Source organism: Candidatus Brevundimonas phytovorans, assembly GCA_029203145.1.
Lineage (GTDB): Bacteria > Pseudomonadota > Alphaproteobacteria > Caulobacterales > Caulobacteraceae > Brevundimonas > Brevundimonas phytovorans.
In genome coordinates this window covers 3,168,490-3,220,063 of sequence record CP119309.1, presented here as the reverse complement: position 1 = coordinate 3,220,063, position 51,574 = coordinate 3,168,490, and the positions used below count along the sequence as shown (strand labels likewise).

40 protein-coding genes (1 of these 40 cut by a window edge) are annotated in these 51,574 nt (G+C 68.8%); 31 read left to right on the top strand and 9 right to left on the bottom strand.

The genetic code is table 11. The annotated features are described in order from the left end of the window. Nucleotides 1-565 precede the first annotated feature (565 nt). The 9 genes from P0Y52_15710 (at nt 566) to leuB (ending at nt 10,841) form a co-directional block, all read left to right on the top strand. Nucleotides 566-2,320, top strand: coding sequence for a dihydroxy-acid dehydratase (locus P0Y52_15710; protein ID WEK57960.1), 1,755 nt, complete (start codon nt 566-568; stop codon nt 2,318-2,320). 3 nt (nt 2,321-2,323) lie between these two features. Continuing rightward, nucleotides 2,324-3,337, top strand: coding sequence for a ketol-acid reductoisomerase (gene ilvC, locus P0Y52_15705; GenBank protein WEK57959.1), 1,014 nt, complete (start codon nt 2,324-2,326; stop codon nt 3,335-3,337). Between the two features lie 24 nt (nt 3,338-3,361). Continuing rightward, a complete protein-coding gene (gene ilvG / locus P0Y52_15700; GenBank protein WEK57958.1) occupies nt 3,362-5,074 on the top strand; it encodes an acetolactate synthase 2 catalytic subunit in 1,713 nt (570 codons plus the stop codon). Between the two features lie 2 nt (nt 5,075-5,076). Continuing rightward, nucleotides 5,077-5,331: an ACT domain-containing protein gene (locus P0Y52_15695; protein ID WEK57957.1), complete on the top strand. Its 255-nt coding sequence runs from the start codon at nt 5,077-5,079 to the stop codon at nt 5,329-5,331. Nucleotide 5,332: 1 nt separating this feature from the next. Further along, complete coding sequence (locus P0Y52_15690; protein ID WEK57956.1) at nt 5,333-6,601, top strand: 2-isopropylmalate synthase; 1,269 nt, start codon at nt 5,333-5,335, stop codon at nt 6,599-6,601. Continuing rightward, nucleotides 6,585-7,559: a branched-chain amino acid transaminase gene (locus tag P0Y52_15685; protein WEK57955.1), complete on the top strand. Its 975-nt coding sequence runs from the start codon at nt 6,585-6,587 to the stop codon at nt 7,557-7,559. The genes P0Y52_15690 and P0Y52_15685 overlap by 17 nt, the downstream gene beginning before the upstream one ends. A 147-nt stretch (nt 7,560-7,706) precedes the next feature. Next, nucleotides 7,707-9,158, top strand: coding sequence for a 3-isopropylmalate dehydratase large subunit (gene leuC / locus P0Y52_15680; protein WEK57954.1), 1,452 nt, complete (start codon nt 7,707-7,709; stop codon nt 9,156-9,158). After that, a complete protein-coding gene (leuD, locus tag P0Y52_15675) occupies nt 9,151-9,741 on the top strand; it encodes a 3-isopropylmalate dehydratase small subunit (GenBank protein WEK57953.1) in 591 nt (196 codons plus the stop codon). Before leuC ends, leuD begins: the two co-directional genes overlap by 8 nt. Next, nucleotides 9,741-10,841 carry a 3-isopropylmalate dehydrogenase gene (gene leuB / locus P0Y52_15670; GenBank protein ID WEK57952.1) on the top strand — a complete coding sequence of 367 codons (1,101 nt, stop codon included), beginning with the start codon at nt 9,741-9,743 and terminating at the stop codon, nt 10,839-10,841. The genes leuD and leuB overlap by 1 nt, the downstream gene beginning before the upstream one ends. A gap of 57 nt (nt 10,842-10,898) precedes the next feature. On the opposite strand, the gene P0Y52_15665 is transcribed toward leuB, so the two are convergent. Beyond that, nucleotides 10,899-11,519 carry a TetR/AcrR family transcriptional regulator gene (locus P0Y52_15665; GenBank protein WEK57951.1) on the bottom strand — a complete coding sequence of 207 codons (621 nt, stop codon included), beginning with the start codon at nt 11,517-11,519 and terminating at the stop codon, nt 10,899-10,901. Between the two features lie 149 nt (nt 11,520-11,668). Between P0Y52_15665 and P0Y52_15660 the strand changes: the two genes are divergently transcribed. The 5 genes from P0Y52_15660 to P0Y52_15640 all read left to right on the top strand — a co-directional run bounded on the left by P0Y52_15660 (nt 11,669) and on the right by P0Y52_15640 (nt 20,153). Then, entirely contained in the window at nt 11,669-12,862 is a 1,194-nt protein-coding gene (locus P0Y52_15660; protein ID WEK57950.1) for an efflux RND transporter periplasmic adaptor subunit, read from the top strand. A 5-nt stretch (nt 12,863-12,867) separates the two neighbouring features. Next, the gene (locus P0Y52_15655) at nt 12,868-16,140 is read left to right on the top strand and encodes a multidrug efflux RND transporter permease subunit (protein WEK57949.1); all 3,273 of its coding nucleotides are present in this window, start codon (nt 12,868-12,870) and stop codon (nt 16,138-16,140) included. Further along, nucleotides 16,140-17,573 (top strand): TolC family protein, encoded by a 1,434-nt coding sequence (locus P0Y52_15650; GenBank protein WEK57948.1) that lies wholly within the window; start codon nt 16,140-16,142, stop codon nt 17,571-17,573. The genes P0Y52_15655 and P0Y52_15650 overlap by 1 nt, the downstream gene beginning before the upstream one ends. Before the next feature lie 199 nt (nt 17,574-17,772). Then, nucleotides 17,773-18,882: a glutamate 5-kinase gene (proB, locus tag P0Y52_15645; GenBank protein ID WEK59517.1), complete on the top strand. Its 1,110-nt coding sequence runs from the start codon at nt 17,773-17,775 to the stop codon at nt 18,880-18,882. Beyond that, a complete protein-coding gene (locus P0Y52_15640; GenBank protein WEK57947.1) occupies nt 18,879-20,153 on the top strand; it encodes a glutamate-5-semialdehyde dehydrogenase in 1,275 nt (424 codons plus the stop codon). Before proB ends, P0Y52_15640 begins: the two co-directional genes overlap by 4 nt. Nucleotides 20,154-20,243: 90 nt before the next feature. On the opposite strand, the gene P0Y52_15635 is transcribed toward P0Y52_15640, so the two are convergent. After that, nucleotides 20,244-22,688, bottom strand: coding sequence for a membrane-bound PQQ-dependent dehydrogenase, glucose/quinate/shikimate family (locus P0Y52_15635; protein ID WEK57946.1), 2,445 nt, complete (start codon nt 22,686-22,688; stop codon nt 20,244-20,246). Nucleotides 22,689-22,855: 167 nt separating this feature from the next. Next, complete coding sequence (locus tag P0Y52_15630; GenBank protein ID WEK57945.1) at nt 22,856-25,660, bottom strand: pitrilysin family protein; 2,805 nt, start codon at nt 25,658-25,660, stop codon at nt 22,856-22,858. A 262-nt stretch (nt 25,661-25,922) separates the two neighbouring features. Between P0Y52_15630 and P0Y52_15625 the strand changes: the two genes are divergently transcribed. Genes P0Y52_15625 through ligD form a run of 4 tightly spaced genes read left to right on the top strand, consistent with a single transcriptional unit; the run spans nt 25,923 to nt 35,855 of the window. Further along, nucleotides 25,923-27,356, top strand: coding sequence for an NAD(P)-dependent oxidoreductase (locus tag P0Y52_15625; GenBank protein ID WEK57944.1), 1,434 nt, complete (start codon nt 25,923-25,925; stop codon nt 27,354-27,356). After that, complete coding sequence (gene gltB / locus P0Y52_15620; GenBank protein WEK57943.1) at nt 27,353-31,879, top strand: glutamate synthase large subunit; 4,527 nt, start codon at nt 27,353-27,355, stop codon at nt 31,877-31,879. Before P0Y52_15625 ends, gltB begins: the two co-directional genes overlap by 4 nt. Nucleotides 31,880-31,922: 43 nt before the next feature. After that, nucleotides 31,923-33,251, top strand: a complete 1,329-nt coding sequence (locus P0Y52_15615) for an ammonium transporter (protein WEK57942.1) — start codon at nt 31,923-31,925, stop codon at nt 33,249-33,251. 54 nt (nt 33,252-33,305) lie between these two features. Beyond that, nucleotides 33,306-35,855, top strand: a complete 2,550-nt coding sequence (gene ligD / locus P0Y52_15610; GenBank protein ID WEK57941.1) for a DNA ligase D — start codon at nt 33,306-33,308, stop codon at nt 35,853-35,855. Here ligD and P0Y52_15605 read toward each other — a convergent pair. Continuing rightward, nucleotides 35,852-36,751, bottom strand: coding sequence for a LysR substrate-binding domain-containing protein (locus P0Y52_15605; protein ID WEK57940.1), 900 nt, complete (start codon nt 36,749-36,751; stop codon nt 35,852-35,854). The two genes, ligD and P0Y52_15605, sit on opposite strands and share 4 nt — an antisense overlap. Before the next feature lie 19 nt (nt 36,752-36,770). Between P0Y52_15605 and P0Y52_15600 the strand changes: the two genes are divergently transcribed. The 3 genes from P0Y52_15600 (at nt 36,771) to P0Y52_15590 (ending at nt 38,793) form a co-directional block, all read left to right on the top strand. Further along, the gene (locus P0Y52_15600; GenBank protein WEK57939.1) at nt 36,771-38,036 is read left to right on the top strand and encodes an MFS transporter; all 1,266 of its coding nucleotides are present in this window, start codon (nt 36,771-36,773) and stop codon (nt 38,034-38,036) included. A gap of 89 nt (nt 38,037-38,125) precedes the next feature. Then, a complete protein-coding gene (locus P0Y52_15595; protein WEK57938.1) occupies nt 38,126-38,308 on the top strand; it encodes a DUF3606 domain-containing protein in 183 nt (60 codons plus the stop codon). 23 nt (nt 38,309-38,331) lie between these two features. Further along, nucleotides 38,332-38,793, top strand: a complete 462-nt coding sequence (locus tag P0Y52_15590; protein ID WEK57937.1) for a cysteine hydrolase family protein — start codon at nt 38,332-38,334, stop codon at nt 38,791-38,793. On the opposite strand, the gene P0Y52_15585 is transcribed toward P0Y52_15590, so the two are convergent. Continuing rightward, a complete protein-coding gene (locus P0Y52_15585; GenBank protein WEK57936.1) occupies nt 38,790-39,629 on the bottom strand; it encodes a Ku protein in 840 nt (279 codons plus the stop codon). The genes P0Y52_15590 and P0Y52_15585 overlap by 4 nt on opposite strands. A 99-nt stretch (nt 39,630-39,728) precedes the next feature. On the opposite strand from P0Y52_15585, the gene P0Y52_15580 reads away from it, so the two are divergent. Beyond that, complete coding sequence (locus tag P0Y52_15580; protein ID WEK57935.1) at nt 39,729-40,382, top strand: DUF1345 domain-containing protein; 654 nt, start codon at nt 39,729-39,731, stop codon at nt 40,380-40,382. Here P0Y52_15580 and P0Y52_15575 read toward each other — a convergent pair. Beyond that, on the bottom strand, nt 40,379-40,789 hold the full coding sequence (locus tag P0Y52_15575; GenBank protein WEK57934.1) for a helix-turn-helix domain-containing protein: 411 nt from the start codon (nt 40,787-40,789) through the stop codon (nt 40,379-40,381). The two genes, P0Y52_15580 and P0Y52_15575, sit on opposite strands and share 4 nt — an antisense overlap. 112 nt (nt 40,790-40,901) lie before the next feature. Here P0Y52_15575 and P0Y52_15570 point away from each other — a divergent pair, with 112 nt between their 5' ends. Then, nucleotides 40,902-41,663, top strand: coding sequence for an SDR family NAD(P)-dependent oxidoreductase (locus tag P0Y52_15570; GenBank protein ID WEK57933.1), 762 nt, complete (start codon nt 40,902-40,904; stop codon nt 41,661-41,663). A gap of 350 nt (nt 41,664-42,013) precedes the next feature. Next, a complete protein-coding gene (locus P0Y52_15565) occupies nt 42,014-43,501 on the top strand; it encodes a DEAD/DEAH box helicase (GenBank protein WEK59516.1) in 1,488 nt (495 codons plus the stop codon). A gap of 562 nt (nt 43,502-44,063) precedes the next feature. On the opposite strand, the gene P0Y52_15560 is transcribed toward P0Y52_15565, so the two are convergent. Then, on the bottom strand, nt 44,064-45,344 hold the full coding sequence (locus tag P0Y52_15560) for a porin (GenBank protein ID WEK57932.1): 1,281 nt from the start codon (nt 45,342-45,344) through the stop codon (nt 44,064-44,066). A gap of 197 nt (nt 45,345-45,541) precedes the next feature. Next, nucleotides 45,542-46,300, bottom strand: a complete 759-nt coding sequence (locus P0Y52_15555; GenBank protein ID WEK57931.1) for a molybdopterin-binding protein — start codon at nt 46,298-46,300, stop codon at nt 45,542-45,544. A 138-nt stretch (nt 46,301-46,438) separates the two neighbouring features. Here P0Y52_15555 and map point away from each other — a divergent pair, with 138 nt between their 5' ends. From map to P0Y52_15530, 5 genes are all read left to right on the top strand, one after another. Beyond that, nucleotides 46,439-47,260 carry a type I methionyl aminopeptidase gene (gene map, locus P0Y52_15550; GenBank protein ID WEK57930.1) on the top strand — a complete coding sequence of 274 codons (822 nt, stop codon included), beginning with the start codon at nt 46,439-46,441 and terminating at the stop codon, nt 47,258-47,260. A gap of 26 nt (nt 47,261-47,286) precedes the next feature. Further along, nucleotides 47,287-48,018 (top strand): DNA repair protein RadC, encoded by a 732-nt coding sequence (gene radC, locus P0Y52_15545; GenBank protein ID WEK57929.1) that lies wholly within the window; start codon nt 47,287-47,289, stop codon nt 48,016-48,018. Next, a complete protein-coding gene (locus tag P0Y52_15540) occupies nt 48,015-48,539 on the top strand; it encodes a GNAT family N-acetyltransferase (protein ID WEK57928.1) in 525 nt (174 codons plus the stop codon). The genes radC and P0Y52_15540 overlap by 4 nt, the downstream gene beginning before the upstream one ends. 66 nt (nt 48,540-48,605) lie before the next feature. Continuing rightward, nucleotides 48,606-48,848, top strand: a complete 243-nt coding sequence (locus tag P0Y52_15535; protein ID WEK57927.1) for a BolA family transcriptional regulator — start codon at nt 48,606-48,608, stop codon at nt 48,846-48,848. Between the two features lie 2 nt (nt 48,849-48,850). Beyond that, nucleotides 48,851-49,780 (top strand): aldo/keto reductase, encoded by a 930-nt coding sequence (locus P0Y52_15530; GenBank protein ID WEK57926.1) that lies wholly within the window; start codon nt 48,851-48,853, stop codon nt 49,778-49,780. Here P0Y52_15530 and cysQ read toward each other — a convergent pair. Then, entirely contained in the window at nt 49,777-50,562 is a 786-nt protein-coding gene (cysQ, locus tag P0Y52_15525; protein ID WEK57925.1) for a 3'(2'),5'-bisphosphate nucleotidase CysQ, read from the bottom strand. The two genes, P0Y52_15530 and cysQ, sit on opposite strands and share 4 nt — an antisense overlap. An 89-nt stretch (nt 50,563-50,651) precedes the next feature. Between cysQ and P0Y52_15520 the strand changes: the two genes are divergently transcribed. Both P0Y52_15520 and P0Y52_15515 read left to right on the top strand, forming a co-directional pair. After that, nucleotides 50,652-51,338 carry a histidine phosphotransferase family protein gene (locus tag P0Y52_15520; GenBank protein ID WEK57924.1) on the top strand — a complete coding sequence of 229 codons (687 nt, stop codon included), beginning with the start codon at nt 50,652-50,654 and terminating at the stop codon, nt 51,336-51,338. A gap of 84 nt (nt 51,339-51,422) precedes the next feature. Further along, a protein-coding gene (locus P0Y52_15515; GenBank protein WEK57923.1) for a response regulator crosses the window boundary here: on the top strand, nt 51,423-51,574 show its start. 232 nt of this gene lie beyond the right edge of the window; the window shows 152 of its 384 coding nt (coding positions 1-152); it begins with the start codon at nt 51,423-51,425; its stop codon lies off the right edge, out of view.

The window sequence follows — 51,574 nt, the reverse complement described above, 5'->3', positions numbered from 1 at the left end:
TACAAACTATCTCGCCAAACAGGAGTCACACAGCCCTCTGCACGCCCCTTTTGCACCCCCCGCATATATAGAGTGGCGATCAGGCCCGCCGACAGCCGGTCGGCCGCAATCCCGCTTGAACGACCCAAAACAGGCCTGCAGCGCGGCAGCGCGCCCGAACCGGTGAAAACTTGCGCCAAAAAGCCCATAGCCCGCAACAGGCGCGCCCAGATCAGACCAAACCACGCCGGTAAGCACTTTTATTCCACAAACGAGCCCGTCCGGGTTGCGTTGCAGCATGGAGAACGGCATAAGGGCGCCCTGTTGAAAGGTTTTCCCTCTTGCCCCACCGCGCCGCCATTGCAGCGATCCTGAGCCCCGCGACAGCGGCGGACGGTCGGCGCGTGCTGGCCCAGGGCCTGCTCCTTCTTAGCGTATTCCTTATTCCGCTCAGTCGAGCGGTGTGGATGCCTGCGACCTGACCTGAACCCCAGACAGATCGTCCGCTTCACCCCGCTCCCTCCCGGCAGCGGGGTTTTTCATGTGCCCGCGGCAGACCCAATAGGTAGAACCTTCCAAAAATCCGATGACGAACTCGCAAGACAGCAAAAAACTACCCAATGAGCGCAGTTCGGCCGTGACGCGCGGTCCGAACCGCGCCGCCGCGCGCTCCTATCTGCGGGCCGCAGGGATGCAGGACGCCGACTTCGACAAGCCGATGATCGCCATCGTCAACACCTGGTCGACGGTCACGCCGTGCAACATGCACCTGGACCGTCTGGCCAAGGACGTGCGCGCCGGCATCATCGCGGCGGGCGGCTATCCCATCGACTTCAACACCATCGTCGTCACCGACGGGATCTCGATGGGCACGGCGGGCATGAAGGCCTCGCTGATCAGCCGTGAGGTCGTCGCCGACTCCATCGAGCTGGCGGTCGAGGGCCACCAGCTGGACGGCGTCGTCTGCATCGTCGGCTGCGACAAGACCATCCCGGCGGCGGCCATGGCCCTGGCCCGGATGGATATCCCCGGCCTGGTCTATTACGGCGGCACCATCATGCCCGGCCTGATCGGAACCAAGGAGGTCTCGGTCCAGGAAGTGTTCGAGGCCATCGGCGCGCACGGCGCCGGTGCGCTGGACGACGCCGGGCTGAAGGCGGTCGAAAGCGCCGTCTGCCCCGGCGCCGGCGCCTGCGGCGGTCAGTTCACGGCCAACACCATGGCCATGGCCCTGTCGATGATGGGCATCAGCCCCATGGGCGCCAACGACGTCCCCGCCGTCCATCCGGGCAAGGGCGCGGAAGGCGAGCGCTGTGGTCGCCTGATCGTCGAGCGGGTCTTCGCTGGCGACACCGCCCGCAAATACATCACCAAGGCCAGCCTGAAGAACGCCGCCATCGCCGTCTCGGCCTCGGGCGGCTCGACCAACGCCGTCATGCACCTGACCGCCATCGCCGCCGAGGCCGGCGTCGACTTCGGCATCGAGGACTGCCACCAGGCCTGCGTCGAGGCCCCGGTCATCTGCGACCTGAAGCCGGGCGGCCGCTTCCTGGCCTCGCACCTGTTCTCGGCGGGCGGCACGCGTCTGGTCGCCCAGCGTCTGGCCGAGGCCGGCAAGATCACCAACATCCCCACCGTCAGCGGCCGCAGCCTGTTCACCGAGGCGGGCGACGCCGAGGAAACGCCGGGCCAGCAGGTCGTCACCAGCATGGACGCCCCCGTCATGGCGCGCGGCTCCTACGCCGTCATCTATGGCGACGTCGCCCCTGAAGGCGCGGTCATCAAGCTGACCGGCCACAAGGTCGACCGCTTCGAAGGCCCCGCCGCCGTCTTCGACTGCGAGGAAGACGCCTTCCACGCCGTTCAGGACGGATCGGTCGGCGAAGGCGACGTCATCATCATCCGCTACGAAGGGCCCAAGGGCGGTCCCGGCATGCGCGAGATGCTGCAGGTCACCGCCGCCCTGAAGGGCCGCAAGATCGAGAACGTCGCCCTGCTGACCGACGGTCGCTTCTCGGGCGCCTCCTACGGCTTCGTGGCCGGCCACGTCTCGCCCGAAGCGGCGGCGGGCGGCCCGATCGCCCTCATTCGCGATGGCGATCCGATCGTCATCGACGTCACCAACCGAAGGATCGACGTGCTCGTCGATCTGGAGGCGCGCCGGGCGGACTTCGCCCCCAACCGGGTCCGTCCGGCGCAAGGCGTTTTCGCGAAATACCGCGCCGCCGTCGCCTCCGCCTCGCAAGGGGCCGTGACCATCCCCAATCCGCCGCCGGCCCAGATTCCCGCAGATCTGGCGCCCGCCACCTATTCCAACGCCCCCGTTTCTGAGGACGCCTGAACCATGGCCATCACCATCTACACCAACGACGACATCAAGCCGGGCGCCATCGCCGGCCAGCGCATCGCCGTCATCGGCTATGGCTCGCAAGGTCGCGCCCACGCCCAGAACCTGAAGGACTCGGGCCATGACGTCGTCGTCGGCGTTCGTCAGGGCGGCACGGGCTGGAAACACGCCACCGCCGACGGCGTCCCCACCGCCGAGCCGGCAGAGGCCGTTCGCGGCGCGGACATCATCGCCATCCTGACCCCGGACATGATCCAGAACGAGGTCTATCGCGACATCATCGAGCCCAACGCCAAGCCGGGCGCCGCCCTGCTGTTCGCCCACGGCTTCTCGATCATCTACGACCGCATCACCCCGCGCGACGACATGGACGTCATCCTGGTCGCGCCCAAGGGTCCGGGCGATCTGGTCCGTCGCGAGTTCGCCCGCGGCCGCGGCGTCCCCTCGCTCTTCGCCATCGAGAAGGACGCGACCGGCAAGGCGCGCGACCGCGCCATGGGCTACGCCAAGGGCATCGGCGGCGCGACCGGCGGCCTGCTGGAGACCTCCTTCCGCGAAGAAACCGAAACCGACCTGTTCGGCGAGCAGGCCGTCCTGTGCGGCGGCGCCAAGGAACTGGTCATGTCGGGCTTCAACACCTTGGTCGAGGCCGGCTACCAGCCCGAGATCGCCTACTTCGAATGCCTGCATGAGCTGAAGCTGATCGTGGACCTGTTCTACGAGGGGGGCATCTCCAAGATGCACCACTTCATCTCGGAAACGGCCAAGTGGGGCGCCGTCGCCTCGGGCCCGCGCGTCATCAACGACGAGACCCGCGCCCGTATGAAGACGGTCCTGACCGAGATCCAGGACGGGACCTTCGCCCGCAACTGGATCGCCGAGAACGAGGCCGGCAAGCCCCAGTACGCCGCCTGGCTGAAGGCCGACAGCGAATCCCAGATCGAACAGACCGGCGCGCGCCTGCGCGAGCGCATGGCCTGGCTGCAGACCGCCAAGTCCGAAGCCGCCTGATCCGAAAACCATAGAGTGAGTATGATGAGCGTCGTCGCCCCGAAACCCGCCCCCGCCCCGGCGCCCGTGAACGACACGGCCACCGGCGCGCGCCTGCTCGTCTCCAGCCTGGAGCGGATGGGCGTGGAGGTGGTCTTCGGCTATCCCGGCGGCGCCATCATGCCCATCTATGACGCCCTGACCGGCACGGGCCTGAAGCATATCCTGGTCCGTCACGAACAGGGAGCGGCCTTCGCCGCCGACGCCTATGCCCGCGCCTCGGGCAAGGTCGGAGTCTGCATGGCCACCTCCGGCCCCGGCGCCACCAATCTGATCACCGGCATCGCCAACGCCATGATGGATTCGGTGCCTATGGTCTGCATCACCGGCAACGTCCCCCAGGGCGTCATGGGCACCGACGCCTTCCAGGAGATCGACATCCTGGGCGTCACCCTGCCGATCGTGAAACACTCCATCCTGGTCCGCGACGCCTCGGAGATCCCGGCTGCCGTCGAACAGGCCTTCCACATCGCCGCCTCGGGCCGCCCCGGTCCGGTCCTGGTCGACCTGCCCAAGGACGTCCAGTTCGCCACGGCCGCCGCCCCCTTCGGCTTCAACATCCCCAATGAGACCGCCGAGGTCGATCACGACGCCGTCGCCGAGGCCGAACGCTTCATCCGCGCCGCCGAGCGCCCGCTGATCTACATCGGCGGCGGGGTGAAGATCGGCCGCGCGACCGAAGCCGTCCGCGCCTTCGCCGAGGCCACTGGCATCCCCACCGTCTCGACCCTGAACGCCCTGGGCACCGTCGCCACCGACGCCCCCGGCTACCTGGGCATGCTGGGCATGCACGGCACGCGCGCCGCCAATGAGGCCGTCCAGGCGTCGGACCTGCTGATCGTCCTGGGCGCTCGCTTCGACGACCGCGCCACGGGCAAGCTGGCCGAGTTCGCGCCCCACGCCCGCGTCGTCCATTTCGACATCGACGCCTCCGAGATCGGCAAGCTGCGCGAGACCCATGTCGCGGTCGCCGGCGAACTGAAGCCCGGCGTCGAGGTCCTGACCGCGCGCTTGGCGGCCACGCCTCTGGCCATCGATCCCTGGGTCATCCGCTGCGCCTCCGCCGCCGTGCATCACGCCGCCCGCTATGACGCGCCGGGCGAAGGCGTCTATGCGCCCGCCCTGCTGAAGCAGTTGTCCGAAGCCGCCGGCGACCGCTTCGTCGCCGCCTGCGACGTCGGCCAGCATCAGATGTGGGCGGCTCAACATTGTCGCTTCTCCAAGCCGGAAGCCCACATCACCTCGGGCGGCCTGGGCGCCATGGGCTTCGGCCTGCCCGCCGGTCTGGGCGCCAAGCTGGCCGACCCCTCGGCCACGGTCGTCACCATCGCCGGCGACGGCGGCTTCATGATGAACATCCAGGAGCTGGCGACGCTGAAACGCTACGGCGTCGCCCTGAAGATCGTCCTGCTGGACAACTCGTCGCTGGGCCTGGTGCGCCAGTGGCAGGAGCTGTTCTTCGAGGAGAACTATTCCGAGGTCGACCTGTCCGACAACCCGGACTTCGTGAAGGTGGCCGAGGCCTTCGGCATCGAGGCCTTCCGCATCGACCGCCGCGATCAGGTCCAGGACGGCATCGCCCGCCTGCTGGCCGCCGACGGCCCCTGCCTGGCCCACGTCGTCATCAACCCCAAAGAGAACGTCTGGCCTCTGGTTCCGCCGGGCAAGAGCAACGCTGAAATGATGGAAGGCGCATGAGCATGAGCGACACCATTCACATCCAGATCGACCGGGCCGACGGCTCGCTTCAGCGTCTCATCGGCCTGGTGGAACGCCGCGGCTTCCACATCGACGGCATGAGCATGGCCGACATCGACGGCGCCTCGCGCCGTATCGCCCTGACCGTGCGCGGCCGCGACGCCGCGCGCTCCATCGACAACCTGGGTTGCCAGATCGACCGCCTGTTCGGCGTGTCCCGCATCGGCGCCCAGTCCTTCCAGTCCGAGGCCGCCTAAAATGTCCCGAGTAGAACGAGTATCCAGAACCGCAGAGATTGCGGCGTCGGATCCCAACCGCGTCATCATCTTCGACACCACCCTGCGCGACGGCGAACAGGCCCCCGGCTTCTCCATGTCGGCCGACGCCAAGCTGAAGATGGCCCATGTCCTGCGCGACCTGGGCGTGGACGTGATCGAGGCCGGCTTCGCGGCCGCCTCGCCGGGCGACGAGGAATGCATCCGGCGCGTCTGCGGCGAGATCGAGGGCCCGGTCTTCGCCTCGCTGTCGCGCGCCAACGAGAAGGACATCGACGCCTCGTTCCGGGCCCTGTCGCCCGCGCCCAAATCGCATCGCCGCTGCCACGTCTTCCTGGCCACCAGCCCGATCCACCGCTCGGCCAAGCTGCGGATGAGCACCAACGAGGTGCTGGCGACGGCGTCGCGCATGGTGGAATACGCCCGCTCGATGTTCGACGATGTCGAGTTCTCGGCCGAGGACGCCTTCCGCACCGAGCCGGAGTTCCTGGCCGAGGTGCTGATGGCCGCCGCCGACGCCGGCGCCCAGACGCTGAACGTGCCCGACACCGTCGGCTACGCCACGCCGGAAGAAGTGCGTCAGCGCTTCGCCTATGTGGACGGGATCATCCGCCCGCGTCATTCGGACGTGATCTTCTCCAGCCACTGCCACAACGACCTGGGTCTGGCCGTGGCCAATTCTCTGGCCGCCGTCGAGGGCGGAGCGCGTCAGGTCGAGGGCGCGATCAACGGCATCGGCGAACGGGCCGGCAACGCCTCGATCGAAGAAATCATCATGGCCATCCGCACCCGCGCGGACCGCTATGGCGTGACCGTGGCCGCCGAGAGCCGCCACCTGGTGCGCGCCTCCGAGACCCTGCGCGACGTGACCGAGACGGTCATCGCCCGCAACAAGGCCGTCGTCGGCCTGAACGCCTTCGCCCACGAGGCCGGGATCCACCAGCACGGCATGATGGCCGACGCCCGCACCTACGAGATCATGCGTCCCGAGGACGTCGGTTTCGAGGGCAGCTACTTCGTGCTGGGCAAGCATTCCGGCCGCCACGCGGTCGGCAAGCGGGCCGAGGCCCTGGGCCATGTGCTGGAAGGCCAGCGCCTGGCCGACGTCTTCGCCGGCTTCAAACAACGCGCCGACCAGATCGGCGAAATCAATGACGCGGAGCTGACCGCCATCATCACGGCTGTGACAGCCCAGACGATGACGGGGGGCGCCTCCGCACAAATGGACAAGACCTATGCAACCGCTGGCTAAGAATATCTGGATCAACGGCGACCTGACGCCCTGGGCCGACGCCAAGATCCACGTCATGAGCCACGCCCTGCACTACGGCACCTCGGTGTTCGAAGGCATCCGCGTCTATGACACCCCGAACGGCCCCTGCGGCTTCCGCCTGACCGACCACATCCGCCGCCTGTTCGACAGCGCGCGCATCTATCACTTCCCCCTGCCCTTCACCGAGGACGAGCTGGTTCAGGCCTGCAAGGACGTGGTCAAGTCAGAGGGCCTGCGTTCGGCCTACCTGCGCCCGCTGGCCTTCCTGGGCGAGTGCGGCATGGGCGTGACCCCGTCGCCGGACAACATCCGCACCGACGTCATGATCTCGGCCTTCCCCTGGGGCGCATACCTGGGCGAGGAAGCTCTGGAGAAGGGCGTCGACGCCTGCGTCTCCAGCTGGAACCGCGTCGCCCCCAACACCATCCCGGCGGGCGCCAAGGCCGGCGGCAACTATCTGTCCGGCTATCTGATCGGCCGTGAAGCCCGCGTCGGCGGCTATGGCGAGGGCATCGCCCTGGGCGTCGACGGCCGCCTGTCGGAAGGCGCCGGCGAGAACCTGTTCGTGGTCAAGGACGGCGTGCTGATGACCCCGCCCGCCGCCGCCTCCATCCTGCAAGGCATCACCCGCGACAGCGTCATGAAGCTGGCGCGCGGCCTGGGCTATGAGGCGCGCGAGCAGATCCTGCCGCGCGAAGCCCTCTATGTCGCCGACGAGGTCTTCATGACCGGCACCGCCGCCGAGATCACCCCCGTCCGCTCCATCGACGGCATCCCCACCCGCGCCAACGGTCCCGGCCCGATCACCAAGGCGGTCAACAAAGCCTTCCGCGGCCTGTTCGACGGCACGACGCCCGACCGCTTCGGCTGGCTGGAACCCATCCACGAAAGCGCAACCGCCGCCCCGGCCAAGGAGCGCGTGCATGAGCCGGCATAATCAATCCTCCCCTGTCGCATCGCGACGGGGGAGGGGGACCGCCGCAGGCGGTGGAGGGGGCGAACCCCATCCGTCGCGCTCGGCCTTCGCCCCCTCCACCATGCTGCGCATGGTCCCCCTCCCCCGCTGCGCAGGGGAGGATCGCCGATGAGCGCCCGCACCCTTTATGAGAAGGTCTGGGACCGGCACGTCGTCGTGCCGGAAACGGCCGAGACGCCGGGCGTCATGTATGTGGACCTGCATCTGGTCCACGAGGTCACGACGCCTCAGGCCTTCACAGAAATCGAGGCGCGCGGGCTGAAGGTGCGTCGTCCCGACCGCACCTTCGCCACCCTGGACCACTCGACCCCCACCCTGCCGGCCGGGCAGGACGGCCAGCGCCCCTATGTCACCGATCAGGCGCGCAAGCAGGTCGAGACCCTGGAGGCCAACTGCGCCCGTCACGGCATTGAGCTGGCGGGTTGGGGCTCCGACCAGCGCGGCGTCGTCCACGTCATGGGGCCTGAGTTGGGCCTGACCCAACCGGGCATGACCGTGGTCTGCGGCGACAGCCATACCGCCACCCATGGGGCCTTCGGCGCCCTGGCCTTCGGCATCGGCACGTCGGAGGTCGGGCACGTCCTGGCCACCCAGTGCCTGTTGCAGCGCCGCGCCAGATCCATGCGCGTGACCGTTGACGGGCGCCTGCGTCCCGGCGTCTCCGGCAAGGACGTGGCCCTGGCCGTCATCGCCGCCATCGGCTTTGGCGGCGGCACCGGCTACGTCATCGAATATGCCGGCGAGGCCGTGCGGTCGCTGGACATGGAAGGGCGCATGACCCTGTGCAACATGTCCATCGAGGCGGGTGCGCGCGCCGGCATGATCGCCCCCGACCGCGTCACCATCGACTGGCTGCGCGGGCGTCGCCATGTCCCCGCCGACTATGAGGTCGCCGCCGCCGACTGGCTGACCCTGGCCTCGGACCTCGGCGCGACCTTCGACAAGGAGGTCGTGCTGGACGGCGCCGCCATCCGCCCCATGGCCACCTGGGGCACCACCCCCGACGCGGGCGCTCCCGTCGGCGCCCCCGTGCCGCAACCGCGCTCGGATTCGGACCGCAAGGCCATCGCCTACATGGGCTTCACGGCGGGCGAGGCCACGACCGGCCACAAGGTCGACGTGGTCTTCATCGGCAGTTGCACCAACGGCCGCCTGCCGGACCTGCGCGCCGCCGCCGACGTCCTGCGCGGCCGCAAGGTCCAGCCCGGCGTGCGGATGCTGGTCGTCCCCGGCTCCGAGGCCGTGCGCCGCGACGCCGAGGCCGAGGGTCTGGACAAGGTCTTCATCGCCGCCGGCGCCGAATGGCGCATCCCCGGCTGCTCCATGTGCATCGCCATGAACGGCGACGTGGTCGGCGAGGGCCAATTGGCGGTCTCGACCTCCAACCGCAATTTCGAAGGCCGTCAGGGCAAGGGCGCCCGCACCATCCTGGCCAGCCCCGCCACCGCCGCCGCCAGCGCCGTGGCCGGCGTCCTGACCGATCCGCGCGTCTTCTTGGAGGCCCCTCTCATGCCGCCGAGCGCCGCGCGCGAGGCGGTAGGGGAGAAACACCATGTCTGAACCGTTCAAAGTCCTGACATCGAAAACCCTGACGCTGAGCCAGGCCAATATCGACACGGACCAGATCATCCCGGCCCGCTTCCTGACCACCACCACGCGCGAAGGTCTGGGCGCCCACGCCTTCCACGACTGGCGCTACGAAGCCGACGGATCGCCCAAGCCCGAGGCGGTGCTGAACCGCATTGACCCGACCGAGCAGCGCATCCTGCTGGCCGGCCCCAACTTCGCCTGCGGCTCGTCGCGCGAGCACGCGCCCTGGGCCCTGCTGGACTATGGCTTCCGGGCGGTGATCTCGACCGAGATCGCCGACATCTTCACCTCCAACGCCCTGAAGAACGGCCTGCTGCCCATCGTCGTCGATCAGGCGACCTGGGATGACCTGGCCGCCCACCCGGAACAGGCCGTCACCATCGATCTGGAAGCCGGCGAAATCCGTCGCGGCAACGTCGCCCCCGTCCCCTTCAAGGTCGAGGCCTTCGCCCGCCAGTGCCTGCTCGACGGCGTCGACACCCTCGGCTGGCTGCTGTCCCGGCTGCCCTACATCCAGACCTACGAACGCTTCCGTGAACCGGAGACCATCTGATGCCCCACACCCGCACCTTCAACATCGTGGTCCTGCCCGGCGACGGCGTCGGCCCTGAAGTCGCCCTGGCGGCCGAGCGCGTCCTGACCTGCATCGGCGACATCTACGGCCACCGCTTCGAGTTCAACCAGCACCTGATCGGCGGCGCCGCCATCGACGCGACCGGCGAGTCCCTGCCCGCTGAAACGGCCGCCGCCTGTCTGGCCGCCGACGCCGTCCTGCTGGGCGCGGTCGGCGGTCCCAAGTGGGACGGCGCGCCGGTTCGCCCCGAACAGGGTCTGCTGGCCATCCGCAAGGCCATGGGCCTGTACGCCAACCTGCGTCCCTTGCAGGTCTCGCCGGTCCTGGCCCACCTGTCGCCGCTGAAGAAGGAGATCGTCGAGGGCGTCGACCTGATCGTCTTCCGCGAACTGACCAGCGGCGTCTATTTCGGCGAAAAGACCCGCACCGAAACCAGCGCCTCGGACCTATGCGTCTATACGGTCGAAGAGATCGAGCGCGTCGCCCGCGCCGCCTTCCAGGCCGCCGGCCAGCGTCGCGGCAAGGTCACTTCGGTCGACAAGGCCAATGTCATGGAGACCAGCCGCCTGTGGCGCGAGGTCGTGACCCGCATCCACGCCGAGGAATATCCGCAGATCACCCTGGAGCACGCCCTGGTCGACTCCATGGCCATGCACCTGATCAGGAAGCCGCGCGAATACGACGTCATCCTGACCGAGAACATGTTCGGCGACATCCTGTCGGACGAAATCTCGGTGCTGGGCGGCTCCATCGGCCTGCTGCCCTCGGCCTCCCTGGGCGCCGACGGTCCCGGCCTGTTCGAGCCGATCCACGGCTCGGCGCCGGACATCGCAGGGCAAGATCTGGCCAACCCGGTCGGCATGGTCCTGTCGGCGGCCATGATGCTGCGCCACAGCTTCGAGCTGGAAGACGAGGCGGATTCGATCGAAGCCGCCGTCGCCGCCGTTCTGGCGTCCGGCGCCGTCACCGCTGATCTGGGCGGCGCCCTGGGCACGGTCGAGGCCACCCGCGCCATCGTCGACGCCATTCGCGCCATCCACTGGGCCGCCGCCCGCCATGTGCCGATGCACTGGGCCTGACCCAGGCCCTGCGCAGCATAAAGAAAGGGCGGGCCTCGCGGTCCGCCCTTTTGGCGTTCAGTTGTCGATCAGGCCCTGAAGGGCCACGGCCATCCGTCGCGCCATCTCGCCCTTCTGCGTCTCATCCAACGAGGAATAGCCGTCCGACAGCTCGCGGCCGATCGCCATGCCCATAATCAGGCCCGCCGCCAGACGCGCCCGCACCGGGGCGTCGGGGCCGCCGATCCAGGCCGCCAAAGGATCGAAGAAGCGCGTGTTGGAGGTCCGCTGCATGACGTCCATCGCCTTGGCCGACCCGACCGAGCGCAGCAGGATCAGCAGGCCGCGGATCTTGGCGCCGGCTCCTTCGTTCTGGCCATCGTCCTGACAGGGCATGACCTCGCCAAAGATGATCTCGTGCGCCAGCCGCTCGCCGAAGTCCTCGCGCGCGCCGTCCATCAGGTCGCGGCCGTTCTTGCAACTGTCCAGCACGGCGACGAAGAGGTCTTCCTTGGAGCCGAAGTAGCGGCTGATCAGGGCCGCATCCACGCCGACGTCGCGCGCCACGTCGCGCATGCCGACATCGTCGTAGCTGTCGGCGCAAAAGCGTTCGCGCGCCGCCTCCAGGATGGCCTGGCGGGTGGCGTTGGCGTTACGCGGTCGAGGGGCGTCGCACAGGACCAATTGGTCGTACTCCAATAAACCTTATGTCCTTTATGGCTTTGTCATCAGGCGTTGACAAGCGCTACTGCGGTCATCATTAAGTCACCGAACGTTGACTGGCGCTTCCTCCCCCGACGAGCGCCCGTCTGTTATGTTGAAATCCCCTCTCTCAGGAGAATGCGCCGATGCGCACGGTTAAGATCGCGGTTGCGTCCGTCATGATGTCAGCCGCCCTCTATGGCTGTTCCAAGGGAGGCGAGGCGCCCGCGCCTCAGGCGCCCCCCGTCACGGTCGCCACGCCTCTGGTGCGCCAGGTCGTGGATTGGGACGAAGTCACGGGCCGCTTTGAAGCCACCCGTTCGGTTGACGTGCGCGCGCGCGTCGGCGGCTATATCCAGGCGGTCCACTTCAAGGACGGCGACTTCGTTCGCCAGGGCCAGCTGCTGTTCACGCTGGACGCCCGCCCGGCCCAGGCCGCGCTCGCCTCGGCCCAGGCCCAGCTGGCCCAGGCCCAGGCCCAGCTGACGCTGGCCCGCACCGAGTTCGCCCGCGCCGAAGGCCTGCTGGCCTCGCAGGCCGTGTCGCAAGCCGAGGTCGACGCCAAGCGCGGCGCCGTGGCCCAGGCCCAGGCCGCCGTCTCCGCCGCCAACGCCGCCATCCGCGCCCGCCAGCTGGACGTCGAGTTCACCCGTGTCGTCGCCCCCATCGCGGGCCGCGTCTCCGACCGCCGCGTCGATCCGGGCAACCTGATCGGCGGCGGCTCCTCGGCCGGCGACATCCTGACCACCATCGTCTCGTCCTCGCCGATCTACTTCGTCTTCGACGGCTCCGAAGCCCTGGCGCTGAAGTATCAGCGCGACGCCCGCACGGGCGGCGCCGCCCCGATCCGCATTCGCCTGCAGGATGAGACCGCCTACGACCGCGTCGGCACGCTGGACTTCACCGACAACGCCATCGACAGCGCCTCGGGCACCATCCGCCTGCGCGCCGTGGTCCAGAACGGCGACGGCTTCCTCAAGCCCGGCATGTTCGGCCAGGCGCAACTGGCCGGCGGCGGCGCCTATCAGGCCCTGCTGGTGCCGGACTCGGCCATCGCCACCGACGCCGCGCGCCGCGTCGTCATCGTCGTCAACGCCGATGGCACCACGACCCCGCACGCCGTGCAGACCGGGCCCCTGGTCGACGGCCTGCGCGTCATCCGCTCGGGCCTGAAGCCGACTGACCGCGTCGTCATCGCCGGCGGCCAGCGCATCCAGATGCCGGGCATGAAGGTCTCGCCGAAGACGGGGACCATCGCGCCGGTCGCCGCCAAGCCGGGCGACGCCCCTGTCACCCAGGCGGCGCCGGCCTCCAGCGCCTCCTTCGCCAACGCGGGCTAAGATAGATGAATATCTCCCGCTTCTTCATCGACCGCCCCATCTTCGCGGGCGTGATCTCGGTGTTCATCACCCTGATCGGCATCTTCGCCTATCCGATGCTGCCCCTGTCGCAGTATCCGGAGATCGCGCCGCCGACGATCACCATCAACGCGGCCTATCCGGGCGCCTCGGCCGAGACCCTGGCCGAGACCGTGGCGGCCCCCATCGAGCAGGAAGTCAACGGCGTCGAGAAGATGCTGTACCTGACCTCCTCGTCCACCTCGGACGGGGCGGTGTCGATCACCGTCACCTTCCAGCCCGGCACGGACCTGGATTCCGCGCAGGTGCTGGTCCAGAACCGCGTCGCCCTGGCCGAGCCCAAGCTGCCCGAGCAGGTTCGTCAGATCGGCGTGACGGTCAACAAGGCCGAAAGCGGCTTCCTGATGATCGTCGGCCTGACCTCGCCCGACGGCAGCCTGGATAACGACTATGTCGGCAACTACGCCAACTCGACGCTGCGGGACCGCCTGCTGCGCATCGACGGCGTGGGCCAGGTTCAGATCTTCGGCGGCGGCAACTATTCGATGCGCATCTGGATCGACCCGGCCAAGGCGGCCGAGCGCGGTCTGACCGGCTCGGACATCGTCGGCGCCCTGCGCGCCCAGAACGTCCAGGCCGCCGCCGGCGCCATCGGCCAGCCGCCCTTCGCCACCAACGCCGCGGCCTTCCAGCTGCCGGTTCAGGTGCAGGGCCGTCTGTCCGACCCCGATCAGTTCGCCGACGTGGTCATCAAGACCGACGCCCAAGGCCGCGTGACCCGCGTCCGCGACGTCGCTCGCGTCGAACTGGGCGCCCAGGATTACGGCATCCGCGGCTTCTTCGACGGCCAGCGCGGCGTCGGCATCGCCGTCGTCCAGCAACCGGGCGCCAACGCCCTGGCCACCGCCAACCGCGTCCTGGCCGAGGTCGAGGCCGTCAAGGCCGAGCTGCCCGCCGGCATGGCCGCCTCCATCCCCTACAACCCGACGGAATTCGTCGCCGCCTCGGTCACGGCGGTTCAGCACACCGTGTTTGAAGCCGTCGTCCTGGTGGCCATCGTCGTCCTGATCTTCCTGCAGACCTGGCGCGCGGCGATCATCCCGATCATCGCCATCCCGGTCGCCCTGGTCGCCACCTTCGCGGTGCAGCTGGCCCTGGGCTATTCGATCAACTCCCTGTCGCTGTTCGCCCTGGTTCTGGCCGTCGGCATCGTCGTCGACGACGCCATCATCGTGGTCGAGAACGTCGAGCGATATCTGAGACAGGGCCTGACGCCCAAGGAGGCCGCCTATCGTTCGATGCAGGAGGTTTCCGGCGCCCTGATCGCCATCGGCCTGGTGCTGACGGCGGTGTTCGTGCCGACCGCCTTCGTCCCCGGCATCCCCGGCATCTTCTATCGTCAGTTCGCCGTGACCATCGCCTCGGCGACCCTGGTCTCGCTGATCGTCTCCCTGACCCTGTCGCCGGCCCTGGCCGCCCTGCTGCTCAAGCCGCACCAGGATCACCATGAGCGCAAGCCGGGCCTGTGGGGCACGATCCTCCACTACCTCGGCTGGGCCGGCGCCCGGTTCAACCAGGGCTTCGACTGGCTGTCGGACAAGTATGGTCGCCTGACCGCGCGTCTGGTGCGTTCGCTGATGGTCGTCATGATCGTCTATGTCGGCCTTCTGGCCCTGACCGGATGGCGTCTGGTGGACACCCCCTCGGGCTTCATCCCGGAACAGGATCAGGGCTTCCTGATCGGCGTGGTGCAACTGCCCGCCGGCGCCTCGCTGGACCGCACCCAGGCCGTGATGGAACGCGCCAACGCCATCATCCAGAAGACCGAAGGCGTGGACGGCACCGTGGCCTTTGCCGGCCTCGACGGCTCGAGCTTCTCGTTCGGGTCGAACGCCGCCACCATCTTCGTGCGCCTCGACGCCTTCGAGAACCGCACCAAGGAACAGGCCGCGACGGCTCTGGCCGGCGCCATCACCGGCGCCACCGCCGGCATCCAGGACGCCAACATCTTCGTCATCGCCCCCCCGGCCGTTCAGGGCCTGGGCAATGGCAACGGCTTCAAGATGATGATCCAGGACCGTTCCGGCGCGGGCTACCGCGCCCTGGAAGGCGCCACCTTCGCCATGATGGGCGGCGCGGCCCAGATGCCGAACGAAGTGCAGCAGGTCTTCTCGACCTACAACACCGGCTCGCCCCGCATCGCCGCCGACGTCGACCGCAACAAGGCCCTGATGATGGGCGTCCAGCCCTCGGCCGTGTTCGACACCCTCGGCGTCTATCTCGGCTCGTCCTACATCAACGACTTCAACCTGCTGGGCCGCACCTTCCGCGTCACCGCCCAGGCTGAACCCTCGTCGCGGGACGATATCGCCGACATCGCCAACCTGAAGACCCGCTCGGCCACCGGCGCCATGGTGCCGATCGGCGCCGTCGCCAACCTGCGCGAGGACTCCGGTCCGGCCCGCGTCGTCCGCTTCAACCTGTTCCCGGCTTCCGAGCTTCAGGGTCAGGCCGCGCCGGGCGTCTCGTCCGGTCAGGCCATCGAGACGATGGAGAAGCTGGCGGCTCAGGCCCTGCCCCAGGGCTTCAGCTACGAATGGACCGAACTGGCCCTGCAGGAGAAGCAGGCCTCGGGCGGCGCCTCCCTGATCTTCGTCATGGCCGTGGTCTTCGTCTTCCTGGTGCTGGCGGCTCAGTATGAGGCCTTCACCCTGCCGCTCGCGGTGGTGCTGATCGTCCCCATGTGTCTGCTGGCGGCCATGATCGGGGTCAACATCCGCGGTCTGGACAACAACATCCTGGTCCAGATCGGCCTGGTCGTCCTGATCGCGCTTGCGGCCAAGAACGCCATCCTGATCGTCGAGTTCGCCAAGCAGGCGGAAGAGGAAGAGGGCATGGATCGCTTCGAGGCGGCCATCTACGCCGCCAAGGTGCGCCTGCGCCCGATCCTGATGACCTCCTTCGCCTTCATCTTCGGCGTCATGCCGCTGATGCTGGCGACCGGCCCCGGCGCCGAAATGCGCCAGTCGCTGGGCACGGCGGTCTTCTCCGGCATGTTGGGCGTGACCTTCTTCGGCCTGATCTTCACCCCGGTCTTCTACGTCATGATGCGCTGGCTCGCGGGCAAGCTGCCCAACGCGCCCGAGAAGCCGCGCGACCTGCCGACCACCTACGGCGCGCCGCCTCATGATCCGTATGACCCCACCGACCCCGCGCCGACGGCCCCGACGACGGCCAGCCCGCGCCTGGGAGACGCCTGATGAACCGTAAAGCCCTTTCCCTCCTGACCGCCTCCAGCGCCGCGCTTCTGCTCGCCGCCTGCGCGGTCGGGCCCAAGGCGCCGGACCCCACGGTCCCGGTGCAGGGCCAAGGCGCCTTCATCGGCGCGCAATCCGCCTCGGTTTCGACCGAGGCGGCCCGCGCCGACTGGTGGCGGCTCTATAACGACGCCACGCTGGACGGTCTGATCCAGCAGGCGCTGACCGAGAACAACGAGCTGGAGGCGGCCGCAGCCAACCTGCGCGCCGTTCGCGCCTCGCTGTCCGAAGCGCGCGCCGGTCGTCTCCCCTCGACCAACGCCAACGCCGCCTTCAACCGCAGCCAGGCGTCGGCCGCCACGCTCCAGCCGGGAACTCCGCGTCCCGAAATCGACACCTACAGCGTCGGTCTGGACGTCGCCTACGAGGTCGACCTGTTCGGCCGCGTCGAGTCGACCGTCCGCGCCGCCCGCGCCGACGCCGACGCCGCCGCCGAGGCGCTGGAAGTGGTGCGGATCACCGTCGCCGCCGAAACCGCCCGTGCCTATGCCGACACCTGCTCGGCCAACGCCCAGATCGCGGTGGCCGAACGCACCATCGACCTGCAGTCCAAGACCGTCGACCTGACCCAGCGCCTGCTGGACGGCGGTTCGGGCAATGGTCTGGACGTGGCCCGTGCTCGCGCGGCCCTGGAACAGACCCGCGCCAGCCTGCCGCCGCTGCGGGCCCAGCGCGACGGCGCCCTCTATCGCCTCGCCACCCTGACCGGGCGCACCCCGGCCGAGGCCAGCGAGGCGGCGCGCGGTTGCCAGTCGCCGCCGCAGCTGTCTCAGCCGATCCCGGTCGGCGACGGCGCGGCCCTGCTGGCCCGTCGTCCCGACGTGCGTCAGGCCGAGGCTCGTCTGGCCGCCGCCGCCGCCCGCGTGAACGTGGCCACCGCCAGCCTCTATCCGAGCATCAGCCTGGGGGGCTCGCTGGGCTCGACCGCGCTGGACTCCTCGGGTCTGGGCGACGACGCCAACTTCCGCTTCAGCGTCGGTCCGCTGATCAGCTGGAACTTCCCCAACATCGCCGTGGCCCGCGCCCGTATCAAGCAGGCCGGCGCCCTGACCGACGCGGCCCTGGCGACCTTCGACCAGACCGTGCTGACCGCGCTTCAGGAAACCGAGACGGCGCTCAGCGCCTACGCCAACGAACTGGACCGCCGCACGGCCCTGCGCACCGCGCGGGATCAGGCGGCGACCGCAGCCCGCCTGTCGCGTCTGCGTTTCGACGCCGGCGCCGACAGCTTCCTGACGGTGCTGGATTCGGAGCGGACCCTGGCCGGCGCCGACGCCGCCCTCGCCGCTTCGGAAGCCCAGGTCACGACCTACCAGATCGCCCTGTTCAAGGCCCTGGCCGGCGGCTGGGATCAGGCCCCCGACCCCGAAGCCTGATCCTCGGATCATCGCTAAAAACGGAGACGCCCGGCAGGTTCGACCCCGCCGGGCGTTTTCTTTTGGGCATCGCCGCACGATTTTGACGCGCGAAGGCGTGACCCCGGCCCGATTGATGCTCTAGGGAGATGGCGTGACCCTTCCCGCCGCGCCCTCCCCCGCCGCTCAGACTGCCGCCGAGGCCTCGCCAGCGACGGCGCTGGCCCATGCCCGCCGCGTGGTGGTCAAGATCGGCTCCTCCCTGCTGGTGGACGCCGCGACCCGCGCCGTGGCCCGCAACTGGCTGGCCTCCCTCGCCCAGGACATCGCCGACCTGCGCGCGCAAGGCCGCGAGGTCATCGTCGTCTCCTCCGGCGCCGTGGCCCTGGGACGCGGACGGCTGAAGACCTCGCCGGGCCGGTTGCAGGACAAGCAGGCCGCCGCCGCCGTCGGCCAGACCCTGCTGATGCACGCCTGGGAAGAGGCCCTGGCCCCGCACGGCCTGATCACCGCCCAGATCCTGCTGACCCGCGACGACACCGAACGCCGCCGTCGCTGGCTCAACGCCCGCGCCACGGTCGAGGCCCTGCTGGCCCACGGCGTCGTCCCTGTGGTCAACGAGAACGACACCGTCGCCACCGAGGAAATCCGCTACGGCGACAATGACCGCCTGGCCGCTCGAGCGGCCCAGCTGGCGCGCAGCGACCTGCTGATCCTCCTGTCCGACGTCGACGGCCTCTACACCGCCGACCCGCGCCGCGATCCCGAAGCGCGCCACCTGCCGCTGGTCGAGAGCCTCGGCCCCGACATTCTCGGCATGGCCAGCGGGCCCAACATGGAGGCCGGGGTGGGCGCCGGCGGCATGGCCACCAAGCTGGCCGCGGCCCAGATCGCCCGCTCCGCCGGCTGCGCCACCGTCATCGCCTCGGGCCTGACCTTGCACCCGCTCAAGGCCGTGGCTGAAGGCGCCCGCGCCACCCTGATCACCGCCCCGGCCACGCCGCTGGCCGCCTGGAAACAGTGGATCGCCGGCAGCATGGCGCCCGGCGGCTCGCTGACCCTGGACGAGGGCGCCGTGCGCGCGCTGAAATCTGGCAAGAGCCTGCTGCCCTCGGGCGTCGTCACGGTCAGCGGCGAGTTTGAAAAAGGCGACAGCCTGCGTCTGCTCGACCCGTCCGGCGCCGTCGTCGGCGTCGGTCTCGCCGCCTATCCCGCCGACGAGATCGCCCTGATCCGCGGCCGCCATTCCGATGAGATCGAAAGCCTGATCGGCTATCGCGGCCCCTCGGTCGTGATCCACCGCGACGACCTGGTGCTGGAGACCCGATGACCGACGTGATCATCCCTGTTCTTGGCCTGATGCTCGACATGGGCCGCCGCGCCCGCGCCGCCGCCGCGCTCCTTCGCGCCACCACGCCGGACGCCCGCACCGAGGCCCTGATCCGCCTGGCCGAGGGCCTGCGCGCCGCCGAGACCAAGATCCTGTCGGCCAACGCCCGCGACATCGACAACGCCCGCGCCTCAGGCCTGTCCGAGGCCCTGATCGACCGCCTGGCCCTGACGCCCGCCCGCGTCGAGGGCATGGCCACAGCCGTCGAGACCATCGCCGCCCAGCCCGATCCGGTCGGCGCCGAGATGGCCCGCTGGACCCCCGCCAATGGTCTGGACATCGCCCGCGTCCGCACCCCGCTCGGCGTGCTGGGCGTCATCTACGAAAGCCGCCCCAACGTCACCGCCGACGCCGCCGCCCTGTGCATCCGCTCGGGCAACGCCGCCATCCTGCGCTGCGGTTCGGACTGTCTGGAATCCTCGCGCGCCATCGCCGCCGTGGTCGCCCGCGCCGTGGTCGAGGCCGGCCTGCCCGCCGACGCCGTCCAGTTGGTCCCCGTGCCTGATCGCGAGGCCGTCGGCGCCATCCTGTCGGGCCTCGACGGGGCCATCGACCTGATCATCCCGCGCGGCGGCAAGAGCCTGGTCGCCCGCGTTCAGGCCGAAGCCAAGGCCCCGGTGCTGGGCCACCTCGAAGGTCTCTGCCACACCTATCTCGACGCCGCCGCCGACCTCGACGTCGCCCGCCGCGTCGCCGTCAACGCCAAGATGCGCCGCGTCTCCGTCTGCGGCGCCACCGAGACGTTGCTGGTGGATCGCGCCGCCGCTGAACGCCTGCTGCCCGCCGTCGCCGCCGACCTGATCGCCGCCGGCTGCGAACTGCGCGGCGATGATGCTACCCGCGCCCTGGTTCCCGAAGCCGCCGAAGCGGTCGAGGCCGACTGGACCACCGAATACCTGGCCCCCGTCCTGTCGGTGCGGGTCGTGGACGGCGTGGACGGCGCCGTCGACCACATCCGCCGCTATGGCTCGGGCCACACAGAGGCCATCATCACCACCGACGCCGAGGCCGCCGAGCGCTTCGCCAACGGCGTCGACAGCGCCATCGTCCTGATCAACGCCTCGACCCAGTTCGCCGACGGCGGCGAGTTCGGCTTCGGCGGCGAAATCGGCATCTCGACCTCGAAGCTGCACGCGCGGGGCCCCGTCGGCGCCGAGCAACTGACCACCTACAAGTACGTGGTGCGCGGCCAGGGCCAGACCCGGCCCTGAAACAGAAAAGGCCGGAGCCAAAGCCCCGACCTCTCCAGTTTTCTAACGGGCCTCAAGTAGCCCGAAGGGCGATAGGCCCAGAAAAGAAGCCTACGACCTGCCTTCCGGCAGGGCGTAAGCCATCACGTAATCCCCTTCCGGCGTCTCCATGAAGTGATGCCCCCCAGCCATGATGACCAGATACTGGCGGCCGTTCTGCTCATAGATCATCGGGTTGGCCTGACCGCCCGCCGGCAGGACGTCGGACCAGACGGTCTTGCCCGTCTCGATGTCGATGGCGCGGATCAGGTCGTCGGTCGCGGCGGCGATGAAGATCAGCCCGCCCGCCGTCACCGCCGAGCCGCCATTGTTCGGCGTGCCGATCTCGACCGGCAGCATGGAGGGGATGCCGAACGGGCCATTCTTCCTCGCCGTGCCGAAGGGACGATCCCACAGGGTGCGGCCGGTCTTCAGGTCGATGGTGCGGATGCCGCCATAGGGGGGCTGTTTGCAAAGCAGGCCCGTAAACTTGACCCGCCAGCCGGCATTGACGTCGATGGCGTAGGGCACGCCGATCTGCGGATCGCCCGCGCCCTCGGCCTTGGACTTCGACAGGTTGCCGCCGCGATTGGCCGCCTCCTTCTCGCGCTCGATGTAGCGGGGGTCGTCGCGCGGGAACCAGCCCAGACGGTCCGCCTCGGCGCGGGGCACCAGACGGTTGTGGTTGGGCATGTCGTTGTAGTTGGCCACGATCACGCCGCGCGCCGGATCGACCGCCACCCCGCCCCAGTCCGAGCCGCCGTTATAGCCCGGATACTGGATATAATGACGGTCCGCCGTCGGCGGGGTGAAATAGCCCTCGTAACTAGCCTGACGGAACTGGATACGACAGACCATCTGATCGATCGGCGACATCCCCCACATGTCGCGCTCGGTCAGGTCCGGCTTCCTCAGCGTATGGAACAGGGAGAAGGGCTGGGTCGGGCTGCGTTGGGCGGGCTCCACTCCGCCCTGCGGCACGCGCCGCTCCTCGACCTTGTGCAGCGGCTGGCCGGTGCGACGGTCCAGGATGTAGAGGTCGCCCTGCTTGGACGGCAGCACAACGGCCGGGACCGGGCCCGCCGCCGTCGGCATGTCCACCAGAGTCGCCTGCGAGCCCAAGTCATAGTCCCAGACGTCCTTCCTCACCGTCTGGAAATGCCAGCGCGGCTTGCCGGTCGTCACGTCCAGCGCCACCAGCGAGGTCGAGTACTCGTTCTCGGCCGGGCGACGCAGACCGGAATAATAGTCCGCCGCCGAATTGCCCATGGGCAGGAAGACCAGGCCCAGGGCCTCGTCCGCCGTCGCCGTGGTCCACATGTTCGGCGTGCCGGGCGTATAGGTCTGGCCCGCCGGCGGCAGGGTGGTGATGTCCGGCCGCATCATGTCCCATGCGAAGCGCAGCTGGCCCGTCACAGCGTCAAAGCCCTGGATGACGCCCGACGCGTTCCAGCGCTTCTGCCCGTCCAGAACCTGATGCCCGGTGACGATCACGCCGCGCACGATGACCGGCGCCGAGGTGATGGAGACCATGCCCGGATAGGGATCGCCCATGCCCGTCTTGATGCTGACCGCGCCCTGGATTCCGAACCCGGCGCAGGGCGCCCCCGTGCGGGCGTCCACCGCCACCAGTCGCCCGTCAAGGGTGCCCTCGATGATCCGCGTGGCGCAGGGTTGGGCCGCATCGACGTTCGGCTGGGCGAACCAGGTCACGCCCCGGCAGGCGGCGGTATAGGGAATCTGGTCGTCGGCGACCTTGGGGTCATAGGTCCATTTCTGCTTGCCTGTGGCGGCGTCCAGCGCGAACAGCCGATTGCGGCCCGTGCACAGATAAAGCGTGTCGCCGATTTTCAGCGGCGTCGTCTCGGCGCCCCAGCGCTCACCCGGCAGGTCGCCGGTGCGGAAGGTCCAGGCCCGTTTCAGCCCCTTCACATTGGCCTTGTTGATCTGGCTCAGCGGCGAATAGCGCTGGGCGCTGTCGGCCCCGCCATAGGCCGGCCAGTCGGCGCCCGTCTTGATCAGGGCCGGATCGCCGATGCCGCCCTGGCCCATGGCCGGGACCGGGCTCTCCACCCGCGCCTTGTTGGCCTGGGCCACCACGACGCCGGAGATCAACCCCAGCACGACGATCAGACCGAAACCGCCGAACGCCAGCCGGCCGCCCCCGCCCTCCCGTTTCAAGACGGGGAAGGACAGGACCACAAGGATCAACAGCACCAGCGGCGCGATCACGCGCGGCACCAGGGCCCAGCCGTTCAGCCCGACCTCCCACAGCGCCCAGACCACCGTGCCGATGAAGATGAGGATGTAGAGCCAGGCGCCCGTCGCCCTCAGCAGGGCCAGCAGTCCCCCCGACAGGATCATCAAGAGGCCGACGATCAGATAATAGGGCGAGCCGCCCAGCATGATCAGTTGCGCCCCGCCTATGGTCAGCGTCAGGCCGATCAGGGCGATGACGACCCCCAGCAGGCGCACCAGGACGCTTCCGAATCCGCGCCCGCGTTCAATCGAGGACATATCGCACGACTCCTGGGATTTCAGCTTGGGGGTTCAGCCTGGGGGTTCAGCTTGGCCTTGCCTCAACCCGCCGAAAGCCGGGCCGTTCCCAAAAGCGGCGAAATAGAGGCCAAAGAAAAAGGGCGACGCCGCAGCGCCGCCCTTTCCTGTCGTGCCGAACCGGTCCGTCAGTTGACGGGTCGGCCCTCCGTATCGACCACCTGCACCTCGCCCAGGTTCAGGGCGCGGATCTTGGGCTCGATGGCGGCGCGGTCGCCGACCACGACCCAGGTCGTCGGCCCGTCGCCGACGATGGCGCGCGCCGCGACCGAGGCCCGTTGCGGATCGGTCGCGTTCACCGAGGCGGCGTAGCCGTCATAGTAGTTTTCCGGCACGCCATAGACGACCATGCTGGTCAGGTCGCCCGCCACGGCGGCGTTGGTTTCCCAGTTGCCGGCCATCCCCAGGACCAGGTTCGAGCGCACGGCGGCGATCTCCGCCTCGGTCAGGGGTCGCGACCCGACCACGTCGGTCAGCTCCTTGCGGATCTCGACCAGGCTCTCGGCGGTCTTGTCCGACTGGACGCCCGTCGAGACCAGGAACATCCGCTCGCCGCGCGTGGTGCGCAGACCCGAGCCCGCGCCATAGGACCAGTGCTTGTCCTCGCGCAGGTTCATGTTGATGCGGCTGGTGAAGGCGCCGCCCAGGGCGGTGTTGGCCACGTCGATGGCCCCTTCGCTTGCGGCGTCGAAGGCCGGGGCCAGACGACCGGCGGTGATCGACGACTGCGGACCGGCGCGATCCACGATCAGAACGCGCGGCGCGCCTTGCGACGGCAGGGCCGGCGCGGCCGGCTTGACCGGCAGCGGGGTCGAGGGCGCCTTCCAGGTGCGGAAGGCCTTCTCCAGCGCCGGGGCCAGCGCGGCCTGGGTCGTGTCGCCGACCACCACCAGGGTGGCGTTGTCGGGGCGGAACCAGGCGGCGTGATAGGCCTCGGCGTCGGCGGGCGTCAGACCCTGAACGCTGGCCTCGCTGCCCGAGGTCGGGCGGCCATAGGGGTTTTCAGGCCCGAAGACATTGGCCGCCAGCACCCGGCTGGCGATGGCGCCGGGGTTGCGGTTCGACTGCTGGATGGCCGACACCTGCTGGGCCTGGGCCCGCTGGAAGTCCTCGGCCCGGAAGGCCGGGTTCTGGATGATGTCGGCATAGAGGGCCAGCGACGGCTCCAGCCGCGAGGCGATCGCGTTCAGCGAGACATTGGTGTAGTCGACCGCCGATCCGGCGCCGATCGAGGCGCCCAGCAGCTGGATCTGGTCGCTGATCTGCAGGGCGTTCAGACGGTCCGTGCCGTTGGTCATGACGGCGGGCGCCAGCTGGGCCACGCCGTTCTTGCCGGCCGGGTCTGCCGCCGAACCGGCCTCGACGATCAGGTTCATGCTGACGGTCGGCACGCCGGTGCGCGGCGCCAGCACCACCTTCAGCCCGTTCGACAGGGTGAAGCGCTCGAAGCTGGGGAAGTCGGCCTGGGGCGCGGCCCCGGCCTCCGGCATCCTGGAGCGGTCGGCCCCGGTCGCCGCCGTGGTGAAGTCCGGGAAGGGCAGAACCTCCAGGGCATAGCTGCCGTCGCTCAGCCATTCGCGGCCTGCGGCCGTCAGATTGGCCGAGGTGGCGCCCAGCAGACGGTCGTAGCTGACCTTCCAGGCGCCGGGATCGCCGAGGAAGACCTGGCTCTCGGCCAGACGGTCGGACTTGCCGCCGAAGCCGCCGATCCGTTCCAGACCGCGCACCAGGGAGGCGCCGGTGACGGTGCGGGCGCGTTCCAGCTCTTCGGCGCTCGGGCCTTCGCGCAGCAGGCGGGCCATTTCCTCATCGACCACCCGCTCGATGGCGGCCAGGTCCTGACCCGGCTTGGCCGTCACCATGACCAGGAACTGGCTGCCGATCTCGCTTTCCGAAGTGCCGGCGAAGACGCTGGTCGCCACCTGATCGTCGAAGACCAGACGCTTGTGCAGACGCGAGGTGCGGCCCGACGACAGCACCTGTCCAAGCAGACCCAGATAGTCGGTCGCGGCCTCGCCGGTCGGCGGCACGTTCCACACCTTGTAAAGACGCGGCTGGCCGACGCGGTCGAACATGACCTCGCGCTGGGCGCCCTGCATCTTGGCGATCATGCGCTGGGGCTGGGTCACAGGCGGACCCGAGGGGATGTCGCCGAAATAGCGCTCGACCTTGGCGCGGGCCTCGTCAGGCGTGATGTCGCCGGCCAGGACGATCACCGCGTTGGCGGCGCCGTAGTAGTCGCGGAACCAGCCCTTCACGTCGTCCAGGCTGGCGGCGTCCAGATCGGCCATCGAGCCGATGACGGTGTGGCCATAGGGGTGATCGGCCGGATAGGTGGCCTCGGTGATCGCGTCCCAGACACGGCCATAGGGCTGGTTCTCGCCCTGGCGCTTCTCGTTCTGGACGACGCCGCGCTGCTCATCCAGGCGCGCCTGGTCGATGGCCCCCAGCAGGTGGCCCATGCGGTCGCTTTCCAGCCACAGCACGCTGTCCAGCGCCGAGGTCGGCACGTTCTGGAAATAGTTGGTGCGGTCGGTGTTGGTGGTGCCGTTCTGGTCGGTGGCGCCCAGCAGCTCGGTGGCCTTGAAGAAGTCGGTGTTGAAGTTTTCCGACCCGTTGAACATCAGGTGCTCGAACAGATGGGCGAAGCCCGAGCGTCCGGTCGGCTCGTTCTTGGACCCCACGTGATACCAGATGTTGACCGCCACGATCGGCGCCTTGTGATCCTCATGGACGATCAGGGTCAGGCCGTTGGGCAGCACCATCTTGGTGAAGGCAATGTCCACGTCCGGCAGGGCCGGAAGCGCGGCGGCGGCGGCCCGGTTCTGAGCGGCGGGCGCGGCGGCGGGCGCCGGGGCGGCGTGAGCGGCGGCGGCCAGAAGGCTGACAGCGGCCCCGCCCAGTAGGGCCAGGCGGCGAGCGGAAATGGTCATGGATTCCCCCAATGCGATATCGCGATGGCGCGACCGTAACGGCGCTACGTCGCCAGAAACCAACCTTTCCGAAATTTAATCCGCCCCGAGGCCGCCCGCGCGCCCGAGACAGCGGAATTTCATGCTGCGGCGCACACCAATAAACGGTCGCAATATGCCAAGGTTATGGAAATCCAACTCACTTCATGCCCACCTTCATGATTTTAAGGCTTTGCTGCGGAAAATATTTGCACCGACGCCGCATATTTCGCTTAATGAGCAGATGCAAAAAGGTGGTCGTTCCAACCCTGGTGGTTTTCTGATTGAGCAGCGTCGGCTGGAGAAACAGCCCGCTGATCTGCGCGTACGCGCCTTTACGGAGATCACGCTCAAGCCGACCGCCGTCAGCGGGACGGCCCAGGCGTCGCGCTGCACCGACTGCGGCGTGCCCTTCTGCCAGAACGCCTGCCCGCTGCAGAACAACATCCCCGACTGGCTGGCCCTGTCCGCCGACGGCGACCTGCGCGAGGCCTGGCGCGTCGCCGCCTCGACCTCGACCATGCCGGAAATCTGCGGCCGCATCTGTCCGCAGGACCGCCTGTGCGAGGGCGCCTGCACCCTGCAACAGTCCGGCTGGGACGGCGTCACCATCGGCTCGGTCGAGGCCTGGATCGCCGACACCGCCTTCGACAACGGCTGGGTCGAGCCCATCCGCCCCCTGGCCGAACGCGGCCAGAGCGTGGGCATCATCGGTTCAGGCCCCGCGGGTCTGGCCGCCGCCGACCGTCTGCGCAGCGAGGGCTACGCCGTCACCGTCTATGACCGTCACGACCGCGCCGGCGGCCTGCTGACCTATGGCATCCCCGGCTTCAAGCTGGAGAAGCGCATCGTCCAGCGCCGCATCGACCGCCTGATCGAGGGCGGGGTCCAGTTCGTGCTCAACACCTCGGTCGGCGTCGACATCTCGATGGACGAGCTGCGCGACCGCCATGACGCCGTCCTGCTGGCCATGGGCGTCTATCAGGCCCGCACCCTGGCCGTGCCCGGTCGTGGTCCCAACGACACCGTCGCCGCGCTCGACTTCCTGATCGCCCAAAACCGCGTCGACTGCGGCGACGCCGCTGATGCGTCCGCGCCCCACGCGGCCGGTCGCGACGTCGTCGTCGTCGGCGGCGGCGACACGGCCATGGACTGCGTCCGCACCGCCATCCGTCAGGGCGCCAACAGCGTCGTCTGCCTCTATCGCCGCGACCGCGAGAACATGCCGGGTTCGGCCCGCGAGGTGCAGAACGCCGAGGAGGAAGGCGTCCGCTTCGAATGGCTGGGCGCGCCCAAGGCCCTGATGTCCAAGGGCGAGGCCGTCACCGCCGTCCGCGCCCAGCGCATGGCCCTGACCGACGCTTCGGCTGGCGGCCGTCGCGACATCGCCCCCGTCGCCGGTTCGGATTTCGACCTGCCCGCCGACCTGGTGATCGAGGCCCTCGGCTTTGAGCCCGAGGCCTTCGCCGAGCAGCTTGACGCCAACCTTGGCTTGACCAAGTGGAACACCCTGCAGGTGGCGCGTGGCGGTTTCGCCACCACCTTGCCCGGCGTGTTCGCCGCCGGAGACGCCGTGCGCGGCGCCTCCCTCGTCGTCTGGGCCGTGCGCGACGGTCAGGACGCTGCGGCCGAAATCGACCGTTACCTGCGCGCGCGTACCGAGGAAGCCGCCGCATGACCGACGCATCGCAATCGAACTGGCTGGCCCAGTATGAAGAGAACCGCGCCCGCCTGATCGAAGGCGGCGCCTATGACGCCTCGTCCGAGCGCGACGCCTGCGGCGTGGGTCTGGTCTGCGCCATCGACGGCAAGCCCCGGCGTGAAATCGTCGAGATGGCCATCCAGTCGCTGAAGGCCGTGGCCCACCGCGGCGCGGTCGACGCCGATGGCCTGTCCGGCGACGGCGCCGGCATCATGATCGAGCTGCCCCAGGCCTTCTTCGCGGCCCAGGTGCGCGCCGTCGGCCAGACCCTGCGTCCCGGCCCCATCGCCGTGGGTCAGGTCTTCCTGCCGCGCACCGACCTGGGCGCCCAGGACCACGCCCGCGCCATCGTCGAGGCCGAGGCCATCCGCTCGGGCTTCTACATCTACGGCTGGCGCCAGACGCCGATGGACCTGTCGGTCGTGGGCGTGCGCGCCGACGCCACTCGGCCCGAGATCGAACAGATCATGCTGGCCGCGCCCGAGGGCATGGAGATCGAGGCGCTGGAGCGTGAGCTCTTCCTGTGCCGCCGCCGCATCGAAAAGGCGGTGCAGGCCTCGGGCCTGAACGGCTTCTACCTGTGTTCGCTGTCGGCCCGCTCCATCGTCTACAAGGGCATGGTCCGCGCCGAGCTGCTGGGTCAGCTGTATCACGACCTGAACGACCCCACGGTCGTCGCCGGCTACGCCGTCTTCCACCAGCGCTACTCGACCAACACCTTCCCCGAGTGGAAGCTGGCCCAGCCCTTCCGCATGCTGGCCCACAACGGCGAGATCAACACGCTTCAGGGCAACCTGAACTGGATGCGCGCCCACGAGATCCGCATGGCGGCCTCGGCCTTCGGCGACCGCGACCAGGAGGTCAAGCCGGTGGTCCAGCCGGGCGGTTCGGACTCGGCGGCCCTGGATAATGTCTTCGAGGTTCTGGTCCGCGCCGGGCGCCCTGCCCCCCTGGCCAAGGCCCTGCTGGTGCCCGAGGCCTGGTCCTCGGACGACGTGGTGATGAAGCCCGAGCACCGCGCCCTCTACGCCTACTGCAATGCGGTGATGGAGCCGTGGGACGGCCCCGCCGCCCTGTGCGCCGTTGATGGTCGCTGGGTCGTGGCCGGCAAGGACCGCAACGGCCTGCGCCCCCTGCGCGCCGTCGAGACCGTCGACGGCCTGCTGCTGGCCGGCTCCGAGGCCGGTCTGGTCCCCTTGCCCGAGGGCCGCATCAAGCGCCGCCTGCACATCGGCCCCGGCAAGCTGATCGCCGTCGACCTGAAGCACGGCCGTCTCTACGACGAGCATGAGGCCGTTGACGCCCTGGCCGCCGCCCAGCCCTATTCGGACTGGCTGGACAACATGGTCGATCTGGAGCCCATCATCGGCCCCGGACCCGAGCCGCGCGCCGCCACCGGCGAGGCCCTGATCCGGCGTCAGATCGCCGCCGGTTTCAGCCGCGAGGACCTGGATTTGCTGCTGGACGCCCTGGTCCGCGACGGCAAGGAAGCCGTGGGCTCCATGGGCGACGACGCCCCGCCCGCCGTCCTGTCCAGCCTGCCGCGCCCCCTGGCCCACTACTTCCGCCAGAACTTCAGCCAGGTCACCAACCCGCCCATCGACCCCCTGCGCGAAGCCGGGGCCATGAGCCTGAAGACCCGCTTCAAGAACCTGGGCAATATCCTGGCCCAGGACGAGGCCCAGACCGAGGTCTTCGTGCTGGACAGCCCGGTCCTGACCACCGGCATGTATCAGCGCCTGCTGGGCGTCGTCGCCGACGGCTCGACCACGGTGATCGACTGCACCTATCCGGTCCCGGCTGAAGACGACCGCTCCGGCGCGGGCCTGCGTCAGGCGCTCGACCGCATCCGCGACGAGGCCGAGGCCGCCGCGCGCGACGGCGCCACCCTGATCGTCCTGACCGACGAACACGCCTCGGCCGAGCGTCTGGCCGCGCCCATGATCCTGGCCACCGCCGGGACCCACGGCCGCCTGATCGCCGCCGGTCTGCGGACCTATTGCTCCCTGGTCGTGCGCTCCGCCGAGACCCTGGACCCGCACGCCTTCGCCGTTCTGGTCGGGGTCGGCGCTACGGCGGTCAACCCGTGGCTGGCGCAGGAGCTGTTCCAGGAGCGTCTGGATCGCGGGGTCTATCCGGGCCTGACGCTTCACGACGCCTGCCTGAACTACAAGCACGGCATCGAGGCCGGCCTGCTCAAGGTGCTGGCGCGCAAGGGCATCAGCATCATCTCCGCCTATCGCGGCGGTTGCGAGTTCGAGGTTCTGGGCCTGTCGCGCGCCCTGGCCGCCGAGTTCTTCCCCGGTGCCCCGTCGCGCATCTCCGGCATCGGTCTGGCCGGTCTGGAGCAGGCGGCGCTCAAGCGTCACACGGTCGCCTTCGGCGCAGCCGTCCCCTCCCCGTCGATGGGCGGCTTCTTCCGCATCCGTGCCGGCGGCGAGGCCCACGCCCATGACGCCAGGACCATCCACCTGTTGCAGGACGCGGTGAACCGCGGCGACTTCAAGCGCTTCAAGCAATACTCCGCCGCCGTCCGCGAGCAGCCGGACCTGGCCCTGCGCGATCTGCTGGACTTCAAGGAGGGGCTGACCCCGGTCCAGTTGCACGAGGTCGAAAGCGTCTCGGACATCCGCCGCCGCTTCCTGTCCCAGGCCATGTCCCTGGGCGCCCTGTCGCCTGAGGCGCACGAGACCCTGAACATCGCCATGAACCGGATGGGCGCGCGCGCCGTCTCCGGCGAGGGCGGCGAGGACCCGGCGCGTTACGTCCCGCGTCCGAACGGCGACAACGCCAACTCGGCGGTCAAGCAGGTGGCGTCGGGCCGCTTCGGCGTCACCGCCGAATACCTGAACCAGTGCCGCGAGATCGAGATCAAGGTCGCCCAGGGCGCCAAGCCCGGCGAGGGCGGCCAGCTGCCCGGCTTCAAGGTCACCGAGTTCATCGGCCGGATGCGCCACGCCGTTCCGGGCACGACCCTGATCAGCCCGCCGCCGCACCACGACATCTATTCGATCGAGGATCTGGCCCAACTGATCTACGACCTGAAGGCGATCAATCCCGACGCCAAGGTCACGGTCAAACTGGTCTCCTCGACCGGCATCGGCGCCATTGCGTCGGGCGTCGCCAAGGCCAAGGCCGACGCCATCCTGATCGCCGGCCACAACGGCGGCACCGGCGCCTCGCCGCAGACCTCGGTCAAGCACGCGGGCATGCCGTGGGAGATCGGTCTGGCCGAGGCGCATCAGGTCCTCAGCCTGAACCACCTGCGCTCGTCCGTGTCCCTGCGCGCCGACGGCGGCATCCGCACCGGCCGCGACGTGGTCCTGGCCGCCCTGCTGGGTGCCGAGGAATACGGCATCGGCACCTCGGGCCTGATCGCCATGGGCTGTCTGATGGTGCGTCAGTGCCACTCCAACACCTGCCCGGTCGGCGTCTGTTCGCAGGACGAGCGCCTGCGCGCCAAGTTCACCGGCACGCCGGAAAAGGTGGTCAACCTCTTCACCTTCATCGCCGAAGAGGTGCGCGAAATCCTGGCCTCCATCGGCGCGCGCACCATTGATGAGATTGTCGGCCGCACCGACCTGCTGCGTCAGACGCGGCGCGGCGGTTCGCATCTGGACGACCTGGACCTCAACCCCCTGCTGATGAAGGTCGACGTCGACCGCCCCGGCCGCTGGGCCGACAAGGTGCGCCAACCCGTGCCCGAGAGCCTGGACGCCCTGGTGCTGAAGGACGCCGCCGCCTTCCTCGAGCGCGGCCAGACGCTGGAGCTGTCCTATCCTCTGAACAACACCCAGCGCACCGCGGGCGCCGGCATCTCCTCGGCCATCGTCCGCAAGTTCGGCCCGCAAGGGCCGCAGGGCCGCCTGAAGCTGAAGCTGGAGGGCATCGCCGGTCAGAGCTTCGGCGCCTTTGGCGCACGCGGCCTGATCCTCGACGTCACCGGCGAGGTCAACGACTACGTCGGCAAGGGTCTGTCGGGCGCCGACATCCATATCCGTCCCTATGAGTGGCGCGCTGACCAGCAGGTCTGCGGCAACACCACCCTCTATGGCGCCACCTCCGGCCGTCTGTTTGTGGCGGGGGCGGCGGGCGAACGCTTCGCCGTCCGCAACTCCGGCGCCGAGGCTGTGGTCGAGGGCCTGGGCGCGCACGGCTGCGAATACATGACCGGCGGCCGCGTGGTCGTGCTCGGCGCCGTCGGCTGGAACCTGGCGGCAGGCATGAGCGGCGGCGAGCTGTTCGTGCTCGACGCCGAGGGCCGCGCGGCTCAGGCCCTGAACGGCGACATGGCCGGGGTCGGTCGCATCGACGCCGAGGCCGAAGCGCGGCTGAAGGCCCTGATCGAGGCCCACGCCGCCGCCACCGCCTCGCCCCTGGCCCGACGCATCCTGGCCGACTGGTCCGGTTTCGCACCGCGCTTCGTCCGCATCGTCCCCAAGACCGTCCTCGCCGCCGAGGCCGCCGAAACCGACGTCAGGCTGGCCCAACCGGCCTGACGTCGCCCTTCCTTTTCGCCCGCGTCTTCTCCCCGAGACCTTCATGACAGCACCGACGATTTCCAAGGCCGCAGCATTCTGTTGCGGCCTTTTCGCCATGGCCCTTGCGGCGCCCGCCTTCGCCGCCGCCCCGCCCGGTCTGCTGGCGCATCAGGTTCCGCTGGCGCTCGACGGCGCCGGCACAGCCTGGATCCTGACTTCAACAGCCCTGGTGCTGATGATGACCCTGCCGGGTCTGGCCCTCTTCTACGGCGGCATGGTTCGGAAGAAGAACCTGATCGCCACCATCGCCCATTCCACGGCGGCCATGGCCATCGTCACCGTCCTCTGGTTCATGGCCGGCTACACCCTGTCCTTCGGGACCAGCGGCGCGGCCACCAACGGCTTCATCGGCGGGGTCCAGGCCCTCTTCCTCAACGGTGTGGGGGTGAAGACGGCCCACGCCCTGACCCCCGGCCTGCCCGAGTTCCTGTGGATCAGCTATCAGCTGACCTTCGCCATCATCACCCCCGCCCTGATCGCGGGCGCCTTCGCCGAGCGGATCAAGTTCTCGGCCAGCGTCCTCTTCTTCACCCTGTGGCACCTGATCGTCTATGCGCCGATCTGCCACCAGGTCTGGGGCGGCGGCTGGATGGGCGAGCTGGGCGTGCTCGACTTCGCCGGCGGGGCCGTGGTCCACGTCAATGCCGGCGTGGCCGGTCTGGTCTGCGCCATCGTGCTCGGCCCGCGTCACGGCTGGGGTCGCGACAACATGGCCCCGCACAACCTGGCCTTCACCGCCATCGGCACAGGCCTGCTGTTCGTCGGCTGGATGGGCTTCAACGGCGGCTCGGCCGCCGGGGCCAATGAGATCGCCGCCGTCGCCGTCTTCAACACCCTGCTGGCCCCCGCCGCCGCCGCCGTCGGCTGGATCGCGGTGGAATGGACGTTGAAGAAGAAGCCGACCCTGCTGGGCCTGCTGACCGGCGTGGTCGCCGGCCTGGTCGCCATCACCCCCGCCGCCGGCTTCGTCGACCCCAGGGGCGCCTTCCTGATCGGCCTGATCTCGGGCCCCGTCGCCTATGTCGGCGCCGTCTGGCTCAAGCACAAACTCAAGTACGACGACAGCCTCGACGCCTTTGGCGTGCACGGCATCGCCGGCATCGCCGGGGCCCTGCTGACCGGGGTCTTCGCCAACGCCGCCATCAACCCCGCCGCCGAAGGGGCCACCCTGTGGAAGCAGGCCATCGGCCTGGGCGGCGCCATGCTGTGGAGCGCCGTAGGCACCTTCGTGGTGCTGATGATCTGCAAATACACCGTCGGCCTGCGCGTCGAGAAGGAGGCCGAGATCGAGGGTCTCGACTACAGCCAGCACGGCGAGGCCATGCACTGATCAAGCGGGCGGCGAGCGCGTGAAGCCTTCGCCGCCCCTCTGCGTTCTGGCTGGATGGCGGCGCGCGGCGAGCTCAACACCTATCAGGCCAAACGGAACTTCGGCGTCACGCCGGAGCCGAAGGGCCGCAAGGCGAAGGCCCGCCAGACCGGCCTGCGCTATCTGATCCAGCGCCACGCCGCCTCGCGCCTGCACTACGACTTCCGCATCGAGCACGACGGGGTGCTCAAGTCCTGGGCCGTGACCAAGGCCCCGTCGCGCGACCCCCACGTCAAGCGGCTGGCGGTCGAGGTCGAGGACCATCCCCTCGACTACGGCGACTTCGAGGGGACGATTCCCGCCGGCAACTATGGCGCCGGCACGGTGCAGCTGTGGGACGTGGGCGAATGGACGCCCCAGGACGCGGATCTCGATGCGGCCTTCAGGAAGGGCGTGGTCAAGCTGACGCTGGACGGCGAACGGCTGAAGGGCGGCTGGGCCCTGATCCGGCTCAAGTCTGATCGCGGCAAGCCCCAGGAAGCGGGAAAGCAGAGAGCCAACTGGCTGCTGGTCAAGGAGAAGGACGCGCACGCCGTCGACGGCGAGGGCGACGCCCTGGCCGAGATCGACGCCTCGGTCACCACCGGCCGCAGCCTGGCCCAGATCGCCGAGGGCGCGACGGAATGGACCGCCTCCAAGCCCACCAGTCGCAAGGCCCCGCCCAAGCCCAAGCCGACCAAGGCCGCCCGGCCCGTAGCCCGCCCCCACGCCTTCGTCCCCATCCAGCTGTGCAAGGTCGCCGACCATCCGCCCTCGGCGCCGGGCTGGGCCCATGAGATCAAGTTCGACGGCTACCGCATCCAGATCGCCGTCGGCCATGGCCGCGCGACCTTGCGCACCCGCAAGGGTCTGGACTGGACCGAGCGTTTCCCCGAACTGGCCGCCGACGCCGCCCTCTGGCCCGACGGCGTGCTGGACGGCGAGCTGTGCGCGATCGACGCGCACGACATGCCGGATTTTTCGGCCTTGCAGACCGCCCTATCGGAGGGTCGGACCGACCAACTGGTCTATTTCGCCTTCGACCTCCTGTTCGACGGGCCGGAGGACCTGCGCGCCCTGCCCCTGTCGCATCGCAAGGCCCGGCTTCAGGCCCTGATCGACCGCACGCCCAGCGCCGCCGCCACGCGCCTGCGCTACGTCGAGCACTTCGGCGCCAGCGGTCAGGCCATTCTGGAAAGCGCCTGCCGCATGCATCTGGAAGGCGTCATCTCCAAGAAGCTGGACGCCCCCTATCGCGCCGGGCGCTCGGCCGCCTGGGTCAAGTCCAAGTGCCGGGGCCGCGACGAGGTGGTGATCGGCGGCTGGTCGTCCGAGGGCGGAACCCGCTTTCGCTCCCTGCTGGTCGGCGTGAAGACGAAAGGCGGTCTGCGCTATCTCGGCCGCGTCGGCACCGGCTATTCGACGGCCCTGACCAGGACCCTGCTGCCCGCGCTGAAGGCCGCCGCCGCCGACCGCTCGTCCTTCGTCGGGGCGAATGCGCCCAAGGCGGAGGCCGACCTCCACTGGACCACGCCGACCCTGGTCGCCGAGATCGAGCACGGCGGCTATACCGAGGCAGGCTCCCTGCGTCAGGCCGCCTTCAAGGGCCTGCGCGAGGACAAGGCGCCGTCCGACGTGACCGACGCCCCGCGCGCGCCGCCGGTCGTCAAAGCCGCCGCCGCCAAGCCCGGCAAGCGGGTCGTCGCCGGGGTCGCCATCTCCCATCCCGACAAGGTGCTGTGGCCGGGCTTCGACGGTCGCCCGCCGATCACCAAGGGCGATCTGGTCCGCTATTACGAGGCCGCCGCCGACCGCCTCCTGCCGCACCTGATGCAGCGCCCCGTCTCCATCATCCGCGCCCCGGACGGCATCGCGGGCGAGACCTTCTTTCAGCGCCACGCCATGGCCGGCCACAGCCCCCGGCTCCAGCTGATCGACGTCCATGAGCGCCAGCCCTATGTCGCCGTCGTCGATGTCGGCGGGCTGGTGGCCGTCGGCCAGTCGGGCGGGCTGGAGTTGCACCCCTGGGGCTGCAAACCCGGCGATCCCGAGACCCCGGACCAGATCACCTTCGACCTCGACCCCGACGAAGGCCTCGACTTCGAGGACGTCATCGCCGCCGCCCTCCTGCTGAAGCCCCGGCTCGAAGCGCTCGGCCTCACCCCCTTCGTCAAGACCACCGGCGGCAAGGGTCTGCACGTCGTCGTTCCGATCAAGACCGACGCCCGCAGCCGCATCGACTGGGACGCGGCCAAGGCCTTTGCCAAGGGGGTGTCGGAGGCGCTGAAGACCGCCCATCCCGACCGCTTCACCACCACCCTGGCCAAGAAGGCGCGCGGCGGAAAGATCTTCCTCGACTACCTCCGCAACGGCCGCATGGCCACCGCCGTCGCCCCCTGGTCGCCCCGCGCCCGGCCCGGCGCCGGGATCGCCTGCCCCCTGTTCTGGGATCAGGTGAAGCCCGGCCTCGACCCGAAAGCCTTCAACCTGTGGACCGCTGCGGCCCTGTTGACGCAAGCCGATCCGTGGGCGGAGTTCCGCGCCTCGGCCGCCTCGCTGAAGCCTGCGATCCGCAAGCTGGGCTAGGCCTTCAACCGCTCGGCCAGGAAGTCGACGAAGACCCGCACCCGCGCCGGGGTATTGGCGCCGCCCACAAAGACCGCATGGGTGTTCTCCACATCGCCGGGATTGAAGTCTTCGAGCAGGGGGACCAGTCGACCGGCGGCGATGGCGTCGGCCACGCTGAAGGCCCCGACCCGCGTGATCCCCACCCCGTCAGCGGCCAGCTGGCCCAGGGTCTCGCCGTTGTTGGCCTCGATGCCGCCCTGCACCGTCAGTCGGTATTCCTGCCCGTCGCGCACAAAGGGCCAGACCGGCTCGGCCCGGCGAAAATTGAAGTTCAGGCAGTTGTGGGCATGCAGGTCCTCAGGGACGCTCGGCGTCCCTGAACCCGCCAGATAGTCGGGCGAGGCCACGATGACGCGCCGCGTCTCGCTGACCTTGCGCGCCGTCAGCCCGCTGTCGTCCAGCGGCCCCGAGCGCACGCCCACGTCCGCCTGTCCGGCGGCGATGTCGACCACGGCGTCAGTCAGATTGATGTCCATCAGGATGTGCGGATAGAGGGCCGTGAACGCGCCCAGCAAGGGCACGACGTGCAGCCGCCCGTGCGACTGGGACACGCTGACCCGCAGCCGTCCGCGCGGCGCCCCCTGATCAGCGATGGCCTGCTCGGCGTCGTCCAGATCAGCCAGGATTCTCCGCGCCGCCTGCAGATAGGCCTCGCCCTCCGCCGTCAGCGTCAGGCTGCGCGTGGTGCGGATCATCAGCCGCACCCCCAGCCGCGCCTCGGTCCGCGCCACGGTGCGGCTGACCGCCGAGGGCGTCAGGTTCAGCTCCCGCGCCGCGCCCGAGAAACTGCCGGTCCGCGCCGCCGCCTCGAACACCGCCAGTTCGCCCGCGCGGTTGACCGCGATTCCGCTCATTCGTGCCTCCAGCGCACAGATGTTTGACCGAACCCAGCCCTACTCCCTGATCCTGGCCTGCGCCATCTGTTCGCTCGAAACAAGACAGGCCTCCCCCATGAAGCTCAACCCTCCCCTGCTGGCCTTGGCGGTCGGCGCCTTCGGCATCGGCGTCACCGAGTTCGCCCCCATGGGCATGCTGCCGGTCATCGCCGGCGACCTGGGCGTCTCCATCCCGGCGGCCGGCCTGCTGGTCAGCGCCTATGCCTTCGGGGTCCTGATCGGCGCGCCGCTGATGACCCTGACCACCGGCCGCCTGCCGCGCCGGACCCTGCTGATCGGCCTGATGGGAATCTTCACCCTGGGCAATCTGCTGTCGGCCGTCGCCCCGGAATACTGGAGCCTGATGGCGGCGCGGGTGGTGACCTCGTTCAACCACGGGGCCTTCTTCGGCGTCGGTTCCATCGTCGCCGCCAGCGTGGTCGCGCCGAACAAGCGTGCGGGCGCCGTGGCCGCCATGTTCATGGGCCTCACCATCGCCAACATCACCGGCGTGCCTCTGGCCGCCTGGGCTGGGGAGACCCTGGGCTGGCGCACCTCCTTCTGGGGCATTGCGGGGCTCGGCGCCCTGGCCATGGTCGCCCTGCGCCTGACCCTGCCGCACGGCAAGGTCGAGGCCTCGAGCGACGGCGGCGCCATGAAGGCCGAACTGGCGGTGCTGAAACGCGGCCCGGTGCTGGCGGCCCTGGCCCTGACCGTCATCGGCTCCAGCGCCATGTTCACCGTCTTCACCTATATCGCCCCGATCCTGAAGGAACAGACCCTGGCCTCCAGCGCCTTCGTCACCGCCATGCTGGTCGTCTATGGCGTCGGCCTGACGGTCGGCAACTGGCTGGGCGGACGCTTTGCCGACAAGTCGGTGGACCGCACCCTGATCATCACCCTGGCCAGTCTCGCCGCCCTGCTGGTCCTGTTCGCCGTCGTCATGCCGTGGCAGGCGCCCGCCGCCGTGGTCATCTTCCTCTGGGGCGTGGCCAGCTTCGCCCTGGTGCCGCCGCTGCAGATGCGCGTCATGACCGCCGCCAGCGACGCGCCCAACCTGGCCTCGGCCATGAACATCGGCGCCTTCAACCTGGGCAACGCCATCGGCGCTGCGCTGGGCGGCGCGGTCATCGGTCTGAACCTCGGCTATCCGGCCGTGGCCCTGGCCGGGGCGGTGATGGCCGCCTCGGGACTGATCCTGGTCCTGTTGCTGGTCCGGCGCGAGGCTCGCGCAATCCCTACAACCGCCCCGGCGCGCGGCTAACAAAAAGACGGCTCTTCCTTCGACCGAAGGAGGGGCCGTTTCGCCGCTTTGGTGCTAGGCTTTGTCTTTACGGATCAAGGACACTCCCCATGGCGGGCCTCAAGGACAAGCGCGGCTTCATCGACAAGGACCGGATCGACCTGTCCGAGCGTCAGTCCGTTGAATACTTCATGAAGCGCTGGGGCGTGACCAAGGACCAGATCACCGCCGCTCACCGCAAGGTCGGCCGCATGACCAAGGACATCGCCGCCGAACTGGGCAAGAAGCGCTGACCCAAGAAGCTTCGGCCACGGCCATGCGTCAGGCCCTTCTGATCATCGACGTCCAGCCCAGCTTCAATCCGCCGGACTGGCTGATCGCCGGGATCAACCGCCTGGTCGGGACCATGCCCTCCATCGCCACGGTCGAGCGCCATGACGAGACCGTCACGCCCTTTCAGCGCCAGCTCGGCTGGACCCCCGGCCCCGACGACGACAGCCTGATCAAGGCCGACGTGGTTCACGTGAAACATGGCTATGCCCCGACGCTGGAGACGGTCGCCCATCTGAAGGCGCTGAACCCGAAGCGGGTCCTGGTCTGCGGCATCCAGGCCGATACCTGCGTCCTGGCGGCCGGCTTCGCCCTGTTCGACGCCGGCCTGACCCCGACCCTGATCCGCGACCTGACGGTCGGCTCGTCGCTGGACCGCTCGGGCGACCTGGGCGAACGCCTGTGGCGTCACCACTTCGGCCAGGTGGTCAGCACGGCGGACCTCTAGCCCGCCTTCTTCTTCGCCGCGGGCTTCTTGGCCGCAGGCTTGCCCGACCCCGCCTTCGACGCCGAGCCCTTCAGGCTGGCCTTCAGCGCCGCCATCAGGTCGATGACATTGGTGTCGTCCGGCTCGGCCACGGCCACCACCCCCTTGCCGCCCTTCTGCTTGGCCTCGATCATCTCTTTCAGAGCCTCGTCGTAACGGTCGTGGAAGCGGGTGGGATCGAACGCCGCCGCCTTCTGGCCGATGATGCGCGCGGCGATCTCGACCATGTCGGCGTCGGCCTTCACCTCGGGGATGTCGTCGAAGAAGGCGTCGGCGTCACGCACCTCGTCGTGGGCGCGCAGGGTATAGGCCACCAGCCCCTTGCCGTGGACCTCCAGCGCCAGCTGCCGCTCCTTGCCGCGCAGCACCAGCTGGCCCAGGGCGATCTTTCCCGCCGTCTTCATCGCCTCGCGGATCACGGCGAAGGCTTCGACCCCCACGCCCTTTTCCGGCACGACATAGAAGGGGTCGTCCCAATAGAGCCGGTCGATCTCCGCCTCGTCGACGAACTGATCGATGGAAATGGTCCGGGTGCTCTCCAGCTTCACCTTGTCGAAGTCAGCCTCGTCGAACAGGACGTATTCGTCCTTGGCGATCTCATAGCCCTTGACCAGGTCGGACCGCTCGACCGGTCCCGTGTCGGGGTCCGTCGTCACCATGCGGATGCGATTGTTGGTGGCCGGATTGATCAGGTGAAAGCGCACGTCGCCGGCGCTGCTGGTCGCCGTATAGAGCGCGACCGGACAGGTCACGAGCGACAGCTTCAGATGTCCCTGCCAGGTCGGCCGCGTCGCCATGGGTCAGTCCTCCAGCCCGTTCCAACGGGCCGAGCGAGGATTCGTTCAGACGCCTGGAAGCCACTGGCCCCCGCGACCGAACGGCGTAATCATCACCGCATGAGCTGGATCGCCCGCCTGTTCCGTCTGCACGCCGCCCTGTGGCTGGGGCTGGCGGTTCTGGTTGTGGTCATCGCCCTGTCCCCCAACCTGCGGGACTGGCCGACACGGATCGCGGCGGGATGGGGCGCGGGCGCCGCCGCCTTCCTGGCCCTGACCTTCATCCGTCTGATGCGCGCCCGCTCGGTCGAGGCCATCCGCAAGCGCGCCGCCGAACTGGATCAGGCGGGCGGCGCCGTCCTGCCGCTCAGCCTGCTGGCGGCGGCGGCCAGCGTCTTCATCATCGTCGTGGAGGCGGCGGGCGGCGGCAAGCCCTCGACAGGTTCGGCCCTCTTTTCCATCGGCGTCATCGCCCTGTCCTGGCTGTTCGTCCACGTCCTCTTCACCCTGCACTATGCGCATGAGTTCTACGCCCCCGCCGACACGGGAAAGGGCGACCGCCAGGGGCTGATCTTCCCCGGCGAGGACGACGCCGACTACTGGGACTTTCTGCATTTCGCCCTGATCATCGGCGTCGCCAACCAGACCGCCGACATCCAGATCAGCAGTCAGAGACTGCGCCGCATCGCCACCCTGCACAGCCTGGTGGCCTTTCTGTTCAACACGGTGATCCTGGCCCTGGCGGTCAATATGGCCGTCAGCCTGCTGGGCTAGCCCGCCGCCTTGCGCGCATCAAAGGCCAGCCGCGCCGCCTCGATACGATCCAGGTTCTTCTCCGCCCAGGTCCAGACCCCGCAGAAGGCTTCGGCCAGGGTCACGCCCAGGTCGGTCAGCCGGTATTCGACGCGCGGCGGGATGACCGGATGCACGGTTCGCACCACCAGGCCGTCACGCTCCATCTGACGCAGGGTCTGGGTCAGCATCTTCTGGCTGATGCCGCCGACCCGTTCGCCGAGACGGCTGAAACGCTGCTCGCCGTACTGCTCCAGCACCTCCAGGATCAGCATGGTCCACTTGTCCGCCACCCGCCCGATGACCTCATTGACCAGGACCTCGACGCGCGGATCAGCCGCCTCGTCGCTGTAGGGGGATGAGATTCTTGCGGGCGGGACGTCAGCCATATCCAAATCTTCCCATGAGGTAAGTATGGCGGTTTCTGGTGCCTGCTTTCGATTGGAGAGTATAGCTCATAACTGGGCCTCGGCGTGAATGCGCACGCCGAAGGAGCCCGACATGAAGATCACCGGCAACACCATCCTGATCACCGGCGGCGGCAGCGGCATCGGCCGCGCCCTGGCCGAAAGCCCGCACGCCCGCGGCAATCGCGTCATCATCACCGGGCGTCGTGAGGCGCCGCTGAAGGCCGTCTCCGACGCCAACCCCGGCATGGCCTGGGCCACGCTGGACATGGAGGACGCCGCCGCGATCCGCGCCTTCGCCGCCCAGGTCGTGCGCGATCATCCCGACTTGAACGGGGTCATCAACAATGCGGGGATCATGCAGACCGAGGATCTGACCGCCGAGCCCTTCTCGCTGGAGACCGCCGAAACCACCATCGCCACCAACCTGCTGGGCCCGATCCGGCTGACCATGGCCCTGTTGCCGCATCTGCGGGCCCGGCCGGCCTCGACCGTCATCACCGTCACTTCAGGCCTCGCCTTCATCCCTCTGGTCGCCACGCCGACCTACAACGCCACCAAGGCCGCCATCCATTCCTGGACCCAGTCCTTGCGCACCCAACTGGCCGACACCTCGGTCGAGGTGCTGGAGCTGGCGCCGCCGGCGGTGGCGACCGACCTCATGCCCGGTCACGCCGAAAACCCCGCCTCCATGCCCTTGGCCGCCTATACGGCTGAGGTGGTCGACCTGATTGAACGCGGCGAGACCCCGCGCGGCGAGATCCTGGTCGAACGGGTCAAACCCCTGCGCCGCGCCGAGATCGACGGAAACTACGAACAGATCTACGCCGCCCTGAACGGCCTCGCCGGAGCCTGAACATTCAAGGCGGCGACCCCGCCGCCTTGACTTGGCCGTTATTGAGGCCCATCTGCGCTGCATCGCACCATGCGATGGCCGACTTCCTGCAACGCGTGTGGGTCTTCCTCCCCGAAGACCTGATTGCAGACGCAGCCGGCAAGACCTCAGAGTCATTACGTCGTCCGGACACGCGGGGCGACGCCCCGATCCACCCCGACGGCTTCATTCCGAAGCTCTATCGGGACTGGCGGTGCGTCTCTTCGTTGTTGCGTGCGGTCAGAAGGCTTCCGCCTTCTCGACCCGACGCACGCGGGATGCGCACTTCCGCAAGCGAAAGACGCTACGTGAGCAACACCACTTTTGAATCCATGGGCCTGAACAAGGCCCTCCTCCAGGCCCTGGAATCCACCGGCTACACCCAGCCGACGCCGATCCAGGCCAAGGCCATTCCCGACGTCATGCTGGGCAAGGACCTGCTGGGCATCGCCCAGACCGGCACCGGCAAGACCGCGGCCTTCGCCCTTCCGATCCTGCATCGCCTGGCCGAGAACCGCATCGCGCCCAAGCCGCGCACCACGCGCTGCCTGATCCTGTCGCCCACCCGTGAACTGGCCACCCAGATCGCCGACAGCTTCAAGCAGTACGGCCAGCACCTGGGCTTCCGCGTCGCCGTCATCTTCGGCGGCGTGAAGTACGGCCCTCAGGAACGCGCCCTGCAACAGGGCCTCGACGTCCTGGTCGCCGCTCCGGGCCGCCTGCTGGACCACCTGCAACAGAAGACCCTCGACCTGTCGCAAACGGAAATCTTCGTCCTCGACGAAGCCGACCAGATGCTGGACCTGGGCTTCATCAAGCCCATCCGTCAGATCGTCAGCCGCATCCCGGCCAAGCGTCAGAACCTCTTCTTCTCGGCCACCATGCCGTCGGAGATCGGCAAGCTGGCCGGCGAGCTGCTGAAGGACCCGGTCAAGGTCCAGGTCACGCCGCAGGCCACCACGGTCGAGCGCATCAAGCAGTCGGTCGTCCACATCGAACAGGGTCGCAAGCGCGCCCTGCTGACCGAGCTCTTCTCTGACTCGGCCTATACCCGCTGCCTGGTCTTCACCAAGACCAAGCACGGCGCCGACAAGGTTGCGGCCTATCTGGAAGCCGGCGGCGTCGAAGCCGGCGCCATCCACGGCAACAAGAGCCAGTCACAACGCGAACGCGCCCTGGAAGCCTTCAAGCAGGGCAAGCTGCGCGTCCTGGTCGCCACCGACATCGCCGCCCGCGGCATCGACGTGGACAAGGTCACGCACGTCGTGAACTTCGAGCTGCCCTATGTGCCGGAAGCCTATGTCCACCGCATCGGCCGTACGGCCCGCGCGGGCGCTGACGGCACGGCCATCAGCTTCGTCGCCGGCGACGAGATGAAGCTGCTCAAGGACATCGAGAAGGTCACGCGCCAGAAGATCCCGGCCATCGACCGTCGTAACGACAAGGCCCTGGGCATGCTCGACGCCTCGATCATGGCCGCCGGCGTCAAGCAGAAGGCCACCCTGCCCGAGCGTGAAGAGCGCGGCGGCCGTGGCGGACGCGGCGGCGGCGGCGGCGAAGGCCGCAACCGCAACCCGCGTCGCGACGGCGTCAAGCCGGAGGGCGGCGGTCAGCCGCACCGTCAGCGCAAGGCCGGCCCGAACCGCGACCGCACCCACCACGCCGACCGTCCGGCCGCCGTCTATGACCCCATGGCCGGCGAACGTCCGAAGTCGTCGCCGCGCGCCCAGCCCTCGGCCGAGCCCAAGCCCGTCGGCGAAATGCAGCGCCGCCCGCGCAACCGCCGCCCCTCGAACGGCGGCAAGGGCTACAGCGCCTAAGCCCTGATCCCTGGGATCAACGCCACGACAGAACCGCCGGGCTCTCCTCGAGAGCCCGGCGTTTTTCGTTTCGCCTTCCCTCTCCCAATGGGAGAGGGCTTGAGCCTCCAAGAGCAAAGCGATTGGCAAGGCGAAAGGGTGAGGTGGTCGTCGCCCCTCGGCGTCAGCCGTATCGCAGCCGCCTGCCCGCTGCCTGAAAAAGCCACAAGATCGGATGTGAGCGACAGCTCTCTTCCACCATGAGAAGGGTGGCCTCCAACTGCCATCTCCCCCAGACCTCGCATCTCCCCTTCCAAGAAAACAACGCCCTAGGGTCATTTTCATCCGTTTTGCGCGCCGAGGTTCAGCCCTCGCCTAGACTTGACGCATGAACGCCCAGACGCCCCACCCCGTCGCCTTCCTCTCTCGGACCGCCATTCTGGCCTCCCCGTTGGCCGCCGGTCCCGCCCCGGCCCATTGCACCAATTGCACTGTTTTTTTCGCGGCGCCGTGCAATCCCGCCCATGAAAAACGGCGGCCCCCGCAAGAGAGCCGCCGTTTCCATCTCAGCCTTGTCGCCGGGTCAGAAGGCCCAGCGCGCGCCCAGGGAGGCCACTACGCCCGAGCCCTCGGCCGTGCCGCGCAGCTGCGAGGTCGTCGCCGCCGGCGTGCCCGCATAGAAGGTGCGGTCGTCGTTGATGGTGCTGTCGCTGAAGGCGATGTAGGTCAGGCCGGCGTCGACCTTCAGACCTTCGCGCACCTCGGCGGTGCCGCCCACCGAGAACAGCCAGCGGTCGGCGTCCGGGATGCGGGCCGTGCGCAGGCTGTCGCGGGTCGGAGTCGGGTCATAGCCGACGCCGGCGCGCAGCGTGACCTTGTCGTTCAGGGCGTAGTCGGCCCCGATCGCGCCCGTGGTCACGTCCTTGTAGTTCTGCTCGATCGGCGCGCTCTGGCCCGCGTACTCGACGTCGATGGCCTGGAACTCGCTCCAGCCGATGCGGTTGACCTGGGCGTTCAGGGTCAGCTTGTCGTTGACGGCATAGCGGACCGAGGCCGAGGCGAACCACGGCGTGTTGAAGCTGGCCGTGCCCGGGGTCGAGACATTGGCCGCCGCCGGCAGGGGCGCCAGCAGGCCGGAAATGACCACGTCGCCGTCCAGTTCGTGCTCGATCTTGGAGCGATAGCTCAGGCCGAAGTCCCACGGGCCCTTGTGCACCTGGGCGCCGACATTCCAGCCATAGTCCCAGCCGTCGCCGATCAGGGAGTTGGAGCCGTCCGGCAGCAGGGGCGACAGATTGGGCAGGGCCGAGGTCAGCTTGGCCTTGACGTATTGAGCGTCGACGCCGACGCCCAGGTCCAGCCAGTCGGTGACCTGAACGGCCCCCGTCAGGCCGGCGTTCACCGTCCGCAGCTCCGACGTCAGGGCGTCATAGCGGGCGAAGGAGGTCGGCTGATACTTGGTGGTGAAGTTGTAGGGGGCGGCCAGCGAGAAGGCGACGGCGAAGCGGTCGCCGACCGGCGTGGCGATGGCGAAGTTCGGGACCAGACCGCTCTCGATCGGGTCGATGTTGTGGTTCTGGCCCTGGATCGGCACGGTGATCCCGCCCGGATAGGTGATGCTCGACCCGGCGTTGTCGACGCTCGAGTCGATCTTCAGGCCATGCATGCCGACATAGACCTCGCGGCCGCTGCGGGCCACGGCGGCGGGGTTCCACCACAGCGAGGACACGCCGCGATCCGCCGCCTCGCCCGAATAGGCCCGGCCCGCGCCGCGCACCGACTGTTCCTGCAGATAGAAGGAGCCGGCGAAGGCCGGCGCAGCCACGGAGGCCATGAGGACCGCCAGACCGCTGATACGGCCCATATTCCTGGAGTTCATACTGTTTCACCTATGTAAGTCGGCCCGCCATTACTGATGCGACGCGCCGTTGTTCGGGGAGAGGGCCAAAGCTAGCAGCCACAGCGCTCGTGTCATGAAAGCGTTGCGCCCGCGACACCTCTCAGACCGCAAATCGGCGAAACCGTGGCGACAATGTCGCAGAATTTCACACCTTGGTGAGGTTACGTTACGGCAATTTCAATTCCCGAAGAACGCAGTTCGTGGGAAAGATCGTGTTCCGCAAGGTCAACTTCGGCCGCATCGCGACCACGGATCACCAGCTGGGTTCCGACCTCCCCATCGCCGCCGAAGCCGAAGGGATAGCTGCCGAACGACAGGTCCGGCCGCGCCTCGGCGGCGGCCCTCAGCCTCTCGGCGATAGCGCTTTCGCCGACGCCCACGACCCGCAGGGTGCGGACATGGACCACCGCCCCCGTGCGCAGGCGCGGGGCCACATCCTGCAACATGGCCTCCATGATCCGGGGCACTCCGGCCATGACGAAGACATTGCCGATCTGGAAGCCCGGCGCATCCGTCACCGGATTGGCGATCAGGGTCCCGCCCTCGGGAATGCGCGCCATGCGCCGCCGCGCCGGGGTGAAATCCCCGACGCCATAGCGTCGCTCCAGGATGGCGAGGGCCTCGGGGTGTTCGGCCACCGCCACGCCGAAGGCCGCGCCCACGGCGTCGGCGGTGATGTCGTCATGGGTCGGGCCTATGCCCCCGGTGGTGAAGACATAGTCGTAGGCCCCGCGCAGGGCGTTCAGGGCCCCGACGATCTGCGCCTGCCGGTCTCCGACCGTGCGCGCCTCCATCAGGTCGATCCCCAGCGTCGCCAGGAACCGGGCGATGGTGTTCAGGTTCGTGTCCCGGGTTCGACCGGACAGGATTTCATCGCCGATGATCAGGACAGCGGCGGTGGGGGCGGCTTGAGCGTTCATGCCTCCCACATAGGGAGGGCGCCGCCCCGCGTCACCGGCGCCGCCTGACGGGGTTGAGGTTTTGTGCTAGGGTGGCCATCTGACCCAGAGTAAAGCCCCCCGCCGCGCCTCCCTCTCGCGGCCCGCCGAAAGCAGATCATGTACGAGACCCCCGACCTGGATAACGACGCCTTCGTCCGCAGCCACGAAATCCGCATCCACGACGCGGCCGCCTTCGAGGGCATGCGCAAGGCCGGCCGTCTGGTCGCCGAGGCCCTGGACATGATCGGCGAGCATGTGAAGCCCGGCGTCACCACCGGCGAACTGGACGATCTGGTGCGCGAGTTCACCCTGGCGCGCGGCGGCATCCCCGCCTGCCTCGGCTACAAGGGCTACACCAAGACGATCTGCACCTCGATCAACCACGTCGTCTGCCATGGCATTCCCGGCGACAAGGTCCTGAAGGAAGGCGACATCGTCAATATCGACCACACGGTCATCGTCGACGGCTGGCATGGCGACTCGAGCCGTATGTTCCCGGTCGGCGAGATCAACGCCCGTTCGAAAAAACTGATCGACGTCACTTATGAGGCGCTGGAACTGGGTCTGGCCCAGGTCAAGCCGGGCAACACCTTCGGCGACATCGGCTTCGCCATTCAGAAATTCGTCGAGGCCCAACGCATGAGCGTGGTCCGCGACTTCTGCGGCCACGGCATCGGCCGGGTCTTCCACGACAGCCCCAATGTCCTGCACTACGGTCGTCGCGGCGAGGGCGCGGTCCTGAAGCCCGGCATGTTCTTCACCGTCGAGCCGATGGTGAACCTGGGCAAGCCGGCGGTGAAGGTCCTGTCCGACGGCTGGACCGCCGTGACCCGCGACAAGTCGCTGTCGTCGCAGTGCGAACACACCATCGGCGTGACGGAAGACGGCCTGGAAATCTTCTCGGCCTCGCCGAAGGGCCTGTTCCGCCCGAAATTCTGAGCTAGTCTCCCCCTCGGGGGAGGCTGATGCTCGATCAACCGCCGGAAAAGCCGAAGGCCAAGCCGCACCACGCCGGTCATCGCGAACGGCTGCGCGAACGCGCGCGCGGCGCGGGCATCCACCACCTGCCCGACTATGAGCTGCTGGAGTTCTTCCTGTTCCGCAGCCAGCCGCAGGGCGACGTCAAGCCGATCGCCAAGGCCCTGCTGACCCGCTTCGGCTCCCTGGCCGCCGTCCTGGCCGCCTCGGTGGAAGACCTGATGACCGTCCGCGCCGAGGACTCGCGCGGCCGCTCCAAGGGCGTCGGCGCCGAGACCGCCCTGGACCTGGCCGCCCTGCACGAGGTCTCGCGCCGCGTGACCAAGGAAGAGGCCAACAAGCGCACCGTCATCTCGTCCTGGACAGCGCTGCTGGCCTATGTCCGCCTGTCGCTGCAGCATGAACCGCGCGAACAGTTCCGCGTCCTCTACCTCGACAAGAAGAACCAGCTGATCCTTGACGAGATCCAGAACCGGGGCACGGTCGACCACGCCCCCGTCTATCCGCGCGAGGTGGTGCGTCGGGCGCTGGAGCTGTCGGCCAGCGCCATGATCATCGTCCACAACCACCCCTCGGGGGACCCGACCCCCAGCCGCGCCGACATCGACATGACCAGGCAGGTGGTCGAGGCCGCCCGCGCGCTCAGCCTTCAGGTCCACGACCACCTCATCGTCGGCCGCGAAGGCGTGGCCAGTTTCAAGCAATTGGGATTGATGTGACCATTCTCACGACCGACCGCCTGACCCTGACCCCCGTCGCCGCCAGCGACATGGACGACCTGATCGGCCTGTGGGCCGACGCCGACTTCACCCGCCACATCATGGGCCGCGGCCTGTCCGAGGAAGAGGTCTGGTTCCGACTGCTGCGCGACCTTGGCCACTGGCAGGCCAAGGGCTACGGCAACTGGTCGATCCGCGAGACGCAGACGGGGACCTATGTCGGCAGCGTCGGGGTGCTGGACTATCGCCGCGAGATGGAGCCGCCCTTCGACGCCCCGGAACTGGGCTGGGGCGTGGCCCCCGCCTTCCAGGGCCAGGGCCTGGCCCATGAAGCGCTTCAGGCCGCCCTGGCCTGGACCGACGCCTATCGGCTGGAGCCGCGCACCGTCTGCATGATCTCGCCCGACAACGCCGCGTCGGTGAGGCTGGCCGAGCGGGTCGGCTACCGCCCCTATGCCGAGACGGACTACAAGGGATCGTCCGTCACCCTGTTTGAACGTCCGCGCACGGTTGCGGGCTGACAGACGGCCCGCACCTCTCTAGGTTTTACAGTTCAAACCCGATCCGCCGGTTTCGAGAGTAGCTTCATGCCCATGTCCGCCGACGTCCTGCGCGCCCATCTGGTCGAGGCCTTTCCCGATGCGGACATCGCCATCGAGGACCTGGCCGGCGACGGCGACCACTATCGCGCCAGGATCGTCTCCACCGCCTTCAAGGGCCTGGCGCGCGTGCGTCAGCATCAACTGGTCTATGGCGCGCTGAAGGGCCAGATGGGCGGCGAACTGCACGCTCTGGCGCTGGAAACCTCCGCTCCCGTCGAGGCGGGCTGAGGATGCGTTATCGCCCGTTCGGCGCCACGGGCGCGGCGGTGTCCAACCTGACCCTCAGTCTGGGAACTGACGCCCTGGGGCGCGGTCGCGCCGCGCTCAGCGAGCTGATCTTCACCGCGCTCGAGGCGGGGGTGAACTCCTATCATCTTGAAAACGCCGATCCGGTTCTGGCCGAGATCGTCGGAGAGGCCCTGGGCCATGTCGAGCGTCGCCTGGTTTGTGTCGGCATGACCCTGGGCGTCGGCGACGGCCGCAAGAAAGGTTTTCGCGACTTCTCGCCAGACAGCCTCAGCGGCGCCATCGACCGCGCCTTGCACGCCTCGGGCCTGGGCTGGTTCGACGTGGCTGTGCTGGACGAACCCGCCGATGATGAACTGCCACAGGCGTCGCTGATCGCGCTCAAGGCCCTGCGCAAGGCCGGCCACGTCAAGCTGCTGGGCGTGTCGGGCGACTCGCCGGTCATGGACGTCTATGTCTCGACCGGCGCCTTTGACGTCCTCTACACCCCCTTCCACGCCAATGTGGAGTGGCGCATCCGCTCGCGGATGCGGGCCGCGCGCGAACGGGACATGGCCATCTTCACCTACGACTACTTCCCCGAAAGCCTGTCGACCGAGCGCAAGGCCGCCGGCGCGGGCGGCACGATGAAGAAGAAGAAGGGCCTGTTCGGATTTGGCGCCAAGCCGATCGAGCAGGGCATGAGCAACGCCGGCTCCTTCGCCTTCCTGCACCAGACGCCGAACTGGAAAGCCGAAGAGATCTGTCTGGCCTTCACCCTGACCGACCCGGCCGTCGCCAGCGTCATGGTCGACGCTATCAACCCGGAGCGGATGGAGGCCCTGGCCGCCGTCCCAGAACGCGACCTGCCGCCCGGCCTCTCGGCGCAGATCGAAATGGCGCGGGTCGGATCGGCCGTCGCCGAGGCGTCCTAGCCGCCCATCGCCACGAACGGCCCGTTGAGGAAGCCCGGCTTGCGGTAGGCCAGTCGGCGTCCGTCCGCGCCCAGCACCCGGCCCCCTGCGGCCTCCAGCACCGCCTGCCCCGCCGCCGTGTCCCATTCGCTGGTCGGGCCCGTGCGCGGGTAGGCGTCGAAACGGCCTTCGGCGATGAGGCAGAATTTCAGCGAAGAATCCGTGCCCTGCCACTGACTGCAGCCGTGGCGCGCGGCCAGACGCGCGGCCTCCTCGTCGGTCATGCTGTGGCTCAACAGGGCGATGCCCTCGGCCGGGCGGTCCCGCACCTTGATGGGCCGCCAGGCTTCGCCGAAGGCGCGGCGCACCGCGCCCTTGCCTGGCGCCGTCGAGGCCCAGGTCACGCCGGTCGCCGGGGCGGTCACGACGCCCGCGAGGGGGACCTCGCCGCGCATCAGGGCGATATTCACGGTGAAGCTCTCGCGCCCTTGAACAAAGCCCTTGGTTCCGTCCAGCGGGTCGATCAGCCAGAACCATTCACCGACCGAAGCGGGGACGCCGTCGGCGGCGGAGGCCTCCTCGGCCACGGCCTCGACCTCGGGCCAATGCTCAGCCAGGCGCTTCAGGATCAAGGCCTCGGCGGCGCGATCGGCCTCGGTGACCGGGCTGGCGTCGGACTTGGTCTCCACCGCCGTCCCGACCCGCCAGTAGGGCAGGATCAGACGCGCGGCCTCCTCGGCGATGTCGGCGATGGTTTCGGCGAGGGCGCCGGAAGCGAGGTCGGTCTCTAGGGCGTGCGTCATGTCCCCGCCTCGATAACCCATGCGCCCGGTTTCAAGAACCGGCAAATCAGGTCAGCCTTGACCATTCCCGCCAGCAGACCGTTTCAACGATGACCCTGACCGACCTTTCCGCCTCCTCGGCCGACGTGGCCGCCGCCGACCTGCCAGCCGGCGGGGCCGAGCTGGCCGCCTTCATCGCCGGCAAGCTGTGTCACGATTTCATCAGCCCGGCGGGCGCCATCATGTCGGGGCTCGACCTGTTGGAAGACCCCACGGCCCAGGACATGCGCGACGACGCCATGAGCCTGATCCGCCAGAGCGCCCGGAAGATGGTCGCCCACGTCCACTTCGCCCGGGTCGCCTTCGGCGCCGCCACCACAAGCGAACAGTTCGCCTCCGCCGAGTTGCGCGGCCTGGTCGCCAACCTGTCCGAGGGCGGACGCGCGACCCTGGACTGGCGCATCAACGACGCAGAGACCTTCACCAAGGCTCAGGCGCGAATCCTGATCAACCTGGCCTGGATGACCCTGGGCGCCCTGCCGACCGGGGGCGTCGCCACCATCACCGCCCGCCGCGAGGGCGACCGCCTGCTGCTGATCGGCTCGGCCGAAGGCGCCCGCGCCCGGCTCAAGCCCGAAGCCCTGACCGGGCTGCGCGGCGAGCGCCTGACCGAAGGTCTGGCCGGCCAGTGGATTCAGCCCTACTGGCTGTGGTTGGCGGTGGCCGAAACGGGCGGGCGTCTCGACCTGGCTTGCGACGAGGGCCGGGTCGGTCTGATGGCCCGCACCCCGATCTGACCCCGGCTCGACCCGCCACCGTCTGTTAACGCCCCTCAATGATCATCACGCGCACCGCATTCACGCCAAACGAGACAGAACCCCTTGGATCTCCAGACCTGTTTGATCGTCGATGACAGCCGGATCATCCGCAAGGTCGCGCGCCGCATCGTCGAGGGCCTGGGGTTCGAGGTCGACGAGGCCGCCGACGGAGCCGAGGCCCTGACCTACTGCATGGCGGCCATGCCCCATGTCGT

Excerpts from the sequence above, each read along its gene's own strand:
- P0Y52_15710 (WEK57960.1), top strand. The coding sequence starts at position 566 with ATGACGAACTCGCAAGACAGCAAAAAACTACCCAATGAGCGCAGTTCG.
- ilvC (WEK57959.1), top strand. The coding sequence starts at position 2,324 with ATGGCCATCACCATCTACACCAACGACGACATCAAGCCGGGCGCCATC.
- ilvG (WEK57958.1), top strand. The coding sequence starts at position 3,362 with ATGAGCGTCGTCGCCCCGAAACCCGCCCCCGCCCCGGCGCCCGTGAAC.
- P0Y52_15695 (WEK57957.1), top strand. The coding sequence starts at position 5,077 with ATGAGCGACACCATTCACATCCAGATCGACCGGGCCGACGGCTCGCTT.
- P0Y52_15690 (WEK57956.1), top strand. The coding sequence starts at position 5,333 with ATGTCCCGAGTAGAACGAGTATCCAGAACCGCAGAGATTGCGGCGTCG.
- P0Y52_15685 (WEK57955.1), top strand. The coding sequence starts at position 6,585 with ATGCAACCGCTGGCTAAGAATATCTGGATCAACGGCGACCTGACGCCC.
- leuC (WEK57954.1), top strand. The coding sequence starts at position 7,707 with ATGAGCGCCCGCACCCTTTATGAGAAGGTCTGGGACCGGCACGTCGTC.
- leuD (WEK57953.1), top strand. The coding sequence starts at position 9,151 with ATGTCTGAACCGTTCAAAGTCCTGACATCGAAAACCCTGACGCTGAGC.
- leuB (WEK57952.1), top strand. The coding sequence starts at position 9,741 with ATGCCCCACACCCGCACCTTCAACATCGTGGTCCTGCCCGGCGACGGC.
- P0Y52_15660 (WEK57950.1), top strand. The coding sequence starts at position 11,669 with ATGCGCACGGTTAAGATCGCGGTTGCGTCCGTCATGATGTCAGCCGCC.
- P0Y52_15655 (WEK57949.1), top strand. The coding sequence starts at position 12,868 with ATGAATATCTCCCGCTTCTTCATCGACCGCCCCATCTTCGCGGGCGTG.
- P0Y52_15650 (WEK57948.1), top strand. The coding sequence starts at position 16,140 with ATGAACCGTAAAGCCCTTTCCCTCCTGACCGCCTCCAGCGCCGCGCTT.
- P0Y52_15640 (WEK57947.1), top strand. The coding sequence starts at position 18,879 with ATGACCGACGTGATCATCCCTGTTCTTGGCCTGATGCTCGACATGGGC.
- P0Y52_15635 (WEK57946.1), bottom strand. The coding sequence starts at position 22,688 with ATGTCCTCGATTGAACGCGGGCGCGGATTCGGAAGCGTCCTGGTGCGC.
- P0Y52_15630 (WEK57945.1), bottom strand. The coding sequence starts at position 25,660 with ATGACCATTTCCGCTCGCCGCCTGGCCCTACTGGGCGGGGCCGCTGTC.
- P0Y52_15625 (WEK57944.1), top strand. The coding sequence starts at position 25,923 with ATGCAAAAAGGTGGTCGTTCCAACCCTGGTGGTTTTCTGATTGAGCAG.
- gltB (WEK57943.1), top strand. The coding sequence starts at position 27,353 with ATGACCGACGCATCGCAATCGAACTGGCTGGCCCAGTATGAAGAGAAC.
- P0Y52_15615 (WEK57942.1), top strand. The coding sequence starts at position 31,923 with ATGACAGCACCGACGATTTCCAAGGCCGCAGCATTCTGTTGCGGCCTT.
- ligD (WEK57941.1), top strand. The coding sequence starts at position 33,306 with ATGGCGGCGCGCGGCGAGCTCAACACCTATCAGGCCAAACGGAACTTC.
- P0Y52_15605 (WEK57940.1), bottom strand. The coding sequence starts at position 36,751 with ATGAGCGGAATCGCGGTCAACCGCGCGGGCGAACTGGCGGTGTTCGAG.
- P0Y52_15600 (WEK57939.1), top strand. The coding sequence starts at position 36,771 with ATGTTTGACCGAACCCAGCCCTACTCCCTGATCCTGGCCTGCGCCATC.
- P0Y52_15595 (WEK57938.1), top strand. The coding sequence starts at position 38,126 with ATGGCGGGCCTCAAGGACAAGCGCGGCTTCATCGACAAGGACCGGATC.
- P0Y52_15590 (WEK57937.1), top strand. The coding sequence starts at position 38,332 with ATGCGTCAGGCCCTTCTGATCATCGACGTCCAGCCCAGCTTCAATCCG.
- P0Y52_15585 (WEK57936.1), bottom strand. The coding sequence starts at position 39,629 with ATGGCGACGCGGCCGACCTGGCAGGGACATCTGAAGCTGTCGCTCGTG.
- P0Y52_15580 (WEK57935.1), top strand. The coding sequence starts at position 39,729 with ATGAGCTGGATCGCCCGCCTGTTCCGTCTGCACGCCGCCCTGTGGCTG.
- P0Y52_15575 (WEK57934.1), bottom strand. The coding sequence starts at position 40,789 with ATGGCTGACGTCCCGCCCGCAAGAATCTCATCCCCCTACAGCGACGAG.
- P0Y52_15570 (WEK57933.1), top strand. The coding sequence starts at position 40,902 with ATGAAGATCACCGGCAACACCATCCTGATCACCGGCGGCGGCAGCGGC.
- P0Y52_15565 (WEK59516.1), top strand. The coding sequence starts at position 42,014 with ATGGGCCTGAACAAGGCCCTCCTCCAGGCCCTGGAATCCACCGGCTAC.
- P0Y52_15560 (WEK57932.1), bottom strand. The coding sequence starts at position 45,344 with ATGGGCCGTATCAGCGGTCTGGCGGTCCTCATGGCCTCCGTGGCTGCG.
- P0Y52_15555 (WEK57931.1), bottom strand. The coding sequence starts at position 46,300 with ATGAACGCTCAAGCCGCCCCCACCGCCGCTGTCCTGATCATCGGCGAT.
- map (WEK57930.1), top strand. The coding sequence starts at position 46,439 with ATGTACGAGACCCCCGACCTGGATAACGACGCCTTCGTCCGCAGCCAC.
- radC (WEK57929.1), top strand. The coding sequence starts at position 47,287 with ATGCTCGATCAACCGCCGGAAAAGCCGAAGGCCAAGCCGCACCACGCC.
- P0Y52_15535 (WEK57927.1), top strand. The coding sequence starts at position 48,606 with ATGCCCATGTCCGCCGACGTCCTGCGCGCCCATCTGGTCGAGGCCTTT.
- P0Y52_15530 (WEK57926.1), top strand. The coding sequence starts at position 48,851 with ATGCGTTATCGCCCGTTCGGCGCCACGGGCGCGGCGGTGTCCAACCTG.
- cysQ (WEK57925.1), bottom strand. The coding sequence starts at position 50,562 with ATGACGCACGCCCTAGAGACCGACCTCGCTTCCGGCGCCCTCGCCGAA.
- P0Y52_15520 (WEK57924.1), top strand. The coding sequence starts at position 50,652 with ATGACCCTGACCGACCTTTCCGCCTCCTCGGCCGACGTGGCCGCCGCC.